Here is a 56,889-nt window from a genome sequence, read left to right as displayed (position 1 = left end):
GCGTACGACGCGGCGTTCGCAAGCTATCGGGAGACCGTGCTGCTGGCGCTCCAGCAGGTCGCCGACGCGATGCGCGCGGTCGAACACGATGCGACGGAACTGGAAGCGCGAGACACGGCCGCACGGGAAGCGGCCGCAGGCAATGCGATCGCCGGCGACCGTTACGCGGCAGGCGGGATCAGTACGTTCGCATTGCTCGACGCGCAGCGGCAGGCACTGCAGACCGCGCTCGACCGCACGCGCGCGCAGGCCGACCGGCTTGCCGATACGGCAGCGTTGTTCCAGGCGCTGGCGGGGAACTGGGCGGAGGATTCGTCCCGATGACGGGCAGGATGGCGCGGGCACACGTCTGACGCCGCCCGACCGGCAACGGTACCCACGCGGCGCGCACCGACAAAAAAAACCGGCCCGAAGGCCGGTTCTTTCATACCGCATGCCGTGAGCGGCGCTCGCGCGCCGCGCGACATCAGAAGCGGTGGATCAGGCCGACGCCTGCCGCGATCTGGTTCTGCTTCGAACCTGCGCCCACGCCGTCGCCGATCGAGGTCGTTGCATTGACGATGCCGCCGGTCAGGCCGCTGATCGTGTTGCCGGTCGCGTGCTGGTACGCTTCAACCGCGTACAGGCCCGTGCGCTTCGACAGGCTGTAGTACTGCGACAGCGTGACCTGATGGTACTTGGCCGAGCTCGAGATGCCGTTCGATTCGGTCGCACGCGTGTACGCGTAGCCTGCCGCGAAGTCCCATTGCGGCGATGCCTTCCAGTGCAGCACGGCGCCCGCCGTGTTGAAGATCGCCGTATTGCGGAACGACGAGCCCACGCCCGGGATGTACTGAACGTTCGAGTACGACGCCGAAATGTCCCACGACGGCGTGAACTGGTAACCGGCCGTCACAGCGACGCGCTGTTGCGCCTGTGCCGACTTGTAGCCGCCGTTGATCGACGACACGGCCTGTTCCGCGCCGTTGCCGCTCGTGTCGAGACCGTTCTGCGCGGTCGAATTCGCGCCCCACACACCGCCGCCGAGCGTCGAGTTGTTGATGCGCTGGAAGCCGACGGCGATGCCTGCCGGGCCGTTCAGGTACTGGATCGCCGCGCTCCACGTCGAGCCGCGGTTCACGCTGCCTGCGACGCCGCCGAACGAGTACGAACCGCCGACCGTGAAGCCGTAGAACTTCGGCGACATGTAGACGAGCGAGTTGTTCGTGCGGTAGCTGGTATCCAGCGAGTCGATATCGCCCGGGTGCGCGCCGTAATAGCCGGTCAGCCAGGTCGTCGGGCTATACGGCGACAGCAGCGTGTAGTACGCGGTGTACTGGCGGCCTGCCGTCAGCGTACCGTACGTCTGGTTGGTCAGGCCGACCCACGCCTGACGCGTGAAGATGCCGTTCGTCCATTGCGACGTGCCGTTGTTCGCGTTGAAGCCGGCTTCCAGCTGGAAAATCGCCTTCGTGCCGCCGCCGAGGTCTTCGCTGCCCTTCAGGCCGAAGCGGCTGCCTGCCCAAATGCCGGTGGCCATCTGCACCTTCGAGTGGCCGCCCGAGACCGCGCTGGTCGCCGACGAGTTGTTCTGCCAAGCGATGGCGTTATCGACGATACCGTACAGGGTCACGCTGCTCTGTGCGTGGGCGGCGGTAGCGGCTGCGAGACCCGCTGCCGTCATGGCGAAAGCGACGCGCTTTTTCATTGATTCTCCGTCCTCAAAGAATGATTTCTTTTCTGGTGTGGTTTTATGACTGACACATGTGCGAGTACATGCCGGGGCGATTCTGACGGATTACCAACCATTTCCCAATATGCGCGGTCGGTCATCGTATGATCGACGCAACGCACGGGTTCACCAAACGGTTACATAACACCTGAAAACGCTTACGCAACGGGCCTCTCCGGCATTTCCCAGTGAAAACCCTAGCTTTACATTTTTACTGGTGCATCGCGACCGTTCAATGTCGTCAGACACCTTCGGCAACAACCCTCTTACAAATACGTGATCGCGGCTGACGCCACGACTCACGCCGCCGCGCAGGATCGCTGACATTCATGACACCCACGTTTCGAAAAGCGAAATCGTGAAAACGTTTCAGTGCGTGTGGGGGAAATCGGACGGGAGCGGCCCGGCGAACGCGGGCCCAGGGGCGATGCCTGCGCCTGTCGCGCCGGCATCGTTCAGCGCGATTCAGCGCGCGGACGGCTGCGCGATCCGCGCGTTCACCGCATCGACGAGCGCGTTCATGCGCGCACGGATCGCCGCGTTCGAGCCGACGAGCGCGAGCGACGACGCCATGATCCGGTAGATCCGCTTGCGCGGCACCTTCGCCGGCCTCGCCGGATCGAGCCACATATCGTGGCCGGCCAGCAGTTCGAGCGTTTCGAGGCCGATCATGATCGGCCACAGGCACGCGAGCCGCAGACGCACGAAGCGGCGCGGAATCGCCAGCGTGTACCGGCACGCGTCGCGATACTGATCGAGCGTCACGCGCAGCAGTTCGACCAGCACGCCGCGCGCGCGCGCCGACGCATCGGGCGACATCAGGTCGGCGACACCCACGCGGTGCGCGGCCAGCACGTCGTCCGGCAGGTAGCAGCGGCCGATTCGCAGATCCTTCGCGCAGTCGCGCAGGATGTTGGTCATCTGCAGCGCCTTGCCGAAACGGACGCCCTTCTCGCGCATGTCCGCCAGATCCCAGCCGCGCGCGGCCCGCGTGTGCGCGCCGGTCATGTCGGTCCAGAACTCGCCGACGCAGCCGGCGACCAGATACGTGTAGCGATCGAGCATGTCGCGGTTCGGCAGCGACGCGACCTGCCCCGACTGCTCGTCGGGGAACGTGCGCAGGTCGAATTCCATCCCCGACGTCAGCGTCGCGACGACCTTGCGGATCGATGCGCGGTCCGCGTCCGGCTGCGCGCGCAGCAACGCGAGCATCGGCTCCATCGAGCCGAGCAGCGCGTGCTCGTGCGAATCCGTCTGCATCCGCGTCACGTCCTCGAGCGAGCGCGACAGCGCCGCGCCGTCGCCGAGCCGCTCGATCTCGTCGCGCAGGTCGGTCAGCAGCGCCGCGCGGCGATCGGGCGCGACGAGCGCCGTGTCGGCGATCGTGTCGGCCGCACGCGCGAGCAGGTAGGCCAGGCCGACCGGCTCGCGCATGCCGTCGGGCAGCACGCGCAGCGTCAGGTAGAAGGATCGGGAAACGTTCTTCAGCAGGTCGCCGAGCAGGTAGGCGGAATCGGTATGAGTCGTCATGGGTCGGTGAAAATCGGCCGGCGCGGACCCCGGACGCACACGGGCGCCGGGCGCCCGCGCCGGCCGCGAGTCGCCGCATCGTCGTGCGCGGGCGGGCGTCGGCCCGGCGCGGCGATGCAAAAGTCCCGCAAGTTTAGTGCATCCGGCGCGCCCGCTCCCGGCGACGCCGGAGCGCGCCGCGCGCACGGTTGCGCTTTCCGGTCTTGCAGCGCGCCGAATGCAACAACAAAAAGAAAGGCGAGAGTAATGCATATGTAATTATCGGATGCGACGATCGCATCCCGTTCGCTCCCCGTCGGCCCGGCACGACAGGCCACGCCGCCGGAACGACCGCCCTTTCACCGACTTCCGTTTCGAAGGTTCACCGACATGCTCTTCACGCGCCCGACCGCCCTGCGCTGCATCCCGTTCGCCTGTGCCGCCGCCCTCCTGCTTGCCGCCTGCGGCGGCGACGACGTCTCGGCGTCCGATCCCGCGCAGCCGATCTCCGCGAAAATCCAGGTGGTCGGCCATCGCGGCGCGAGCGCGCTGCGCCCCGAGCACACGCTCGCGTCGTACCGCAAGGCGATCGAGGACGGCGCGGACGTGATCGAGCCCGACCTCGTCGCGACCCGCGACGGCGTGCTCGTCGCGCGCCACGAGAACGAGATCTCCGGCACGACGAACGTGTCGACGCTGCCGCAGTTCGCGAGCCGCAAGGCGACCAGGACGATCGACGGCGCGCAGCTGACCGGCTGGTTCACCGAGGACTTCACGCTCGCCGAGCTGAAGACGCTGCGTGCCCGCGAGCGCATTCCGCAAGTTCGCCCGGCGAACACCGCGTACAACGACCAGTTCGAGATTCCGACCTTCGACGAGATCGTCGCGCTCGCGAAACAGATGTCCGCGCAGACCGGCCGCACCATCCACCTGTATCCGGAAACCAAGCACCCGACCTACTTCCAGTCGATCGGCCTGCCGCTCGAGGACCGCCTCGTCGACGCGCTGCTGAAGGATCCGTACACGGCGCGCACGGCGACCGTCTACATCCAGTCGTTCGAGGTGGCGAACCTGAAGACGATCCGCAACCGGATCAGGTCGAGCCAGCCGAACTGGAAGCTCGTGCAGTTGATGGACGAAGCCGGCCAGCGTCCGTACGACTTCGTGAAGGCGAACGACAAGCGCACCTATGGCGACCTGTCGACGCGCGACGGGATGCGCGAGATCGCGTCCTATGCGAACGGCGTCGGGCCGTACAAGACGTCGATCATCGCGGTGGCCGCGGACGGCACGCTGCAGCAGCCGACGCCCTACGTGCGCTACGCGCACGAAGCCGGCCTCGTCGTGCATCCGTACACGTTCCGGCCGGAGAACAACTTCCTGCCCGCGTCGCTGAAGGACGGCGGCACGCCGGCCACGCGCAATACCGCGGGCTCGGTGCGCGAGATTCAGGCGTACCTGCGTGCGGGCATCGACGGCTTCTTCACCGACGATCCGGCCGTCGGCCGCACGGCCGTCGATACGTTCAAGCGCTGAACCCGCCGAACGCGACGAGCCGCCGAACCCGCGCGCGGCAACCGCGCGCGGCGCACGTCGTGCCGCATGTCGGTTGCCGCGCCGTGGTCAGATCACGCGGAAGTGGTGCGTGCCGTCCCGCTTCAGCTGGTCGACCAGCCCGTATTCCCAGTCGAGATACGCCTGCATCGCCGCGGCTGCGTTGTCGGTGCCTTCGTACGGGCGCCGGTAGCGATCGACGCGCGGCGACGCCAGGTGCGTCTCGCCGTGCTCGAGCGGCAGCCCCGCATCGATCCATGCAGCCGTGCCGCCGGTCAGCACTGCAATTGCCGCGGAAGCCGGCAGCAGCGCGCGCGCGTCGTCCGCTGCAAAGCGCGCGAGCAGGCTCGATCCGCACGTGAACACATAGCGCTTCGCCGGCGGGATCGCGGCGAGCGCGTCGCGCAACTGCGCGCGCACGACGAACCACGCACCGGGGATATGGCGCTTCACGTAGTTCGCGCTGGTCGTCACGTCGACGATCGCGATCTCGCCCGCGCCCGCCTCCTTCAGCCAGCCCGCGAGCGTCGCGGGCGACACCTCCGTCACCTGCGGCGTCGCCGGCAGGGCGCGCGGCGGCTGACCGCGCTCGGAGAGCGCCGCCGTGCCGGCCGGCTCGACCACGCGCACGTCCCAGCCCATCTGCGCGAGCCACGACGCGGTCATGTCCGCGCGCACGCCATCGTCGTCGGCGAGCACGATCCGCGCGCCGCGCACGGCCGCGTGATGGTCGGTCTCCTGCACGAGCTGGCCGCCCGGCGTGCTCAGGAAGCCCGGCAGATGGCCGGCTTCGTATTCCTCCGGCGTGCGCACGTCGAAGCGGTACAGCGTGCGGCCCGGTTCGTCGAGCGCGGCGACGTCCGCGAGCGCGATGCGCGGCACGCCGGCGCGCTCGGCCACCGCGCGCGCCGCCTGACGCGCGTCGGCGCGCTGCTTCGCGTCGATCTCGTCCGGAAATCGGCGCGCGGCGCCGTGCTCGAGCGTCTGGCCGGCCAGCGTCCAGCCGATCGTGCCGTTGCGCAGTGCCGCGACCGGGTTCGGCAGCCCCGCGTTGACGAGCGACTGCGTGCCGATGATGCTGCGCGTGCGGCCCGCGCAGTTCACCACCACCCGGGTTTCCGGATTCGGCGCGAGCGCGCGCACGCGCAGCACGAGTTCCGCACCCGGCACGCTGGTCGACGTCGGGATGGTCATCGTCTGGTATTCGTCGAAGCGGCGCGCGTCGACGATCACGACGTCGGCCTTCGCGTCGATCAGCGCCTGCACTTCCTGCGCGGACAACGACGGCGTATGGCGCTCGGCCTCGACCCATTCGCCGAACGACTTGCTCGGCACGTTCACGTCGATGAACAGTTCGCCGCCCGCGGCGAGCCAGCCCGCGAGGCCGCCGTCGAGCAGCCGCACGTCGGTATAGCCGAGCTGCGCGAGCTTCGCGGCCGCGCGCGGCGCGAGATCCTCGCCGCCGGCTTCGCCGAACACGACGACCGGCGTGTCGCGACGCGGAATGCGCGTCCATGCGTCGAGTTCGAGTTTCGACAGCGGAAAGTTGACGGCCCACAGCGGATGGCCCTGCGCGTAGGGATCCTCCTCGCGCACGTCGATCAGCGCGAGCTCGTCGCGGGCCAGGAGGCGCGCGCGTACGTCCTGGTACGACGCGACGGGGAAACGGGAAGTGGAATCAGCGGATTGCGTCACGATGTCTCTGTCGGATTCTGTTGAAGTCGGTGAAGAAAGCACACGGAAAGCGGATGAATCTCGAGCCTGCGGGGGGGCGCTCGCAACGGGGCGCCCGCGACCGGCGGCGTCACGCGTTCGAATAGCCCGACACGAACGGCTTCACGGTGCCGTCGTCCAGGAACACGGCACGCTCGACCTTGCCGATGTTCGCGCCGTACACATGGATGCTGATCGATACCTGGTCCGCGAACGCGTTGGTCACGCGATGAACGTCGCCGATGCGCGGCGACACGGCTTCGACGTCGCCCGGCTGCAGCCGCACCGCATCGCCCGACGGCACCGGCTTGCCGGCCGCGTCGAACCGGTACGGCTGTGAAAACTCGCCGCCGCGCAGCATCCCGATCAGCCCCCACACCGTGTGGTTGTGGATCGGCGTGGTCTGGCCGGCCCCCCACACGAAGCTGACGACCGAAAACCGCTCGTCGGGATCGAGATGCAGCAGGTACTGGCGGTAGCGCTCGGGATCGGGCTGCGCGAACGCGTCGGGCAGCCAGTCGTCGTGCGCGACGAGCGCGGCAAGCAGCGCACCGCCCTCGTCGAGGATGCGCGCCTCGTTCGCGCCGGACGCGAGCAGCGCGCCCAGCCCATCGACGAACGGACGCAGCGGCGTCTGCTGCAACGAAAGCGTACTCATCGGCTGCCTCCTCGAATATGATGCCGAATATGATGGATCGTCATGATGCACCGGAAAGACCATGCAGAACAAACATGAAAATTAGCGATATCGACGCTTTTGCAGCGGTCGTCCGCTGCCAGACGCTGAGCCTGGCCGCGGCCGAACTCGGGATGACGCAGCCCGCGATCACGCGGCGCGTGCAGAATCTCGAGGAAGCGCTCGGCGTCACGCTGCTCGACCGCAACACGAAGCCGCCGCGCCCGACCGACATCGGCCTGCAGGTGTTCGAGCAGTGCCGCGCGATCCTGCGCGAAGTCGATGCGCTGCGCGAACTGACGGCCGGCCAGCGGCCGCCCGCCGGCGAATTCCGCGTCGGCCTCACACAAGGGCTCGGCGAGCTGATGCTGCCCGGCCTGATCGCGCAGCTCGGCGGGCAATGGCCGGCGCTCGCCACGCAGGTCACGACCGCCTGGGGCGGCATGCTCGTCGAGCGCGTCGCGCGCCGCGAACTCGACGCGGCGCTGATGTTTCTGGCCCGCGAGATGGTGCTGCCGCCGCAGGTCGAGGGCGAGCGGCTGCTGGCCACGCGGCTCGTCGCGGTCGGCCGCAAGGGAGACTGGCCGCGCCGCAGCTACCGGCTCGCCGACTGCCAGGCGCGCGGCTGGGTGCTCAATCCCGACGGCTGCGGCTTTCGCGCGGGCCTGCGCCGCGCGCTCGACGCGCAGGGGCTGCCGATGCCGGTCACGCTCGACACCTATGGCCGCGACCTGCAATTGCAGAGCGTCGCGAATGGCTTCGGCATCGGGTTGATGCCGCTGCCGCTCGTGGAGGGCAGCCCGCTGCGCGACGCGGTCGACATCGTGCCGCTCGCCGATTTCAAGCCGCAAATCGATCTGTGGCTGCTGCACCGGCAAGATGCCGCGCGCTTCAAGGCGCCGCTCGCGGCCGTGGCCGCGCATGCGCGCACGGCGTTCGCGTTGCCCGCGGATACCGCCGCGCACGACGAGGCTGCTTGACCGAGGCCGGCGACACCGGCGCGGCGTCGTCCCGGTTGCGCTGACTGTCGCGCCGCCCCGCTCACGCATCGTTTCGACCGGATGCCGGCGCGGTGCGCGACGTCGCGCCCGACTGCGCCTCCACCTCCGCATTCGCGGATGCGGTTGCGCTGCGCGCCGCCGCGAGCGCCGCACGCCCCGCGGCAACCGCGATCGCATCGTCCTGCGGCGTATGCACGCGGCTGCACAGCACGTCGCGATAGTGACGTTCGAGCGGATTGTGGCGACTCAGACCGTGATTGCCCGACAGCTTCAACGCGTGCTCGACCGTACGGATCGCGTGTTCCGTCACGGTTCGCTTGACGAGGCCGCTCGTCGTCACCGTCGGCGCGTCGCCCGCATCGGTGCGCGCGATGTGCCCGTCGAGCAGCACGCGGTTCGTGTGCAGCCACCCTTCGATCTCGCCGACGGCCTCCTGCACGCGCGGCAGCGTCGCGAGCGGCGCGCCGAGCCCGCTCGGCGCGCGCGTCGTCGCGAAATCGAGCAGCCAGTCGCGCGACGCGCGCGCCACCGCATCGTAGAGACTGCCGAGCAGCGCGACCATCCATGCCTGCTGGTCGGCCTGCGCGTCGACATCCGCATGGCTCGCTGCCGACACCGCCCACGCATCGGGCGCGCGCACGTCCACCGCATGATCCGCGGGCAGCCGCACGTCGTCGAACACGACCTCGTGGCTGCCCGATGCGCGCAGGCCCAGGTGATTCCAGCTTTCGATCACGCGGATGCGTGCGTCGTCTTCCGCGTCGCGCTCGCGCCGCACGAGGAACACGCCGACGCGCGGCTCGGGTTCGTCGGTGCGGGCCCACACGGCCAGCCAGCGCAGCGCCGGAATACCGGTGCTGTACAACTTGTGGCCGGACAGCCGCCAGCCGTCGCCGTCGCGACGCGCGATCGTGTCGGGCAGGCCGCCGCGTGACGGCGAGCCGAGCGCCGGTTCGACGCGCAACGCGTTGATCAGTGCACCTTCGTCGACCGCACTGTCGAACACCGCACGCCGCAGGTGCGCGGGCCAGCGGTTGTCCGCGCGGCCGAGCGCGCGATGCTGCAGATACGTCATCGTCAGCACCAGCGCGGTCGCGGGATCGGCGCGCGCGACCGCGGCCACGATCCGGCTCGCCTGCGCGAGCGTCGCGCCCACGCCGCCGTGCTCGCGCGGCACGACCTGTGCAATCAGGCCGGCGCGATGCAGTCGCGCAAAGTTCTCATATGGAAAGCGGCCGTCGACGTCGTTGCGGGCAGCGTCGGCGGCGAATTCGGGCGCGAGACGCGCGAGCAGCGCGGCGACGCGTGCATCGTCGGCGGGCAGGTGGCGCAGCGACGACTGCGCCGGGTGCGGCGAGGAAGCGGCAAGGCTGGCGGACATCGGTACGGGTTCCCTCGGTGACTGGGTAGCTGGGTGACGATTCAGCGGAGATCCATTCGCGGATGGCGCGGCGGCGCGTGAAGCCGGCCGCGATCGGGTGCGGACGCGCGGGCGGGTTCGCGGACGTTTGTCGCCAATGCCCGCAAACGGATCGGCATTCGAGCGGGGGGCGCGAATCCCGGACCGCATGCGGATCCGCTTCGTGCCCGGCGCGTCAGCCCCGCCAGAGATGCACCCGGCGCCCTTTCGGTTCGATCGCGAGCCCACAGCGTATGCGCAACGCACACGCGCCCAAACCATGCAAATCAGATATTCAAATCGGGATTGATTATTTCCGTTTCGCATGATCCCGGCGGTAATCTGCGCTCCATTCCCGCCCCCGCCGGCCATCGCTGGCCGAGCCGGGCCGTCCTCGCATCGGAGACCCAGATGAGCGTCGAATTCATCGGCATGATCCAGAGCCAGAAGCAATCGGAAATCCATCCGCCTGCCGGCCCCGTCGTCGACCCCGACTACGTGCGCGACTTCGCCCGCGCACACGAAACGGCCGGCTTCGACCGGATCCTCGTCCCGCACCACTCGACCGGCCCGTCGGCGACGCTGACGATCGCGTTCGCGGCCGCGGCGACCGAGCGCATCCACTTCATGCTCGCGCATCGCCCGGGCTTCACGGCGCCGACGCTCGCCGCGCGGCAGATCGCGACGCTCGACCAGTTCAGCCGCGGCCGGCTCGCCGTGCACTTCATCTCCGGCGGCTCGGACAGCGAACAGCAGCGCGACGGCGATTTCCTCGACCACGACGCACGTTACGCACGCACCGACGAATACCTCGGCATCCTGCGCCGCATCTGGACCGAAACGCAGCCGTTCGATCACGAAGGCGCGCACTACCGCTTCACGCAGGGCTTTTCGGATGTGAAGCCGTTCCAGCGGCCGCACGTGCCGATCTACTTCGGCGGCGCCTCGGAAGCGGCGCTGGAAGTGGCCGGCAAGCACGCGGACGTCTATGCGCTGTGGGGCGAATCGCTCGACCAGGTGCGCGACCTGACGACCCGCGTGCACGCCGAAGCCGCGAAGCACGGCCGGCAGGTGCGCTTCTCCGTGTCGTTCCGGCCGATCCTCGCGGCGACCGAAGACGAAGCGTGGGCACGTGCGCACCGGATCCTCGACGAAACCCGCCGGCTGCGCGAAGCGGCCGGCCTCGGCACTGGCGGCCCGCAGCAGAGCGAAGGCGCGCGGCGCCTGCTCGCCGCGGCCGAACGCGGCTCGCGCGTCGACAAGCGGCTGTGGACCGAAATCGCGAAGCTCACCGGCGCGCGCTCGAATTCGACCGCGCTGGTCGGCACGCCCGAACAGGTCGCCGACGCGCTGCTCGACTACTACGATCTCGGCGTGACGACGTTCCTGATCCGCGGCTTCGACCCGCTCGACGACGCGATCGACTACGGCCGCGAATTGATTCCGCGCGTGCGCAGCGCCGTCGCGGCACGCGACGCGGCGCGCCGCGCGGCCTGACGCAAAGGGAGACGCCGACCATGTCCGCCGTCCTGTCCTCGCCATCGCCCGCGCGCACCACGTCGGGTCTCGTCCTCGCCGACACGCCGCGCCAGCATTTCTGGTTCGATCCGCCCGCGCCGCGCATCGACGTCGCCGCCGAGCGCCGCCACCGGCAGGAGCGGCTCGCGGCCGCGTTCCGCCTGTTCGCGCGCTTCGGCTTCGCGTCGGGCCTCGCCGGCCACATCACCGCGCGCGACCCCGAACTGCCCGACCACTTCTGGGTGAATCCGCTCGGCGTGCATTTCTCGCAGATCAAGGTGTCGGACCTGCTGCTCGTCAACGCGCGCGGCGAAACCGCGATCGGCAACCGGCCGCTGAACAAGGCTGCGTTCGCGATCCATGCGGCGATTCACGACGCGCATCCGCACCTCGTCGCCGCCGCGCATACGCATTCGACCTACGGCAAGGCGTGGTCGACGCTCGGCCGCCCGCTCGACCCGCTGACGCAGGACGCGTGCGTGTTCTACGAGGACCACACGCTGTTCGACGACTTCACCGGGATGGTCGTCGATACGAGCGAAGGCGCGCGGATCGCGGACGCGCTCGCGAAGCCCGACGGCACCACGCACAAGGGCGTGATCCTGAAGAACCACGGCATCCTGACGGCCGGCCCGACGGTCGAGGCCGCCGCGTGGTGGTACATCGCGCTCGACAACGCCGCGCACACGCAGCTGCTGGCCGAGGCGGCCGGCACGCCGCAACCGATCGATCACGCGACCGCACGACACACGCACGGCCAGATTGGCGGCCCCGACGGCGCATTGCATGCGTTCGACAGCCTGTACGCGCGCGTCGTCGCCGACGAACCCGACCTGCTCGACTGAGCGCCTGCCGCACGACCGGAACCGGAGACCACACAATGACCGAACCCACCGCACCCGCGCCGACCGGCGCACCTGACGACAAACGCCGCCGGCTGCTGCGCGCGGCCGGTGCCGCCGCGCTCGCCGCACCGGCGATCACGCTCGGCCGCAAGGCCTGGTCGGCGCCGCCATTGAAGAAGCTCACGTTCGCGTGGAACCAGAATGCGTTCTGCCTGACGCCGATCGTGGTCGCGCAGGAGAACGGCTTCTTCGAGAAGAACGGGCTGAAGGTCGAGCTGATCAACTACAGCGGGTCGACCGACCAGCTGCTCGAATCGATCGCGACCGGCAAGGCCGATGCCGCGGTCGGGATGATCCACCGCTGGCTGAAGCCGCTCGAAGCCGGCTTCGACGTGAAGATCATCGGCAGCTCGCACGGCGGCTGCGTGCGGCTGCTCGGCGCGAAGACGGCCGGCGTGACGACGTTGCAGGCGCTGAAGGGCAAGACGGTCGGTGTCAGCGATCTCGCGGCGCCCGGCAAGCACTTCTTCTCGATCCTGCTCGCGAAGAACGGCATCGATCCAGAGCGCGACATCACGTGGCGGCAGTATCCGGCCGACCTGCTCGGCGTCGCGGTCGACAAGGGCGAGATCCAGGCGATCGCCGACGGCGACCCGAACCTCTATCTGCTGGAGAAGCGCAGCAACGGCGCGTATACGGAACTCGCGACGAACCTGTCCGGCGAATACGCGCGCAAGGTGTGCTGCGTGATCGGCGCGCGCGGCGACCTCGTGCGCAACGACCGGCCGGCGGCTGCCGCGCTCGCGCGCTCGATCGTGCAGGCCACCGAGTACACGCACGACAACCCGAACGAAGCCGCGAAGGCGTTCGCGAAGTATTCCCCGAAGATCAACCCCGAAGACCTGCGCAAGCTGTACGCGACGCTGACCTACACGCACCACCCGACCAACGTCGACCTGCAGCAGGAAATCGCGTTCTACGCGGACGATTTCCGGCGGATCAGCGTACTGAAGAAGAGCACCGACCCGCAGCGCTTCGCGCAGCAGGTCTATGCGAACGTGCTGGGGTGACGCGATGTCGACGATCGAACACGCGTCCGCCGCGCGCACCGCATCGGCACCGGGCGGTGCCGCCACGGCCACGGCTCCCGTCAATGCTGCGCCCCGTATCGCATGCACGGCCTGCGATGCAACGCTCGCGGCCGAAGCCCGCCGTGCGCGTACCTGGCCGACCGGCGTTGTGGCAGCGCTAGCGTGGGCCGCGCTCGGTGCGGTGACCTGCTGGTGGCCCAACCGCGTCGTCGGTTTCACCGACTGGGCATACACCGACACGTTCGGCATCGCCGCGTGGGCGATCGCCGCGCTGCTGCTGGTCGCCGCGACGCTCGGCCATCGCTTGCCGGCCACGCGCGCACGGCTCGCCCGCGTTCGCACGGCCGGCCCGTGGCTCGTCGCGCTGCCGCTCGTGCTCGCCGGGTGGGAAATCGTCACCGCCAAGACCGGCTGGCTGCCGACGCCGTTCTTCGCGCCGCCGCAGGCGCTGATCGAGGTCTACGTCGACGACTGGCCACGCCTCGCCGGCAGCGCCGCCAATACACTGAAGTTGCTTTCGCTCGGGTTTGCCTACGGCGTCGCGGTCGGGTTCGCGGTCGGCGTATCGATCGGCTGGTCGCGCCGCATCGGCTACTGGGTGCATCCGGTGCTGCGCGTGCTCGGCCCCGTGCCGGCCACCGCGCTGCTGCCGCTCACGTTCTACTTCTTCCCGACGAGCTATTCGGCCGCCGCGTTCCTGATCGCGCTGTCAACCGGCTTCCCGGTCGCGGTGCTGACGTGGTCGGGCGTCGCGAGCGTGAACCGGCAGTACTACGACGTCGCGCGCACGCTCGGCGCGAACGCGCGCTTCCTCGTGCTGCGCGTCGCCATCCCGGCCGCGCTGCCGCATGTGTTCGTCGGCATCTTCATGGGGCTGAGCGCGTCGTTCACGGTGCTCGTCGTCGCGGAGATGATGGGCGTCAAGTCGGGGCTCGGCTGGTACCTGAGTTGGGCGCAGGGCTGGGCATCGTACGTGAACATGTATGCGGCGCTGATCGTGATGGCGCTGCAGTTTTCCGGGCTGATCGCGCTGCTGTTCGCGGTGCGCGACCGCGTGCTCGCGTGGCAGAAAGGAACCGTCAAATGGTAAGCGCCGCCGCTCTCGAATCGTCCGTTTCCACGCCGACCGCCACGGCCCCGCGCGGCGCGCGCATCGACATCCGCCGCGTGAGCCATGCGTTCGACGGCCCCGGCGGCCCGCTGCCGGTGCTCGACGACGTCACGCTGTCGGTCGCGGCCGGCGAATTCGTCGCGCTGCTCGGCCCGAGCGGCTGCGGAAAATCGACGCTGCTGCGGCTCGTCGCGGGCCTCGACGCCGCGCGGCAAGGCACGATCGCGCAGGACGGCGCGCCGATCGAACGGCCCGATCCGTCGCGCATCGTCGTATTCCAGGATCCGACGCTCTACCCGTGGCGCCGCGTGCGCGCGAACGTCGCGCTCGGCCTCGAGGCGCGCGGCGTGGCGCGCACCGCGCAGCATCGCGTCGACGACGCACTCGCGCGCGTCGGGCTGCAGGAATTCTCGAACGTGTTTCCGCATCAGTTGTCGGGCGGGATGGCGCAGCGTGTCGCGCTCGCCCGCGCGCTCGTCAACGATCCGCGCGTGCTGATCCTCGACGAGCCGCTCGGCAAGCTCGATTCGCTGACGCGGCTGACGATGCAGGCCGAGCTGACCGCGCTGTGGCAACGCGACGGATTCTCCGCGTTGCTCGTCACGCACGATGTCGAGGAAGCGCTGTTTCTCGCGCAGCGCGTGATCGTGTTCGGGCCGCGGCCCGCACGCATCGTCGCGGAATTACGCGTCGACCCGCCCTATCCGCGCCATCGTGGCGACCCGCGCCTCGCCGCGCTGCGCCACGAAGCGCTGCGGCATCTCGGACTCGATGCGAGCTGGTAGATGCGCGGTGCCGTTCACAGGATGGCCGGTGCGCGGCAAAGGCCGCGCCGATGAACGCGCCGCCGTTCGCCGACTGGGCGCTCCTGTTCCTGCAACTGCTGTATCGCGCGCAGATCGCGTTCGCGCGGATGCTGCATGCGATCGGCCTGACCGGCGATGCCGACGGACAGGCCGCGTGGCCCTGGGCTCACCGGATCGCGCTCGAAACGCTGCGCATCGACGCGGGGCTCACGCGCCAGCTCGCCTTCGCTGGCACGACGACCACGCTCGCCGTGGCGCTCGGCTGCGTCGCGCTCGTGTCGCGCAAGTGGCGGGCGGCATCGGCAATCGCCGCACTGGCCGTCGCATGGTTCGCGCCATGGCCGCCGGCGTCGCTGTGGCTCGCGCCCGCGGTGCCCACCAGTTTCCAGCGCAGTCCCGACGCGTTTTCCGTCGCGAACGTGATGCGCGGCGCGCACCTGTATGCGCAGCATTGCGCGGCCTGTCACGGCGCGGACGGCCGCGGCGAGGGACCGCTCGCGGCCACGCTCGCCCACTGGCCGCCGACCTTCGCGGGCGCGCTGCTTGCCCGCCGGCTCGACGGCGAACTGTACTGGCGTGTGCGGCACGGTACGCACGACGCGCGCGGCACGGCGTCGATGCCGGGTTTCGCGGCGACGCTCGGCCCGGCCGATACGTGGGCCGTGCTCGATTACCTGAAAGCGCTGTCGGCCGGCAGCGGCGCGCAGGCCGAAGGCGCGTGGCCCGTGCCCGTCCCGCTGCCGGCACTCGACGTGCGCTGCGGCAACGCCGCGCCGCAACCGCTCGAGCGCTGGCGCGAAGGCCAGCGCGTGCGCATCGTCGCGCTCGCGCCGGGCAGCGCGCTGCCGACGGAGGATCCGCGCTGGCAGACGCTGCTCGTCACTACCGGCGAGACACCTGCGCCACCGGCACCATCGGCAACCGGCGCACGCGCGAACTGCGTCGCAGCGACGCGCGACGCCTGGCAAGCGTTCGCGACCATCGCCGGCGTGCCGCCCGAGGCGTTCGGCGGCACGCAACTGCTTGCCGACCGGCGCGGCTGGCTGCGGGCCCGCGCGTTGCCGGGCAGCGCGGGCTGGTCGGCCGACGACTTGCTGTGCCGCTCGGATGCGACGGCACGACCGCCGACTGCCGCCGCGAACGCCGATCCGCTGACCGCACTGTTGCTCCGCGTGGACGCCGAACCCGTGCGCGACGTGCAGGCCGGGCTCCCGCACTGAATCCCTGAACCGTTTCTCCGCTCGACCGAACTTCACGATGAATCCGACCCGACGCCACTTCCTCGCACAAGCGAGCGCCCTCGCCGCCGCCACCCTCGCCGTCGCTCCGACGGCGCTCCATGCTCAATCGGGCACGCGGCCGCTGCTGCGTGCCGGCGACCAGAAAGGCGGGCTGCGCGCGCTGCTCGAGGCGGCCGGCGAACTGAACGGCCTCGCATACGACATCGCATGGACCGAATTCCCGGCCGCCGCACCGCTGGCCGAGGCGCTGAACGCGGCGGCCGTCGACTGCGGACCGATCGGCGACGCACCGGTGATCTTCGCGCTCGCCTCGGGTGCGCGCATCAAGGTGATTGGCGCGAACCAGTCTGACCCGTATGGCACGGCCGTGCTCGTGCGGCCCGACGCGACGCTGAAAGACGCCGCCGACCTGAAAGGCAAGCGCATCGGCACCACGCGCGGCTCGATCGGCCATTTCGTCACGCTGAAGGCCCTCGACGCGGCCGGCCTGCCGCCCGACGCCGTATCGTTCCGCTTCCTGCCGCCGGCCGACACGATGCTTGCGCTCGCAACCGGTTCGATCGATGCGTGGGCGACGTGGGAACCGTATACCGCCCTCGCGGAAACGAGCGGCCGCGCGCGCGTGCTCGTCAACGGCCGCGGCCTGTGGTCAGGCTTCAGCTACGTCGCGGCGACCGACGCGGCGATCGCGTCGAAGCGCGACGTGCTGCGAGACTTCCTGCAACGCGTGGTGCGCGCGCAGGCCTGGTCGTACCGGCACGTCGACGCGTATTCCGCGGCGCTCGCGCGCATCATCGGCATCCCGCCGGCGGCCGCAAAGCTGCAGTTCGAGCGCCGCAACACGCGCTGGCAGCCGATCGACGCGACGGTGATCGCCGGACAGCAGCGCACGGCCGACTTCTACCTGAAGGCCGGGCTGCTGCGCCAGCCGCTCGACGTGCGCACGACCTTCGACCTCGGCTTTCCGCTGGCGTGACCGGCCGCGCGGCGGCTTGCAACCGCCCGAACGGATTTCGCACGATCTGGCACAATCGCGATTCGACCATCCTGCCTTCGTCAGCCAGCGTCATGCCAGCCATCTCCGAACTCTTCGTCTACCCGATCAAATCGTGCGCCGGCATCGCGCTGTCGCGCGCGCAGCTGCTCGAAACCGGCCTCGCGTACGATCGCCACTGGCTGATCACCACCCCGGACGGGATGATGATCACGCAGCGCACGCACCCGCGCCTCGCGCTGATCCGCACCGCGCTCGACAGCGATGCGCTCGTGCTGAACGCGCCGGGCATGCCCGAGATCCGCACGCCGCTCGACGGCGATGCGACACCCGCCACACCGAAGATCGCCGCGACCGTCTGGCGCGACACCGTCGACGCGATCGACACCGGCGCCGAGACGGCCGCATGGCTCACCGAATTCCTCGGCACGCCGTTGAAGCTCGCGCGCTTCGGCGCCGATGCGCGCCGCGGCTGCAACCGCAAATGGACCGGCGACATCGACACGCACACGCAGTTCGCGGACGGCTATCCGCTGCTCGTGATCGGCCAGTCGTCGCTCGACGACCTGAACGCGAAGCTCGTCGCGAAAGGCGCGCCGGCCATTCCGATGAACCGCTTCCGCCCGAACATCGTCGTGTCGGATCTCGATGCATACGAAGAGGATTTCGTCGAACATCTCGACACTGAAGGCGAGACGCCCGTGCGGCTGCGCCTCGTGAAGCTGTGCACGCGCTGCCCGATGCCGACGATCGACCAGGTGACCGGCGCGCCGAACCCGGAATGGCCACACGAGCCGACCGACACGATGCAGACCTATCGCGCGCATCCAAACTACGACGACGCGCTGACGTTCGGCATCAACGCGATCGTCGTCGAAGGCGCGGGCGCGTGGCTCGAGGTCGGGCAGTCCGTCGAAGCGGAGATCGGGTTCGGCGACTGAGCCGATCGGCCGAAGCGGAGGACGGCGCAGCGTGTGCGTCGCCGCCATCCGCCGCGGCGTCCCTGTTACCGCGCCGCCGGAACCGTCGGCAGCACCACCGTCACGATCAACCCGCCGCCTGCCGCATCCGCCAGCATCACGCTGCCCTGATGCACGCGTACGATCTCCCGCACGATCGACAGCCCGAGCCCCGTGCCGTCCACCGTCTGCGTCTTGCTGCCGCGATGGAAGCGCTCGAACACTGCGTCGCGCTCGCCGGCCGGAATACCCGGCCCGTTGTCGATCACGTCGAGCCGCGCAAGCTCGCCGTCGCGCGACACACGCACCGTGATCACCGCGCGGTCGCCCGAATAACGAATCGCGTTGTCGATCAGGTTGCCGATCATTTCACCGAGAAGGTCCGGCTGGCCGAGCACGTCGACATCCGCCTCGTGCTCGAAACCCAGGTCGATGTCGCGCGCACGCGCGACCGGCGACCAGTCGAGCGTCACGCTGCGCGCGAGCCGATGCAGCGCGACCGGCTGGTGCGCGACCGCATGGCCGCTGTCCGAATCGAGCCGCGACAGCGACAGCAGCTGCTGGACGATCTTCGCGGCCTGCCGCACCGCGCCGTTCACGCGCCGCAGATGCACGTTCACGCGCGGCTGCTCGTCGGGCCGCAACGCCAGCTCGACGCCGGCCTGCACGGCCGCGAGCGGCGTCTTCAACTGATGGGCCGCGTCCGCGAAGAAACGCCGCCGCGCGACCTGCATCTGCTGCGTGCGGCCGATGTACTGGTTGATCGACTCGACGAGCGGCGCGAGCTCGCTCGGCATGCCGCCGGTGTCGAGCGGCGTCGGATCGCCGTCGCTGCGCGCGGCGACCGTCGCCGACAGCCGGTTCAGCGGCCGCAGCCCGCGCCCGACGCCGAGCCATACGATCCCGAGCGCGAGGACGACGAGCAACCCCTCCTGGAGCAGCGAGCCCATCAGGATCTCGCGCGCGAGTGCCTGGCGCCCCTCGATCGTCTCGCCGACCATCACCCACACGATGCGCGTCTGCGCGGTCGGCACGTCGTGCACCGGCACGCGCAGCGCGGCCATGCGCAACTGCTCGTCGCGATAGACGACGTTGTAGTAGCGCGTGACGAACAGCGCGCCGTCGCCCTGCGGGAGCGGCAGGTCCGGATAGCCGGTGATCGTGCGGCCGTTGTCCTCGCGGATCAGGTAGTAGATCTTGCCGCCGTCGCCCGACTCGAACATCTCGAGCGCGAGATACGGCAGGTCGACCTCGAGCTCCCCCTCGTTGAGCCGCACGCCTTCGCGGATCGACTTCAGCGACGACGACAGCGTGCGGTCGAACGCGACGTGCGCGGCGCTCATCGCGCGCTGGTAGGTGAGCCACGAGTCGAGCGCGAGCAGCCCGAGCAGCGGCAGCAGCAGCCACAGCGCGACCTGAGTGCGCAGGTTCGGGCGGTGCCATGCCCGCCGCCGGGCCGCCCCAGGTGGGGCGTGCGCCCCCTCGGGAAGCAGCGAACCAGCGTGAGCGTTGGGGTGGTTCATCCGACGTCCTTCGCTTCGAGCAGATACCCGAGCCCGCGCAGCGTGACGATCGCGACGCCGGTGTTCTCCAGCTTCTTGCGCAGCCGGTACACGTAGATCTCGATCGCGTCCGCGTTGACCGACTCGTCGAGCCCGAAGATCTTCTCCGACAGCGTCTCCTTGTTGATCGCGCGGCCGTTGCGCAGGATCAGCACCTCCAGTACCGAGCGCTCGCGCGGCGTGAGCGACAGCGGTTCGCCGGCGAGGTGAAAGCTGCGGTCGATACTGTCATACGCAAGCGGCCCGGATTCGACCCGCGCATGCTCGTGGCCGAGGCTGCGCCGGATCAGCGCACGGGCGCGCGCCTCCAGCTCGGTCAGCTCGAACGGCTTCGCGAGATAATCGTCGGCCCCGAGATCGAGCCCCTTCACGCGGTCCTCGACCGAGCCGTGCGCGGTGAGGATCAGCACCGGCACCGGATTGCGGCGCGCGCGCAGCCGCCGCAGCACCTCGAGCCCGTCGAGCTTCGGCAGCCCGAGATCGAGGATCACCAGCGCGTAGTCCTGCGTGCGCAGCACGTGATCCGCCGCCTCCCCGTCCGCCATGTGATCGACCGCGAAGCGCGCGGCGCTCAGCGCGTCGTTCAGCGACTGCGCCAGGTTCGGGTTGTCTTCGACGAGCAGCACACGCATGGAAATTCCGTAAGGTCAGCGACAGGTCGCTACATTACATGATCCTTTCCATGCCGACGCCTCACGCAAACACCGGTTGCGCAGCGCGCTGGAACCCGGGCGCCGCCCGGCATTCATCACTCCGCGGCTGGCTGGTTCGCCGTCGCGAAACGCCGGCCGGTCGTCGCACCTCGTTCACGAAGGCCGACAACCACCACCATGAACGCGACGCTCGCGCACACGGTCACGGCGATCATCGGGTGCGCGGTACCGTCCGACAGCCACGCCAGCACGCCGCCGCACGCGGCCGTGATCGCCATCTGGATAAAGAAGAACAGCCCGGACGCCGTGCCGGCGATCTTCGTATACGGCTGCATCACCGCAAACTGGCAGGCCGGAATCGCGATCCCGACGGCCACCATCACGAAGAACATCGGGACGACGACCGCGGCCGCCGCATTGGGCGCGACGGTGCCGGCCGCCCACAGCACGGCCGCCCCGACCAGATTGATGCCGGCCGCCACCGCAATCACGGTATCGGCATGCCATCGGCCGCTGCTCCGCCTGAACACGCTCGAACCGATCAGATAGCCGAGCACGGTCAGGCCGAAGATCGCCGCATAGACCGGTCCGGACGCGCCCATTTGCCGCTGGAACAGCGTCGACGATTCCGCGATGAACGGAAAGTACGTGCAGTACACGAAGCTGATCGCCAGCGAGTAACGCAGGAAGCGACGCTCGCGCAGCAGGCGCGCGTAGGTCCGCAGCAGCCCCGGACCCAGCGCCGGCCGCGTGTCCTGTTCGCGGGTTTCCGGCAGGTAGCGCAGCACCATCGCCATCGCGACAAGGCCGCCCGCCGCCAGCCAGCCGAACACGCCGCGCCATCCGAGCCACTCGGCGATTGCGCTGCCGGCCAGGGGCGCGATTACCGGGGACAGCGCCATGCCCGCCGAGATGCGGCTGAGCATGGTGGCCTGCATCGCGGTCGGAAAGCGCTCGCGCACGATGACCCGGCCGATCACCGTGCCGCTGCAGCCACCCAGCGCCTGGAAAATGCGGGCGGCAACGATCGCCGGGATGCTCGTCGCGAACGCGCAGGCCACGCTCGCGACCAGATACAGGCACAGGCCGCCGACGAGCACGGGACGGCGCCCGTACCGGTCGGACAACGGCCCCGTCACCAGCATCGACAGCGCATAACCGACCATGTACAGCGTCAGCGTGAGTTGCAGTTGGGTGTCGGTGCCGTGCAGCGCGTCCGCCATCGCGGGCAGCGACGGCAGATAGGCATCGATCGTGACGCGCGGCAGGCATACGACGAGCATCAGCAGGAACAGCCAGCCCCATTGAGGCAATGAACGGGTTTTCATGCGGCGAGTCCGGCTCTGATCGGTTGGAACGGTTGCGCGATGGGGCGCAACGTGAGGTCTCCTTCCGCGAGCGCGGAAGCGATGTCGATCGCAATGCGACGGGCGCGCTTGGCGACCATCTCCAGCGAACTGACGAAGAAATACGTGCCCGACGTGATGTGGCCGAGCGCGCGAAGCTGATAGTCCGGTTCACCGTCACCGTCGATGACCGCACCGGTATCGAAGTCGACCCGGATGCCACCGCGCCAGTCGCGGCTCGCGAGTCCGTCGGACAGCATCTGCCAGATCAGCGTGGAATCGTCCGGCTCCTGAACGTCACGCGCCGCCCCCGTCGCGTTGACGACATGGTCGTAAGCGTCGCCGGACGGCTGTCCGTCGATCGTCGGCATGAGCCGGTGCGGATCGGTCCGATCGAACGCGATCGGCGTCTTCACGAGCTTCAGGCGGCCTTCGTCGATCATCTGCGCGAGCACGCGCGCGTTCTCGACCGGCATCGGCGCCCGGCATGCGAGCCAGTGACGCGCGAAACGCTTCAGCACGCAAGTCTGGCTCGCGGTGTCCAGCGCGTGCCACGCGAACTCGACCAGATCGTTGGTGGCAACCAGGATCGTCTGCCATGCACGTTCGTGATCGGCCTGCTCGATCTCGTCGCGCAAGCGTGCAACGGCATCGCCGTGGTCGGAGAACAACGCCCGCCAGTCCGCGCCTGCCGCCCGGAATTCCGCGCGAATCAGGCGTCCGAGCTGACGCAGGCTGATCGTCGCGCGACCGTCCGCCGTCAGCGCCCGCAGCCGTTCCGCCGTCAGGTGGCGCAACGGCTGCGGCAACGCCTGCCGGCCCTTCACGAGCGGCAGCATGCCGGTGTTGGACACCATGTGGATTTCGGTGCGGCTGTTCATCCGGTAGAGGCTCACGGCAATGTCGACGGCCGTCAGGCTCGCGCCGAGGATGGCGATCCGGTTCGCGCCCGTGAGCCGCGCGAGCGCCGGTGCGACAGGATACGGACGGTGGAGGTAGCGCGCATGTCCGGCGAGCCCGTAATGGTCGCGTTGCCCGGTGTTGCCGACCGCGATGACGACACTGTCGGCGTCGTACGCTTCGCCGTCCGCGATCAGCCGATAGCGCGTGTCTCGCGTGATCTGGCTGACTTCCCGGTGCACCACATCGATCGCGAGGCCCTTGCGACGCGCGGTCCACATCGTCTCGTTGAAAAAATCGTGCAGGTAACGGCCGAACAGTGGTCGCGACACGTAGGTGGACGACAGGTCGCGCCGCGCCAGCTCGTGCAGCTCGGACTCGTGGTGCGACTTCCAGCGCACCCACGACGTGAAGGTCGAAAAATCGGCGGCCGAGACCGACATCGTCTCGACCGCACGATTCAGCAGCACGGACTCGACGTCGGGCTGATACGCCAGGCCGGGACCGACGAGCGGGCGCGGCTCGAATACCCGAATCTGCAGCCGTGTCGCGGCCGACGGCGTGATCAGGTTGCTCAGGTGATGGAGAAACGCGACGCTTGCTGCCCCCCCGCCGACGACGGCGAGGGTCAATCTCTCAGTGTTCTTTGTTATGTACAACGTTCCCTCGGACTCGATGAGTGTGGTCGACAGCAATCTAAGGGGAAAGTGATATAAGCTGAAGGGCCATTAAATCGAACATCGACTGGACCACTATGCCGCGAGGCAAAGCCGCGATTCCGCTTGATCTGCCGTGCCCTGCCGGGCTGTCGACGGGCACCCCGCAATCGAAACAGGACTGCATTGCCGACGCGATTCGCGACGCGATCCTGAAGCGCCTGCTGCCTGGCGACAGTCCGTTGCCGTCCAGCCGGACCCTGGCCGCACGCTGGAGTGTCGCGCGGGGAACCGTCGAAGCCGCCTATGACCGATTGTCGTCCGAGGGCTACATCGCGCGGACGCGCGGCTCCGGATCCCGGGTCTGCGCGATCGTGCCCGACAGCTATCTGCGCGCGACCGGGCAGTTCCGCGACAGCACGCCCGTCCGCGCCGGCACGGCACCGGAGCCGCAGTCGATCGGTGCGGCCGCGCCGGAACACGCGGTCCGCCCCGGCGTACCGTTCGTCGCGCGGCTGGCCGACCCCGGCCTGCTGCCGGTGCAGCAATGGAAGAAGGCGATCGGGGCGAGCCTGCTCGCCGCGACGCCGAACGATCTCGGCTCGACGCCGTCGCAAGGCGTCGAAGGCCTGCGCGACGAAATCGCCGCGTACCTGCGCGAATACCGCGGCATCCCGTGCGAGTCCGTCGACATCTTCATCACGACCGGCATCCGCCATTCGATCGATCTCGTCGCGCGAACCCTGCTCACGCCCGGCTCGACCGTGCTGATGGAAGATCCCGGCTATGCGTCGGCATGGCAGATATTCACGATGGCCGGCGCAACCGTGATCGACGTGCCGGTCGACCGCGAGGGGATCGAAACGATCACGCTGGACCGGCATGCCGACGCACGCGCGGCCTACGTGACGCCCGCGCACCAGGCGCCGCTTGGCGTCACGATGTCGGTGTCGCGCCGGCTCGAACTGCTCGACTGGGCGCAGCGCAACCGCGCGTGGATCATCGAGGACGACTACGACGGCGAATTCAGTTATCAGGCGGCGCCGCTGCCCGCGCTGAAATCGCTCGACGCGTGCGGGCGCGTGATCTACTGCGGCTCGTTCAACAAGACGCTGTTTTCCGGGCTGCGCATCGGCTTCATGGTCGTGCCCGCGGAACTGCGGCCGGCGCTGTCGGCCGTGTGGCGGGCCACCGCGGGCTCCGTCAGCGTGGCGCCGCAGCTTGCGCTGGCCCGCTTCATCGGAAACGGCGATTTTGCGAAGCACCTGCGCGCGTGCCGCCACGCGTACCGCCAGCGACGCGACATCGTGCTCGACCAGCTGGCCACGCACGCCGGCGGCCCGTTCACGGTGTCGGGCGAGCACGCCGGCTTTCATTTCGTCCTGTGGCTGCCGCCCGGGACGGACGACGCAGCATACGTCGCACGGACGCACGCGGCCGGCGTCGCGTTGCAGACCATCCGCGGCTTTTGCCGCAGCACCCGGTGCGAACCGGGCGTCGTCGTCGGCTATTCGGCATTGACCGCAGCCCATGCCCGGCACGGTGGCCGGATCCTCGGCAAGCTGCTCGCGCCGCCCGCCTGACCGCCGTCGCCACATCCGGCGGCGCCCCGCGTCCTTCCCTCGGTGAACCTGCCGCGCACTGCGAAAGCCGCGGCGGTCGAGCATCGACCTCGGGAAATCCATGACACAAAGGACGCTATTGTGAACCGAAATGAAAGCAGGCTGAAAGTGCCTCGCAATTAACATCCGCATCACTCGAACAACACACACGCATCACTGGAGGAAGACAATGCCGTTTGCACCGAAGCAGCTCGCCGCCGCGCTGGCGATCGTCCTGGGCACCGCCGCCGGCGCCGCCGTCGCACAGGTTCCGGCCGGGTATCCGGGTAACTACCAGGGTGTCGTCGACGCCGCGAAGAAGGAAGGCAAGCTGATCGTCTACTCGACCACCGACACGGGCCTCGTGCGCCCGCTGATCAAGGACTTCGAAAGCCTGTACGGCGTGAAGGTCGAGTACAACGACATGAACAGCACCGAGCTGTACAACCGCTACATCAGCGAGAACGCGGCCAGCAGCACCAGCGCCGACGTGCTGTGGAGCTCGGCGATGGACCTGCAGGTCAAGCTCGTCAACGACGGCCTGATGGCGTCGTACGAGTCGCCCGAAAGCCCGAACGTGCCGCAATGGGCGCAATACCAGAAGCAGGCATACGGCACGACCTTCGAGCCGCTCGCGATCGTCTACAACAAGCGCCTGATCCCCGAGAACGAGGTGCCGAAGACGCGCGCCGACCTGATCAAGCTGCTCGCGTCGCAACCCGACAAGTTCAAGGGCAAGCTGACGACGTACGACGTCGAGAAATCCGGCGTCGGCTTCAACGCGTTGACGCAGGACGCGCACCTGAACGAGAAGGTCACGTGGGAACTCGTGAAGGCCATCGGCGCGACTGGTCCGAAGCTGCAGTCGAGCACCGGCGCGATGATGGAGCGCATCTCGTCGGGCGAGAACCTGATCGGCTACAACATCATCGGCTCGTATGCGTACGCGAAGGCGAAGAAGGACAAGTCGATCGGTTACGTCTTCCCGAAGGACTACACGCAGGTCGTAAGCCGCCTGGCCACGATCTCGAAAAAGGCGAAGAACCCGAACGCGGCGAAGCTGTGGGTCGACTACCTGCTGTCGAAGCGCGGCCAGACGCTGATCGCGAACCAGGCGAACCTGTTCGCGATCCGCACGGACGTGACCGGCGAAACGTCGGCCGCGAGCCTCACGAAGGAACTCGGCGATTCGCTGAAGCCGATCCCGATCGGCACCGGACTGCTCGTTTATCTGGACCAGTCGAAGCGGCTCGCGTTCCTGAAGCAATGGCAGCAGGCGATCAAGAGCTGATCGACTGATCGACTGATCGGCTTCGGCCGCCCGCCGCGCGTCGCGCGGGCGGCCCCCTTCCCCTTACCGACTTCCTAGAGGCGGCCATCCGGATGGCCGCAGGGGTGAACTCATGCTTTCAACCAGCACACGCGGAGCGGCACCGGCCGTTCCGCCCACCACCGGCCACGGCGGCGCGATCCCCGCGCTGCCGGCCAACGGCCTGCAGCCGCTCGCCGGCATGCTGCGCTGGATCGTCGTCGCGGTGCTGACCGTCGCGGTCGCGCTGCCGCTCGGCTTCATCCTGTTCCAGAGCCTGCTGTCCGCGCCGTTCTTCGACGCGAACAAGACGCTTGGCATCGAAGGCTTCCGCTTCATCTTCACCGACCCGGATTTCTGGTCGGCCGTGAAGAACTCGTTCATCATCGCCGGCGGGATGCTGTTCATCTCGATCCCGCTTGGCGGCATCCTCGCGTTCCTGATGGTGCGCACCGACCTGCCCGGCCGCCGCTGGCTCGAACCGCTGGTGCTCACGCCCGTGTTCGTGTCGCCGATGGTGCTTGCGTTCGGCTACGTCGTCGCGGCCGGCCCGGTCGGCTTCTACTCGGTGTGGTTCAAGGAACTGTTCGGGGTGCAGAACGTACCCTGGAACGTATACTCGATCTTCGCGATCACGGTGATCGTCGGCCTCACGCACGTGCCGCACGTGTATCTGTACTCGTCGGCCGCGCTGCGCAACCTCGGCTCGGACGTCGAGGAAGCCGCGCGCGTGACGGGTGCCCGGCCGTTCCGCGTCGCGCTCGACGTGAGCCTGCCGATGACGATGCCCGCACTGCTGTTCGCCGGCGTGCTCGTGTTCTTCCTCGGCTTCGAGGTGTTCGGGCTGCCGCTCGTGCTCGGCGATCCGGAAGGCCACCTCGTGCTCGCGACCTACCTGTACAAGCTGACCAACAAGCTCGGCGTGCCGTCGTATCATCTGATGGCCGCGGTCGCCGTGTGCATCGTCGCGATCACGTTCCCGCTGGTGCTGCTGCAGCGCCGCCTGCTGAAGACCGCGAACCGCTTCGTCACCGTGAAGGGCAAGGCCGGCCGCTCGACCGTGCTGCCGCTCGGCGTGTGGCGCTGGGTCGCGCTCGCGATCGTCGCGCTATGGCTCGCGCTGACCGTGATCGTGCCGATCTCGGGCATCGTGCTGCGCGCGTTCGTGACCAACTGGGGCGAAGGCGTCGCGCTCGCCGAAGTGCTGACGCTGTCGAACTTCGTCGAGCTGTTCGAGCAGGACAACCTCGTGCGCGCGATCGTCAACACGCTCGGCATCGGCGTGATCGGCGGCGCGCTCGCGATCGGCTTCTACTCGCTCGTCGCGTTCGCCGGCCATCGCCGCCACGACTGGGCGACCAAGCTGCTCGACTATCTCGTGCTGCTGCCGCGCGCGGTGCCGGGCCTGCTCGCCGGTCTCGCGTTCCTGTGGATCTTCCTGTTCGTCCCGGGCCTGCGCGAGCTGAAGAACTCGATGTGGAGCATCTGGATCGCGTACACGGTCGTGTGGCTCGCATACGGGATGCGGCTCATCCAGAGCGCGCTGCTGCAGGTCGGCCCGGAGCTCGAGGAAGCCGGCCGCAGCGTCGGCGCGACGCGCAGCCGCGTGTCGCTCGACGTGACGCTGCCGCTCGTGCGCTTCGGCCTGCTCGCCGCGTGGCTCCTGATCTTCATGATCTTCGAGCGCGAATACTCGACCGCCGTCTACCTGCTGTCGCCCGGCACCGAAGTGATCGGCGCGCTGCTCGTGTCGCTGTGGGCGACCGGCGCCGTCGACCAGGTTGCCGCGCTCTCTGTCATCAACATCGCGATGGTCGGCGCCGGTCTCGGCGTGGCCCTGCGCTTCGGAGTGAAACTTCATGGATAAGCTCATCGTCGACGACCTGCATCTCAGCTACGGCGCCAACCCGATCCTCAAGGGTGTGTCGTTCGAACTGAAGGCCGGCGAAGTCGTGTGCCTGCTCGGCGCGTCGGGCAGCGGCAAGACCACGCTGCTGCGCGCGGTGGCCGGTCTCGAACAGCCGTCCGACGGGCGCATCCAGCTCGACGACCGCGTGTTCTTCGACGGCGCTCAGCGCGTCGACCTGCCCGTCGAACAGCGTTCGCTCGGCCTCGTGTTCCAGTCGTACGCGCTGTGGCCGCACCGCACCGTCGCCGACAACGTCGGCTACGGGCTCAAGCTGCGCCGCGTCGCTGCTGCAGAGCAGAAGCGACGCGTGCAGACCGCGCTCGACCAGCTCGGCCTCGGCCATCTCGCCGAACGCTTTCCGCATCAACTGTCGGGCGGCCAGCAACAGCGCGTCGCGATCGCGCGTGCGCTCGTCTACAACCCGCCGGTGATCCTGCTCGACGAGCCGCTGTCGAACCTCGACGCGAAACTGCGCGAGGAAGCGCGTGCATGGCTGCGCGAGCTGATCGTGTCGCTCGGGCTGTCCGCGCTCTGCGTGACGCACGACCAGACCGAAGCGATGGCGATGTCCGACCGCATCCTGCTGCTGCGCAACGGCCGCATCGAACAGGAAGGGACGCCGGCCGAGCTGTACGGTGCACCGCGCTCGCTTTACACGGCCGAATTCATGGGCAGCAACAACCGGATCGACGCGCGCGTCGCCGCGATCGACGGCGAATGCGTGACGCTCGCCGGCGACGGCTGGGAACTGCAGGCGCTCGCCCGCGACACGTTCGCGCCCGGCCAGGACGCGCAGGCCGTGATCCGTCTCGAGCGCGTGCAGGTCGCGGACGGTCCGGGTGCGAACCGGTTGCAGGCCGACCTCGTCACGTCGATGTATCTCGGCGACCGCTGGGAATACCTGTTCCATTGCGGCGAGATGCGCCTGCGCGCGTTCGGCCACGTGCCGCGCGCGGCCGGCAAGCACTGGATCGAGTTCCCGGCCAACGACTGCTGGGCGTTCGCGAAAGCGGGCTGACCCGTGCGCGGCGGCATGCGGGCCGCCGCGCACGCATTCGAGCGCACATCCTTTTACGACTCGCATCGGCGGACGTTTGATGGCGTCCGCCGATGGCGCGCCGAGTACGTGTTATCTGTTTCAACCACCCCACAACAACTACGGAGACACCGTCAAAATGAAGTCACGCGCAGAACGTTCAATTCGAACAGTATTCCTAACCGGTTCGGCCGCGGCAGCCTGCATTGCCGTGCCGGCCGCGCACGCGCAGTCGTCGGTCACGATATACGGGATCATGGATGCCGGCATCGAATACATGAACCATGCGGCGCCGGACGGCGGCAATTCGTTCAAGTTGAAGTCGGGCAACAAGAACACGTCGCGCTGGGGCTTGCGCGGCGTCGAGGATCTCGGCGGCGGGCTGAAGGCCGTGTTCCGCCTCGAAAGCGGCATCGATCTCGCGAATGGCGCGTCCGACGACGGGCCCGATTCGATTTTCGCGCGACGTGCGACGGTGGGCCTGAAGGGCAAATGGGGCGAGCTGACGCTTGGCCGCAACTTCACCGTGACGTACGACTACATGATGCCGTTCGACCCGATGGGTTACTCGCAAAACTATTCGTGGGCATCCTCGTCGATGGCGACCGGCGGCCGCAAGGACGGCATCTTCTCGCGCTCGTCGAACGCCGTGCGCTACGACGGCGAATTCAGCGGCTTCAAGTTCGGCGCGCTGTACGGCTTCGGCAACGTGCCCGGCAGCGTGAAGACCAGCTCGAAATACGACTTCGCACTCGGCTACGAGACCGGCCCGTTCGCCGCGGTCGTCACGTTCGACCGGCAGAACGGCGCGGCCGACAGCGTCACGCCGGCCGATACCGTCAACTATATCCAGGGCATCCACGCGGGCCTGAGCTATGACTTCGGCAACCTGAAGACGATGGCCGGCTATCGCAACTATCGGCGCACGTATCACACGAGCGCCGCGAACCAGTTGAGCGATATGTATTGGCTCGGCGGCTCGTACCAGTTCACGCCGACGTTCTCGATGATCGCGGCCGTCTATCACCAGAACATCAAGGGCGGCACCGATGCCGATCCGACGCTGGTGTCGGTGCGCGCGCAATACGCGCTGTCGAAGCGCACGGTGCTGTATGCGGCCGGCGCGTTTGCGATCGCGCAGCATGGGGAGAAAGTGGGGGTGTCGCGCGATTTCGCCGGGTATGGCACCACGCAGGTCGGCGTGACGGCGGGGATTCAGCAGCGGTTCTGAATCTGACGCGGCGGCACGGGCGGCGGCATGCGTCGTCGCCCACCCGCCTCCATGCTGCGCTGTCGCCACGGCCCTGGCGCGTCCTCGTGCGGCGAGCCACACCACACCACGCGGTCGCACACGTGCTAATCGCGCATATCTACGGCAACATGGCCTTCCATCGTTCGATCTGTGCAGGGGAAAGCTTGATCTCTCCGTCGCTATCCACCGCAGTATCGAATATTATGGATTCCTTAGTCCATATCAAGCGAACAGCATCCGGATACTCGTAAGTCCGCTCGGCAAGCAATTGCATGTCGGACGTCCGATAGAGCCGAAGAAGGATCCGATCCCCTCCCAGGTAGGCGTATTGCGCCGTGTAGCGCCCCCCGTCGTTCCTGGATCGCTCAGTATCAAACTGTGTTGCTCCCGCGCGCACACGCGCATCCTGATAGTAAGATCCCGCGAAGCACAAAAAAGTGACAGTTGCCAGACCCAAACCAAGCACTTTCATTCCCGACTTCATTCGTGCGGCACGCCCCTCTTGCCGTGCAATACTGCATAGGATGCCTATCAGGATACACACTGCGATTCCGATCAGCGCGATTTCTGCAAGTGCAACCATACCTGCCCCTTGCATGGCGGTCGCCAATCCGTTCATTCGAAGTACACCGTTATTGGTTTAGCGAGCATGATCGGCCTATAGTCCGAAAATATAATGAAGTCTCCGCCTCGATGGTGCCTGTCTTGCCACTCCCGGAACGAGCGGTTCCGGACCGGATAGTAAACCTTCCCTGGTTCATAGAGGTTTGCGGCCGTACTGCCGGACACGACGGGAAAGTCGAACCAGGGCTGCTCTGCGAGATTCGCTGCCGTGTAACTCGGCACGATAACCACACCGTTTTTGCTCCAGTGGCCCAGGTACTGGGATCGTGAATCTGTTGCCCCGTCGAAGGAATAGCCATCCCTGACGTATACGACAATATTCGTAACCGTCGCCTTCCTGTTCTCCGCATCGAAAATGACGCGTGCTACTGCCGCATAAAGGTTGAATGCCCCCAACGCGCCGGTCAGGTCGTCAGGAACACCGGCATCCGGAAGCCGCCGTACGGCCTGCAGTGCCTTCTGCTCAAACGAGCTTTCTACCGCTGCTCGCTGAAACTGGAATCCTTTTGTGTAGCTTGCGAATATCGTAGCCGCTGACCGTCCAAGGCGATACTTCTCCGCGACCACGGTAGCGGCCGAGAATATCTTTGAGGGCCTCGTATGCACGCGAACTGTATATATCGGTATTTGCCAGGTTATCGTATGCCTTCCTGGCACGCGCGTGCTTGAGGACCCAATCCAGTCTTATGGTAGTCCGATCGACCATTGACTCAGGGTAGAGTTCGCCATTCTGGTTGATCTCGTTCTGCTGATCTTTTGATGTGGGCGAGTAGTTGATCTGCCCCGCAAACCAACGCTCCATCAGTTTCGCCGAAACTGGCATATGCTCTTTGCGCATAGCATCGGGAATTTGCTGAATATCGAAAGGCGGCACCACCCTTTCCTTCTCCGTCGGCTTCGGTTGCTTGGGCGGAACAGGTGCATCCAACCACTTCTTGAAACGAGAAAACGCAGCCGCGACCCTTTCGATGTCGTCCACCATCTTGTCGAGCGATTCACGCTTGTCGACCTGCGCAACGGGCGTAGATTGCTCTACTGGCGACTCGCTCGCCGGCGGCGCCATTGCCAGTGACAGACCAAGATCACACGCCGGGATGCCCCCATCGTCCCCGTCGCATAGCTTCCATTTCCAAACCAGCTTGTTTATCCTGAAGTACGGAATCCTATCGTTATCGCTCACCGTGGCTTCCCCTCGGACTGTAGAATCCCGGACCTTACAGATTCACTCACCGGTTCACAACGTTACGCATGCGCCATTCATCAAGAATCACAGCTTCGACGGAGTCGCCAACGCGGAAAACGCGTGTCGTGAAACAAGCAGCAGGCAGTCCCGCGGTTCGGGACAAAGCACCCAAGCATCGTTGCCAACTGTGAACGGCGACCTCGTCATTCGTAGCCCATTCCGAACTCTTGCGCTTGCCGGCTCAGTTCTTCCATTGCATCGATGCTCACCTGATCGCGTTCCGTCTTGTAGCGCGTCAGATCGGGCAAGCGCACACAACGGTGCTCTCCGGTTTTGTGATACGGCAGCGCCTTCGATTCGAGCAGCTTGATGAGATGCGGCCGCGACACATTGAGCAAGTCAGCCGCTTCCTGCGTCGTCAGCCCCGCATGAACAGGCACGACCTTGACGGCGTTGCCATCGGCGAGTTCGGCGAGGATGTCGACCAGCAGGCGCAGTGCAGAAGTCGGGAGTTCGACTTGATGCGCGCGATTTTCGTCGTCGAAAATCTGGATGCGCTGTATTTCCGTTCGCGTGGCGAGGTAAGCCGCCAGCGCACGCTGCCCTTCGACAGCCGCCTGCACCACGCGCTCCACGGGCAAGATCGTGTCAGACGTCGACGTATGGGGCATCGCGCACTCCAATGTAGGTTTTGGAATGCGAAATATTAATCTCAGTAAACGAAATTCGATCGAACTCTATAGAACTAGCAACCTCCGGTATCGCTCAATACGTCGCATCCCGCTTCGTCGCCACCTCCCCCCTCCGCTTGAACTGCGCGGCCAACCGCTCCGCACTCCTCGCCAGCAACGTCGTATCAACGCCCACCGCGACAAACAGCGCCCCCGCTTCCAGATACCGCCGCGCCGCCGCTTCATCCGCGCTCAGAATGCCCGGCGCCTTCCCTGCCGCCTTGATCGCACGGATCGCGCCATCGATCGCGGCCTGCACGTCCGGATGCCCGGGATTGCCGAGATGCCCGAGGTCGGCGGCCAGATCGGCCGGGCCAATGAACACACCATCGACGCCGTCCACCCGCGCAATCGCATCAATCGCGTCGAGCCCGGCACGCGTCTCGACCTGCACGAGCACGGCCATCTCGTCGTTCGCGCGATGCAGATAATCGCCCACCCGATTCCACCGCGACGCGCGCGCGAGTGCACTGCCGACACCACGAATCCCGTGCGGCGGATAGCGCGTCGCGGCCATCGCCGCGTGCGCTTCGTCCGCGCTCTGCACCATCGGCACGAGCAGCGTCTGCGCGCCGAGATCGAGCACCTGCTTCACGATCACCGGATCGTTCCACGGCACGCGTACGACCGGATGCGACGGATACGGCGCGATCGCCTGCAACTGCGCAAGGATCGTCGGCACGGTGTTCGGCGCATGTTCGCCGTCGATCAGCAGCCAGTCGAAACCGGCGCCGGCGACGACTTCGGCGCTGTACGGATTCGCCAGGCCGAGCCACAACCCGACCTGCGCGTCGCCACGCGCGAGCGCGGCCTTGAAGACATTCGACGGAATCTGCATCGCTCGCTCACCTCACTCGAAGTAGCACTGGATCGTCCCGAGCGGGCCGTAGTCGACGCTGAACGTGTCGCCCGCGCGCGCCGCGCACGGCCGCGTGAACGAGCCGCCGAGCACGATCTGCCCCGGCTCCAGCGCGACGTCGAAACGCGAGAGCCGGTTGGCGAGCCACGCGACGCCATTGGCCGGATGGTTCAGCACGCCGGCCGCGACGCCCGTTTCCTCGACCACGCCGTTGCGCGACATGATCGCCGCGACCCAGCGCAGGTCGACGTCCTGCGGCCGCACCGGCCGCCCGCCGATCACGACGCCCGCGTTCGCCGCATTGTCGGCGATCGTGTCGAACACCTTGCGCGGCCGCTTCGTATCGGGGTCGATCGACTGGCTGCGTGCGTCGATGATCTCGAGCGCGGGCACGACGTAGTCGACCGCGTCGTACACGTCGAAGATCGTGCAGTTCGGGCCCGTGAGCCGCTTGCCGAGCACGAACGCGAGTTCGACCTCGACGCGCGGCACGATGAAGCGCCCGGTCGGGATCGTGCCGCCGTCGTCGAAGAACATGTCGTCGAGCAGCGCACCGTAATCGGGCTCGTCGATCTGCGACGTGTTCTGCATCGCCTTCGACGTGAGGCCGATCTTGTGCCCCTTGAGCGTGCGACCTTCCGCGAGCTTGAGAGCTACCCACGCGCGCTGGATCGCATACGCGTCGTCGATCGTGATGTCGGGATGGTCGAGCGAGATCTGGCGGATCTGCGTGCGTTCGCGCTCGGCGTCGTGCAGACGCTGCGCGAGCTGGTCGATGATGGCAGGTTCGAGCATGGTCGGATCGGGAATGGGATTCAGCCGGCCCGCTTGTAGCGGGCGTGGATGTTGTTGTGCTTGTACGAGCCGATTTCGCTGAACTCGGTCAGCTCCATCGACAGCGCCAGATAACGCTTCGCGTACAACGCCGCGAAATGCGCCTTGATCGCGTCGAACAGCGCGTCGCACGCGGCCTTCTTGGTTTCGTCGCTGCGGCCCGAGCCGATCTTCAGCGTCACGTGGACGAACGCGTCGTCCCCGGTGCCGTCGGCGACGCAGTAATCCTGCAGTTCGATCGCGCGCGAGCGGATGCCGCCCGTCGGAAACACGCCGCCTTGCGCGATCAGCGTCGCGTTGATCGTGCGCAGCAGCGCGGGAATGCGCGCGTCGTCGCGGATGTTCGCGGTGTATTCGACGACGATGTGTGGCATGGCAACGCTCCGGGTTGGTGATGCGGCGCTCAGGCGAGCGGGAAGATCGCGTTGATCTGCCCGGTGCCCGAGCTCGCGAAATAGTCGGTGACGATCTCGACGGGCTTGTCGTAGCGATCCCAGCCGAGCAGGCCGAGCAGCATCGCCGTGTCGTGCATGCCGCCTTCGCCGTGACAATGCGTGTTGTACTCGGGCAGCATTGCGCAGAAGGTCTTGAAATCGCCCTGCTTCCACAGCTCGACCACGCGCAGGTCGACCTGCCGGAAGAATTCGCGGCTGATCTGGTGGATCGATTCCTCGGGGCTGCCGTTGTCGTTGAAGCGATGCGACAGCGAGCCGCTCGCTAGGAACGCGACGTTCGAATCGCTCTTTTCGATCGCCTCGAGCAGCGCCTCGCCGAAGCGCCGGCTTTCGTCGAGCGTGTGCCACATGCACCATCCGGCGATCGACACGACCTTGAAGTGCTGGTCGCTATTCATGTAGCGCATCGGCACGAGCGTGCCGTATTCGAGTTCGAGGCTGTCGATCTCGTGCGCGCGCGTCGCGATGCCGCGCGCGCTGGCCGTCTCCGCGATCAGGCGGCCGAGTGCCGGATTGCCCGGATACGCGTACTCCATGTCGCGGATGAAATGCGGCAGCTCGTTGCTGGTATACGTGCCCGCGAACCGCGCATTGCAGTTCACGTGATAGCCGGCGTTGACGAGCCAGTGCACGTCCGACACGACAATCGTGTCGACGCCGAGCGCGCGGCAGCGCTCGCCGATCAGTTGATGGCCGCGGATCGCCGCCTCGCGGCAGCCGTGATGCCTGCCGGGCAATTCCGACAGGTACATCGACGGCACGTGCGTGATCTTCGCGGCGAGGGACAGTGTGCCCATCGTCAAGTCTCCTTACTTTTATGCGGCGAAACGCCCCACGCCCGTTACACGCCCCAGCGGGGAATGTGATGCGAACCCATCGAGATGCACACGTTCTTGATTTCCGCGAACACCTCGAAGCTGTACTCGCCGCCCTCGCGCCCTGTGCCCGACTCCTTCACGCCGCCGAACGGCTGGCGCAGGTCGCGCACGTTCTGGCTGTTCACGAACACCATCCCGGCCTCGATGCCGCGCGCGAGGCGGTGCACCTTGCCGACATCCTGGGTCCAGATGTACGACGCGAGCCCATAGGACGTATCGTTCGCGAGCCGCAGCCCTTCTTCCTCGTCCTCGAACGGAATCAAGCACGCGACCGGCCCGAAGATCTCTTCCTGCGCGATGCGCATCCGGTTGTCGACATCGGCGAACACGGTCGGCCGCACGAAGTTGCCGTTGCGCAGATGGTCGGCGAGACCGGCCGGCTTGTCCGCGCCGCCCGCGACCACGCGCGCGCCTTCCTGCTCGCCGATCCGGATATAGCCGGTCACCTTCTCCCAGTGCTGGCGCGTGATCATCGCACCGAGCTGCGTGCCCGGGTCGGAAGGATCGCCGACCACCAGGTTGTTCGCGCGGCGCGCGAATTCCTGCACGAAGCGGTCGTAGATCGTGCGCTGCACGAAGATCCGCGAGCCCGCGGTACAGCGCTCGCCGTTGATCGAGAAGATCGTGAACAGCGACGCGTCGAGCGCGCGGTCGAAATCGGCATCGTCGAAGATCAGCACCGGCGACTTGCCGCCGAGCTCCATCGAATACTTCTTCAGGCCCGCGCGCTCCATGATCCGCTTGCCCGTGACCGTGCCGCCCGTGAACGACACCGCGCGCACGTCGGGATGGCGCACCAGCGCATCGCCGGCGGTCGCGCCGTAACCCTGCACGACATTCAGCACGCCCGGCGGAATGCCGGCCTCGAGCGCGAGCCGGCCGAGCTGGTCGGCCGTCAGCGGCGACAGCTCCGACATCTTCAGCACGGCCGTGTTGCCGAGCGCGAGACACGGCGCCGTCTTCCACGTCGCGGTCATGAACGGCACGTTCCACGGCGACACCAGCGCACACACACCGACCGGCTGGTACAGCGTGTAGTTCAGCATCTGGTCGTCGACCGGATACGTGCGGCCATTCATCTGCACGCACACTTCCGCGAAGAAATTGAAGTTCTCGGACGCGCGCGGAATCAGCTGCTTGCTCGTCTGCGCGATCGGCAGGCCGGTATCCTGCGTCTCGAGCGCGGCGAGCTTCGGCACGTTCTTCTCGATCAGCTCGCCGAGCTTGCGCATCAGCTTCGCGCGCTCCTTCGCGGGCGTGTTCGCCCACTTCGGGAACGCGTCCTTCGCCGCACGCACGGCCGCGTCGACCTCGGCCTCGCCGGCCGACGCGACGTCGGCGATCACGTCGCCCGTCGCGGGGTTCAGCGTCGTGAAGGTCTCGCGGCTCTCGACTTCGCGGCCGTCGATCCAGTGCTTGATGGTCATCTGCTCTCCTTGGGCGACGGGCTCAGCCGGCGCGATAGTAGTCTGCTTCGCCGACGATCGTGTTCACGAGCCGGCCGATCCCTTCGATTTCGGTCACCACCTCGTCGCCCGGCTTCGTGTCGGCCAACCCTTCCGGCGTGCCGGTCAGGATCAGGTCGCCCGGCGAGAGCGTCATGAAGCTGCTGATGTGCTCGATCAACGCAGGGACGTCGAAGATCATGTCGCGCGTGCTGCCGCGCTGCGTCTCCTGGCCGTTCACCGTCGTGCGCAGCATCAGGTCGCCCGCGTCGCCGATCTCGTCCCGGCTCACGAACCACGGCCCGAGCGGCGTGCAGGTGTCGCGGTTCTTCACGCGAAGGTTCGGACGGTAGTAGTTTTCGAGGTAATCGCGGATCGCGTAGTCGTTCGCGACCGTGTAGCCGGCGACGTGGTCGAGCGCCTGCGCGCGGCTCACGTTGCGCGCCGGGCGGCCGATCACGACGGCCAGTTCGCACTCGTAGTGCATGTGCGTCGCATCCGCCGGGCGCACGGTGCGCGACCGGTGGCCGATGAACGTGTTCGGCCCCTTCAGGAAGATCAGCGGCTCGCTCGGCGCGTTGAACGCAAGCTCCTTCGCGTGGTCCGCGTAGTTGAGGCCGAGCGCGAACGTCGTGCGCGGCGCGACGGGCGGCAGCCACGTCACCCCGTCCTCGGCGACCACGCGCCCCGTGTCGAGGCGGATCGCGCCGTCGCCAGCCGGTTCGGCCGCATGCAGTGCGCCGTTGTAGATCACGCGCGCCGTCTTCATCGTGCCCCCTCCGCAATCAGCGTATGCCGCAACGTGCCGATGCCGGCGGCGGCAATCTCGATCGTGCTGCCCGCGCGGGCACGCGGGGCGCCGCCCGCGACGCCGAGCAACAGCACGTCGCCCGCGTCGAACGACATGAACGCCGTCACGTCGGCGATCAGTTCGCGCACCGGGCGGATCAGCGTGGCGGTCGATGCGGACACCGCAGTGTCGCCGTCGATCCGCACGGTCAAGCCGATCGCGTCGACGTCGCCGAGCGCGGCCGCCGGCACGATCGCCGGACCCAGCGGGCAGAAGCCGTCGCGGCACTTGAAGCGCACGGCCGGACGGTAGTAATCGGGATGCGGGACCGACACGTCGCTCGCGAGCGTGAAGCCGTGCACGTAGTCGAGCGCCCGCGCGGCCGGCACGCGCGTCGCGCGCCGCGAGAACACGACGGCCACCGACGCGCCGATCTCCAGCGCGTCGACGCCCGCCGGCACCACGACGGCCGCGCCATCCGCCGCATACGTATTGGCCGGCTTGATGTAAAGGATCGGCGCCTGCGGCGGACGGCCGTAAGGCGGGGCGTGCACGGCATCGCCGAGCGCGTCGAGTGCGGCGCGCTCGTTGAGCAGCGCACCGTAGACGGTACCGATGGCGACCGGCAGCGGCGGCGCCGCGGCGGTCCTGCAAGACAGCTCCATGCGTCATTCCCCTGCCGCGCGTCGCGGCGCATCGTCAATACTTAACATCTTAAGTAAACAATCGAACCCTGACAACCTCGATTACCCTGATACACGAAATTCATCACCGTCGGCTGTTAAGATTGATGCGTCCCCGCCCATTCCCCACCCCGATGAACCGTACGCTCGACCATCGCAACCTGGCCATGCTGCTGCTCGAAGCCCGCGAAACGCTGATGGGCCTGTTCCGCCCCATTCTCAAGGAATTCGCGCTGACCGAACAGCAATGGCGGATCATCCGCGTGCTCGACGGCGAGCCGGCGCACGCGCTCGAAGCGGGACAGATCGCGCGCCGCTGCTGCATCCTGAGCCCGAGTCTCACGGGCGTGCTGGAACGAATGGAACGCGACGGCCTGATTACGCGCACGCGCGCGCAGGAAGATCAGCGCCGGCTGCTGGTGAGCCTGACGCCGCAAAGCAGGAAGCTGGTGACCGAAATCGGCCCGCGCATCGACGAGCAGTATCGCCAGCTCGAAGCGCGTTTCGGCCAGGACGGCCTGGACGACATCTATCGTGCTCTCGACCGGCTGATCGAGCTCGGCAGCGCGTCGTAACGGCTGCCGCCGCCGGAGCGCCGTGCACGGCGGCAAACTGAACCCGGTAACCGGCAGGCCCCGAATCGCGCGGGCGGTCAGTGCAGCGCGCCGCGCATCAGTTCCGTGACCGCGACGCCGCGCGACGTGCGCATGCATTCCTCGACGTAATCGACGAACGGCAGCGGCTCGAAATCGATTTCGTCGCGTACGCGGCGGTTGTCGAACACGCGATCGACCATCGCGAACTCCGCGCCACGCTGCAACGCCCGGCCGATCACACGCTCGAGCGCCGGATCGGACCGTCCGAGCACGTCGCGCACCACGAGCGGCAATTCGGCCGGCGCACAGGCCGCGTAGCGCGGCGCGCCCGTCATGCCGGCCGCCTCGTCCATCGCGCGCACGATCTGCGCGACCTGCGGCGCCTCGTCGCCGGCCGACACGTGATACACGTCGTGCATCAGCGTCGGCTTGACGGCCAGCAGCATCGTCGCGCGTGCGACGTCGTCGACCGACACGATGTCGATGCGCGTCATCGGCCGTGCGGTGAAGCGGCGCGCCGCGTGCGCGACGCGGAACATCCAGAACGAATTCGGCGCGGGCCGCGTGCCGAGCACCGTGTGACCGACGACGTGCGAGGGACGCACGACGACGAGCGGCAGCCCGAGCGCGCGCAGGCGCTGTTCCGTTTCCGCCTTCGCCTGCAGGTAGTCCGCCGCGAGCACCGCGCCGTGCAACCCGTCGCTACCCTGCGCCGCGTCGCTCGCCGCCGCGTCCGCCGTCTCCTCGTAAACGGTCCCGCCGCGGCCCGCGTGCGCATAGGCGGTGCCGACGTACACGAAACGCTGCAGCTGCGCTGCGTGCGCGAACCGCTCGGCGAAGCGCAGCGACTCGGCGATGTCGGCCTGCAGATGCGTACCGTCGGCCGGCGACGCATGGCCCGCGCAGTGGATCACGTGCGTCGCGCCGGCGAGACGCGGCGCGTCGGCGCCCTGCCACACGTCGCCGAGCGTACCGACGGCCACGTTCGCGTCGCCGAGGCGCGACGCCCAGTACGGCGCGAGCCCCGCGCGCAGCGCCGCTTCACGCAAACGCGCGACCGCGTGGCCGCGATTCCCGGCACGCACGACACACACGATGCGCTCGAGCAACCCTGCGTTGACGAGCGCCGTCAGCACGGTACTGCCGATGAAGCCGGTGGCGCCGGTAAGCACCAGCCCCCCGACGTTGGCCGCCGCGACCGGCGCGCTGGCCGGCGACACGAGGCTCGTGCGCCAGTTGAGCGACAACGCGGTTTTCCAGATCAGCACGATAGTCTCCTTCGAAGAATCGGCCGGACGGCGCGGCGGCGGCCCCGGATCGCGGCGCTGCGCACGGCTGTCGGCCGGGCCGGGGCCGACGCTGGCCCCGGCAATCCCGATCGGGCCGCGGCCCGCGATCGCGTCGATCGCGTCTCTGGCACGAGGCCGCGGCGCAGGATCGGGAAATGCCCAGTGTGGGGCCCGATCGCCCGCAAGTCTGTCCCGAAAGTTTCGTGAAAGTGTGCGGATTTGTGCGCGAATGTCGGAGTGTGTCGTGCCAGCCGGGCGGTCAATTCGTTGAAACGCCCGGTCGGCCGGACAATATTCGGGGTCGTCGCCGCAGGACTGCCGTCGCTGCGGGCCATCGCTTCGACGCGACACATCGACGCGCCCCGGCCTAGTCATCGCATGTCCCGGGCGGCGCCGAGGTCTGCCGGCGACACAGGGATCGTGGTGCGGCCTGCGTTTGCGCGCGGAGCCGAACGGCGCGCGTATCGTCAGACGTCCTTTCATCCGAAACCCCAATAAACTCAATGCGAATTTATTGAGGATTATCACTTGCGTTTCACGCCAGTCTATCTAGACTGGTCAAACCCAAACGGTCGAATGTGTCATTTTCTACTTCAGGAGACGATCCAATGCGCCTCACTATTCGGATTAATGGCAGCGAATCGGCAACCCGCAACGCCTACGCGGTGCTGTGGGTCGATACCGACGAGCGCCTGTGGTCACGCGAGGCACACCAGGGCATCGATCTTCCGACCTGGGGCAAGGTTCGGGACGTAGAAGGCGCAATGGCCCTCTGCGCAGCCGATAGTGGAAACGCCGTGTGCCAGTTGAAGGGCCTCTCGTTCAGCGCGACGCAGCGCGAACAGGGCCCCGCGGTGCTCGCGGGCGAGCACCCCGACGGCGCGTGGCGCCTGCAGGCGGTCGATCGTTCCACGGTGGAGCCGGAATACGAGGAATTTATTTCCGTCGCGCGATAGGTATTTTTGACACCAATCCTCTGCGGTTTCCGGGTTTATTCCAGTCTCCGCGATATTCATTTCGATATTCAGCAATAACGGCGCCTCTCTCCGAGGCGCTTTTTATTTTCCGGTCCGGAAAATAATCGGGGCCGGGTGAATTGCACGGCGGCGGCGGTAATGCCCCTGTCCGTCCACCCCGATTCCGTCCGCGGCAGCACGCAACGCTGTGCCGCCGTTTCCGCGTTCCCCCGCCTTGTTTCGTTCGCGCACGACTGGAAATGCGCGTCTTTTACGGGGCCGAAACACACTTTCCCAACATGATGTTTACTCATTTATTACAATCCTGTTATTCCGACTGACTTGCCGCCGTCCGGCGGCCCGACCCGGCCCTTGCATGAGCGTGAAAAAGAAGACCCACCCCGCCGATCCGTACGCCGCCGCGACCAAGCACCCGATGCTCGCGTCGCGCCTGCCGATGTGGCGCTCGAAGCTGGTCGTGATCATGGTGTCCCTCGGTTTCGCCGCGCTGATCGGGCGCGCGTTCTGGGTCCAGATCGCGAACCAGGATTTCTATGTCGGGCAAGGCCAGAAGCGCTACCAGCGCACGATCGAGCTCGACGCGATGCGCGGGCGCATCGTCGACCGCAACGGTGCGATGCTCGCGGTCAGCCTGTCGACCTATGAAATCTGGGCGAACCCGAAACAGGTCGCCGAAATCGACTATCCGCAGATCGCGAAGCTGCTCGACATGCCGCTTTCGGAAGTGAAGCGCCGCCTGCGCAACGACCGTACGTTCGTGCTGCTCAAGCGGCAGATCGACGCGGACACCGCAAGCCGGCTCGACAAGCTCGAGATCGACGGCATCACGCAGATCGCCGACTCGAAGCGCTTCTATCCCGAAGGCGAATCGGCCGCGCACGTGGTCGGCTTCACCAACGTCGAGGACAAGGGCCAGGAAGGCGTCGAGCTCGCCGCGAACGGGCGGCTGTCGGGTACGTCCGGGCAGCGCGAGGTGATCCGCGATCGACTCGGCCGCATCGTGTCCGACACGCGCCCGCTCGTGCCCGCTCAGCACGGTGCGACGATCGAGCTGACGATCGACCGGCGCATCCAGCAGCTCGCGTTCAGCCAGCTCAAGGCTGCGGTGCACGAGAACAACGCGGTGGCCGGCAGCGTCGTCGTGCTCGACGCGCAGAACGGCGAAATCCTCGCGCTCGCGAACTACCCGACCTTCGATCCGAACGACCGCGCCCGGCTGACGGGCCAGCAGCTGCGCAACCGTGCGGTGATCGACACGTTCGAGCCGGGCTCGACGATCAAGCCGCTCGTCGTCGCGCTGTCGATCGACGAACGCAAGGTCACGCCGAACACGATCATCAACACGTCGCCGGGCACCTACAAGATCGGCCCGGCCGTGATCCACGACACGTCGAATCACGGCTCGCTGACCGTCTCGCAGGCGCTGCAGAAGTCGAGCAACGTCGCGCTCGCGAAGCTGGCGCTGAACCTGCCCGCCGAAACGATCTGGAACAAGTACCAGGAATACGGGATCGGCCGCGCGCCGGAGCTGACGTTCCCGGGCGTCGCGTCGGGCCGCCTGCGCGGCTACAAGCGCTGGCGGCCGATCGAGCAGGCGACGATGGCGTATGGCTACGGGTTGTCGATGTCGCTGCTGCAGATCGCGCAGACCTACACCGCCTATGCGGGCGATGGCACGCTGCACCCGGTGTCGCTGCTGAAGAACGGCACCGACCCGCAGACGATCGCGGCCCATCGCGGCCACCGCGTGACGTCGTCGCAGACCGCGGCGGCGATCCGCACGATGCTCGAGTCGGCCGTCGGCGAAGGCGGCACGGGGCGCCGCGCGCGCGTCGACGGCTACCGGATCGGCGGCAAGACGGGCACGGCGCGCAAGCAGGTCGGTGCGACCTATGCGAAGGGCAAGTACCGCGCGCTGTTCGCGGGAATGGCGCCGATGAGCAACCCGCGCCTGATCGTCGCGGTGATGATCGACGAGCCGCGCGGCAAGGGCTATTACGGCGGCACGGTGGCCGGCCCGGTGTTCTCGTCGGTCACGAGCGGCTCGCTGCAGTTGCTCGGCGTGCCGCCCGACGCACCGGTCGAGCCGACGCCGAATGCGCCGCTCAAGGCTGCCGCACCGCAGAAGACGGTCGCGGCGCCGAAGGCCGCCGTGCAACCGAAGACGGCAGCCGCGCAGAAGGCGTCGGCACCAGTGAAAACGGCCGCGCAATCCGGCGCGGCCGCCCAGGCGAAGGCGGCGGCAGGCTGAAGCCTGCCGGGGTGTACCGGGCGCCGCGCGTCGCGAACAGGCCGCCTGTTCGCCGTGTCGAATGCCTCGCACACGCCCTTTCGACGGCCGGCGCACTCCCGCTATCCGCGCCAACCCGGCCGCGCGACCGTCAATGCGCGTGCGCGGCCGCCAGCGGTTTCGCCATCCTGCCGAGCACGTGCTCGGTCATCCCGCGCGCGAGTTCGCTCTCGCCCATGAACACGGTGCCGATGCCCTCGCTCGACAGCAAGTCGGCCTCGTCGCTGCTGTTCGTGCACAGCACGACCTCCAGCGCCGGGTTCAGCGTGCGCGAGATCTCGACGATCTGCCGCACGTCGAATACGTCCGGCAGCGTGACGACCAGCATCCCGGCGCGTGCGATATGCGCCTGCACGAGCACGACCGGCTCGATCGCGTCGCCCGACACGGCCGCGACGCCGTCCGCGCGCAGCTTCTCGACGAGCTCGCGATTCTGCTCGACGACGACATAGGCGATCCCGCGCTCGTCCAGCGCATGCGCGATCCGCGTGCCGACCTTGCCGTAGCCGACGATCACGACCTGCCCGGTCAGATGCGTCTGCGGTGTCGACATCGGCAGCGCGGCGAGCGGATCGTCGCGTGCCTCGAGCTTGCGCGCGAACGCCGAATGCTTGCGGATCCACGCGAGCGCCGGATCGATCATCGCGAACAGCAGCGTATTCATCGCAATCGAGATCAGCGCGACCGCGAGAATCAGGCTCTGTCCTTCGGCCGACAGCAGCCCGAGCGCGCGACCGAGCCCCGCCAGGATGAACGAGAACTCGCCGATCTGCGCGAGGCCCGCGCCGACCGTCAGCGCGGTGTTCAGCGGATAACGGAACGCGATCACGAGCGCGACCGCCGCGAGCGTCTTGCCGATCAGCACGATCGCCGCGACCTCGATCACGTGCAGCGGCTCTTCGAGCAGCACCTTCGGGTCGAACAGCATCCCGACTGAAATGAAGAACAGCACCGAGAATGCGTCGCGCAGCGGCAGCGTCTCGTCGGCCGCGCGCCGGCTGAACTCCGACTCGCGCATCATCATCCCGGCGAAGAATGCGCCGAGCGCGAACGACACGTCGAACAGCTTCGCCGCGCCGAACGCGATGCCGACCGCCGCGGCAATCATGCACAGTGTGAACAGCTCGCGCGAACCGGTGCGTGCGACGAGCCACAGGATGCGCGGGAACACGCGCTTGCCGACCACGAGCATCAGCGCGATGAACGCGGCGACCTTCAGCATCGTGACGCCGAGCGTGCCCCACACGCTGCCGCCGGCCGCGTGCGCGTCGCCGGGCGGTGTGCCGCCGAGCAGCCCCGCGACGGGCGGCAGCAGCACGAGCACGAGCACCATCACGAGATCCTCGACGACGAGCCAGCCGACCGCAATGCGCCCGTTCACCGTCTCGACGAGCCCGCGCCCCTCGAGCGCCCGCAACAGCACGACCGTGCTCGCGACCGACAGCGCGAGCCCGAACACGAGCGCGGCACCCAGGCTCCAGCCCCATGTGAGCGCGAGCCCGCCGCCGAGCAGCGTCGCGACGGTAATCTGGACAACGGCGCCCGGCAGCGCGATCTTGCGCACCGCGAGCAGGTCGCCGAGCGAGAAATGAAGGCCGACGCCGAACATCAGCAGCATCACGCCGACTTCGGCGAGCTGCTGCGCGAGCGACAGGTCGCCGACGAAACCGGGCGTGCCGGGGCCGATCACGATCCCGGCGAGCAGGTAGCCGACGAGCGGCGGCATTTTCAGCAGCGACGCGAGGTAACCGAAGATCATCGCGAGACCGAAACCGGCCGCGAGCAACGCAATCAGGCTGATGTCATGAGGCATCCCCCCTCCCGAATTCCTGTAACGATTTAGTAAGGTTCAAGAATGGAAGGATAAGGGATGAGGCGGAAAATTGGCGCGCCACGACGAAAAATTCACGCGATGGCACGCCATTGCAGGGGTACAACCCCGGGCGGGGGAACGCGCCCCGCGGGCCGGCCGGCGCCGCGAGGCGGATCGAACCGGCGGGGCCGCATGCCCCGCCGCGTGCGTCAGCGCGACGCCTGCGGGAACCGCGCGCCCGGCGGCGGCTCCGGCCGCGTCGACGGCGTGCCCTTGCGCACCTTCGCGACCTGCGCGGCCGTGATCGCCGCACCCGTGTTGCCCCAGCTCGTGCGCACGAAGTTCGACACGTCCGCGACTTCCTGGTCCGACAGGCGCCAGCCGAACGGCGGCATCGTGAAGGCCGACGGCGCCGCATGCGTGCCCTGCAGCGCGCTGCCTTCCAGCACGACGTGGATCAGCGACGTCGGATCCTCGCCCTGCACGACCGGGTTGCCGGCGAGCGCCGGGAACACGCGCGTGTAGCCGTGGCCGTCGCTGCGGTGACACGCCATGCAGTTGTCGCGATAGACGGCCGCGCCCGGCCTGCCCGCGTCGCCGGCCTGCAGCGCCTTCGCCGCGGCCGCGTCGTACACGTGCGGCTGCTCGCCCTGCACGCGCGGCGGCAGCGTCTTCAGGTAGCGCGCGATCGCGGTCAGGTCGGCGTCGCTCATGTGCTGCATGCTGTGGCCGACCACGTCCGTCATCCCGCCGAACGCGGCCGTGCGCAGCGTGCGGCCGGTCTTCAGGAACTGCACGATCTCGGTTTCGTCCCACGTGCCGAGCCCCGTGCGCGGCTCGCCGCGCAGGCTCGTCGGCACCCAGCCGTCGATCGCCGCGCCGCCGGCCAGGAAGTCGAGGCCGCCCGCGTCGGTCAGCGCGCGCTCCTGCATCGTCACCGCGCGCGGCGTGTGGCACGCGCCGCAATGGCCGAGACCCTGCACGAGATACGCGCCGCGCGCGACCACCGGATCGGTGTACGGCGCCGCATCGAACGGTTTCGGCGTCGGCGCGAACAGCTTGCGCCAGAACGTCAGCGGCCAGCGCATCGACAGCGGCCACACGATGTCGACCGCGCGGTTCTCGCGCTCGACCGGTGCGACGCCGTGCATGAAGTACGCGTACAGCGCCTTCACGTCGTCGTCGCTCAGGCGCGCGTAGGACGGGTACGGCATCGCCGGGTACATCGTGTCGCCGTTCTTGCGGACGCCCGCGCGCACGGCATGGGCGAAGTCGCCGAGCGTCCAGCCGCCGAGGCCCGTCTTCGGGTCCGGCGTGATGTTGGTCGAATAGATCGCGCCGACCGGCGTGTCGAACTTCAGCCCGCCCGCGAACGGCTTGCCGCCGCTCGCGGTATGGCACGCGATGCAGTCGCCCGCGCGGGCCAGATATTCGCCGCGCTTGACGAGGTTCGCATCGGCCGACTGGGCGACCGGTGCGGCCGACGGGCCCGAAGCCGCGGCCGGCGCCGCCGGTTGCGCGAAGGCCGACCCGCCGGCGAGACCGAACGCCGCCCATGCCGTGCCGATCGCCAGTACGCGCCGCAGCGGGGCAATCCGGCACGCGGCGTTGTGGTGGTTCACTGTCCTCTTCATGCGGTCACCAGCGGGGCGGGATTTTTCAGGTATTGCTCGCGGATCGCGCGTGCCGACCAGTAGGCCAGCGCCGCGATGATCCCGGTCGGGTTGTAGCCGATGCCCTGCGGCAGCGCCGACGCGCCCATCACGAACACGTTGTGCACGTCCCAGCACTGCAGGTAACGGTTCAGCACGCTCGTCTTCGGATCGGTGCCCATGATCGCGCCGCCGACCAGGTGGGTCGTCTGGTACGCGCGCGAATCGAAGTGCTTGCCGAACTCGCGCGTCGACACGCCGATTGCCTTCGGCCCCATCGCCTCCGCGATCTTCTTCATCTGCCCGGTCACGTACTGCGCCATCTTGATGTCGTTGTCCTTCCAGTCGAAGGTCATCCGCAACAGCGGCTGGCCGTACGAATCGCGATAGGTCGGATCGAGGTCGAGGTACACGTCGCGGTACGACATGTTCGTACCGTGCGCGTCCATCGAGATCGTGTGCGCGTAGTTGTCCTTCACGGCCTTCTTCCAGGCGGCGCCCCACTGCGGCGTGCCCGGCGGCGTCGCGATGCCGCTGATCGGCTTCACGCCGGCCTGGTTCACCCACAGCGGCGAGCCGCCGACGAAGCCGAGCGGGCCGTGGTCGAAGTTGTCCGCGTTGAAGTCGTCCACCGCGACACCGTTGCCGCCCGCGCCGATGAACGGGTTCGTGTAGGTATCCTTGTCGAAGAACGCCTTGATCGTCGACAGGTTCTGGTACGCGAAATTGCGGCCCACCACGCCTTCGCCCGAGATCGGGTCGTACGGCTTGCCGATGCCCGACAGCAACAGCAGGTGCACGTTGTGATACTGGAACGCGGCGACGATCACGAGATCGGCCGGCTGGTGCACTTCACGGCCGGCCGGGTCGACGTAAGTGACGCCCGTCGCGCGCTTCCTCGTGTCGTCGAGGTCCACGCGCAGCACGTGGCACTTCGAGCGCAGTTCGAAGTTCGACACCTGCTTCAGCGCGGGCAGGATGTTCAGGTTCGGCGACGCCTTCGAGTACATGTAGCACGCGTAGCCGCTGCAGTAGCCGCAGAAGTTGCACGGCCCCATCTGCACGCCATAGGGATTCGTGTACGGCCCCGACGTGTTCGCCGACGGCAGCCGGTACGGATGCAGCCCGAGCGATTTCGCGGCATCGGAGAAGCGCTGCGCCGAATACGTATTGAGCTGCGCGGGCAGCGGGAAGTTGTCGCTGCGATTCGCCTCGAACACGTTGCCGTCGCCGACCACCTTGCCGCCGACCTTGTATGCCTGCCCCGACGTGCCGAACACCTTCTCGGCGAAATCGAAATACGGCTCGAGCTCGTCGTAGCTGACGCCCGTGTCCTGGATCGTCATCCCTTCGGGGATGAACTTCTTGCCGTAGCGCTCTTCGTAGTGGCTGCGCAGGCGCAACTCTTCCGGCGTGATCCGGAAATGCACGCCCGACCAGTGCAGCCCCGCACCGCCGACGCCCTCGCCCGGCAGGAACGCGGCGAGCTGCCGGTACGGCAGCGCGGTGTCGTGCACGCCGTGGCGGATCGACACGGTCGTCTTCGACAGGTCGAGGAACAGCTTCTTGCGGACGTTGTAGGTCAGCTCGTCGATCGTGTTCGGATACGCGCCGTCCGGATAGGTGTCGCGATACTCGCCGCGCTCGAGCGCGACGACGTTCAGGCCCGCTTCGGTCAGTTCCTTCGCGAGAATCGCGCCGGTCCAGCCGAAGCCGACGATCACCGCATCGACGTGCGGCTTCTTTTCTGCGGCCATCAGGTGCGCTCCCCGTTGATCGAGACCGGGCCGTACGGATAGGGCTTGCCGTTCTGGTTGACGAAATCCATGAAGTCGGCGCGCGCGCCCGGAAAACCGATCATCTTCCACGCCGCCATGTCGTGATTGCCGCCGTGCACCGGATCGCAGAAGTAGCCTTCGCGCGTGTTCTGCAGCAACTGGCCGAAGAACACCGTGGACGGCACGTCGTCGATCTGCGCACCGCCTTTCTCCAGCGCACCGAGCACGGTGTCGCGGGTCGGCGCGTCGAGATCGGCGAACGCCTTGCCGTGGGCCTTGTCGCAATAGCGGTTGACCGCCGCGATGCCGAGCCGGTAGATGTCGCGCGGCACGAGCTTGAGCTGGTAGCCGAGCTCGGGCACGCCCTGCTGGAACGGCCCCTGCATGTACCACGTCGCGCCGTGCGCATACGGGGTTTCCATCTGGCGGTCGATGAATTCGGGCACGCCGGATTCGAGCGCGCCGGGGCCCTCGGCGTCGGCCGGGATCAGCCGGTCGACGGCGGCCTGGACGAACGCCCACTCCTTCGCGTCGAAGAAGGTCGGCTTGTACGGCGCGCGTTCGGCGCCGGCCGACGCGGTGGAGGCATTGCCTGCCGTGGTCGAGGACGACGACGCGCGCAGGTCGCAACCGGCAACCGACGCGATCGGCACGAGCGCGACCGACGTGCGCAGGAAGCGACGACGCGAATTGGGTTTGTCGGGTGGCGTGGACATGGTCGGATGTTGATCGTTGGGGAGCGTGGTTCGGGGACGCGCATTCCGCATGCGGCATGCCCGACACGGTAGCCATGCCGCGCGCGGCCGGCCGTCCTGTTCTTGCGGTGTTGCGAACAACCTCGATACGGGCGCCGGCCGCGCATCGCGCGGTGGCGCCACCATCGAGCCGCGCGTGTGCCGGTTCCGGCGCACTGCACGGGGTCGACCTCTTCGCGGGTCTGATCGTCGGACAAATAGCGGCTTACCGCCCGCATCTGTCCTTCATCGCCATGGCCCTGTTCAACTTGGACGTCGCGCCGGCCGACGGCAAACGCAACGTGCACGGCCCTCATTCCGGGCCCGGCGACAACCGCCGCGAATTATAGATGGAACCGGTTCCATTGCCAAAGGGTTCAATGCAATTCATTACATCGAAAGACGCAATAATCTGGAAAACGTTTTCTGGAATACGCAAGAGCCGTGGCGCGGTCGCGTCGTTGATCTCGGTCCCGGACGCACGCGCGGGCTCCGCCTGATCGGCGCTCGTCGTTGTCTTGGAGGACTACCCCGCCCGCGCCGATCGGCGCTTTCCATCGCGGTGCCGGGCCGCGACGCGCGTTACGGCTTCGCTCGCGGCAAAATGGCCGCCCCGCTCGGCGCGGCGCTCACCACGGCCACAGCGTCGACGCGATCGACAGCGACAGCGCCACGCACAGCGGCGAGTAACACAGGCTGTCCATGCGCGCGAAACGCGACCCGCGAACCCGCTTGAAGAAGCCGACGTAGCGGAAATCGCCGACCGCGCGCACCGCGAAGATCAATGCGAGCGCAACGACCGCGAACGCGATCGCGCCCGGATACAGGTTCGGCCACAGCCATCCCGCGCGCGACGCCACCGCGCTTGCGCCGGCCAGCAACGCCGCCGCGACGGCGAGCGTGCCGAGCGCGGTCGGCCGCAGCAGCGGTACGCCGTCCTGTTCCGGAATGGCCGCCCGCTTGCCGAGCCGTCCACCGAATGCCCAGTAGAGGTGAACGAGTGCGATCGCACAAAGCGTCGGCACGCTGAAATACGCGCCCGTCATGTCGGTAAGGGTCCTGGTCTCATCGTGTCATGGTGTCGTGATCCAGCCGGAAGGATGCCGGCGCGCGGCCTCGTTCCGCGCCACACGAGACGATACCCAAACCGGGTGCCGCATGCATTGCGACGTCCGGTCGCAATACGCCATGCCGCGTGTTGCGGTGCAGTGCGCGCGCACCGTCGCATCGGGCCGCCGCTTGACTTCCCTCCGGGCACCGCTACCCTTTTATTCCAGTACGGCACTCGAACCGTGCATGCGCGACCGTCGCACACGTGCCGTTCGCCGGCACGCATGGTCGAATGATCGCGGCGCGCGCGGGCACGACAACAATGACGAATACCCATGGAGGCGACTCATGCTGATCGGTGTGCCGAAAGAGATCAAGAACCACGAATACCGCGTCGGCCTCACTCCGGCCGGCGCACATGAACTCACGCGGCACGGCCAGCGCGTGCTCGTGCAGCGCGGCGCCGGCACCGCGATCGGCCTGCTCGACGACGACTACACGGCCGCCGGCGCGACGCTGTGCGACGACGCGCGCGACATCTTCGCGCGCGCCGACATGATCATCAAGGTCAAGGAGCCGCAGGCGGCCGAGTGCGCGATGCTGCGGCGCGGACAGATTCTTTATACGTATCTGCATCTCGCGCCCGATCCCGAGCAGGCGGCAGCGCTCGTGAAGTCCGGCGCGGTCTGCATCGCGTACGAAACCGTGACGGGCCCCGGCGGCGGGCTGCCGCTGCTCGCGCCGATGAGCGAAGTCGCGGGACGCATGTCGATCCAGGTCGCGGCAACGCACCTCGAAAGCCCGCGCGGCGGCCGCGGCGTGCTGATGGCAGGCGTGCCCGGCGTGCCGGCCGCGCACGTCGTGGTCCTCGGCGCGGGCGTGGTGGGCACCGGTGCACTGCAGATGGCGGTCGGCCTCGGCGCGCGCGTCACCGTGCTCGACACGAACGTAGGCCGGCTGCGCCAGCTCGACCTGGTCTTCGCGAACCGGATCGCGACCGTCTGCTCGAACGCGCATACGATCGACGAAGCCGTGCGCGACGCCGACGTCGTGATCGGCGCGGTGCTCGTGCCGGGCGCGTCGGCGCCGCGGCTCGTCACGCGCGACATGATCGCGACGATGCGCACGGGGGCGGTCGTCGTCGACGTCGCGATCGACCAGGGCGGCTGCTTCGAGACATCGCATGCAACGACGCATGCGCAGCCGACCTTCGTCGTCGACGGCGTCGTGCATTACTGCGTCGCGAACATGCCCGGCGCGGTCGCGCGCACGTCGACCTTCGCGTTGAACAACGCGACGCTCGGCCATGCGCTCGCGCTCGCCGACAAGGGCTGGAAACGCGCGATGGCCGACGACCCGCATCTGCGCGCGGGCCTGAACGTATGCGACGGCCACATCACGTACGAGGCCGTCGCGCTGGCGCTCGGACTGCCGTACGTACCGGCGGAAGACATGCTGACCTGACTTCGGCGCGCGTGACGGCGCGCCCGTGCGCCGTCACGCGTCCTTCGGGCGGCCGCGCCTCGGCGAGCTGCTCGTGCCGCTCGCGCCCATCGCGCGCGCCAGCAGTGGCCGCAGTTGCGCGAGCGTGCGCGTGTTGAGCACGTCCTGTCGCGTGAGCCACCCGCGCCGCGCCTGGCCGATACCGTATCCGAGGTGGTCCAGATCGTCCGCGCACTGCGCGTCCGAGCCGATCGCCACCGCGACGCCGGCTTTCGCGGCCTCGCGACACCAGACGTCCGGCAGATCGAGCCGCCTCGGATCGCCGTCGAGTTCGACGAAGCAATGGCGCGCGGCGGCCGCGGCGAGCACGCGCGGCATGTCGAGTTCGCATGCGTCGCGTTCGCCGAGCAATCGGCCGGTCGGATGCGCGAGAATCGTGAAATACGGATGCGCCATCGCTCGCAGGATCCGCCCGGTCTGCGCGTCGCCCGACAGGTCGAAGCCGTCGCGCACCGCGCCGACGACGAGGTCGAGCCGGCCGAGCACGTCGTCGGGCACGTCGAGACTGCCGTCCTCGCGAATGCCGGCCTCGACGCCCTTCAGCAGCACGAAGTCGTCGAATGACGCGTTGAGGCGGTCGATCTCGTCGATCTGCCGTACGAGCCAGTCGCCATCGGTGCGGCCGCCATCGGTATCCGGCGTGCGATCGGTGACGGCCAGATACGCGAGCCCGCGCGCACGCGCCGCGTCCGCCATCGCGCGCAGGCTGTCGCGTCCGCCCGACGCATCGGTATGCGCATGCAGATCGCCATGAACGTGCTTGCGTTCGACCAGCGCCGGCAGCGCGCCGGCGCGCGACGCGTCGATCTCGCCGCGGTCCTCGCGCAACTCGGGCGGCACCCAGTGAAGGCCGATCGCCTCGTAGACGGACGCCTCGGTCGCACCCGCGATTCGTTCGTCGCCGCGGAATACGCCGTATTCGTTGATTTTCAGACCGCCGGCCAGCGCGATCCGGCGCAATGCGATGTTGTGCGCCTTCGAGCCCGTGAAATAGACGAGCGCCGCGCCGAACGCGTCGGCGTCGACGACGCGCAGGTCGACCTGCAGTCCGTTGCCGAGGACGACGCTCGAACGGGTCTTGCCGTTCGCGAGCACGCGCGCGACCTCGCCATAGCCGACGAATGCATCGGCCACTGCGGTCGGATCGCGCGCCGTCACGAGGATGTCGAGATCGCCGACCGTCTCGCGGCAGCGGCGAAAGCTGCCGGCCGGCACCGCTTCACCGACGCCGGCCACGTTGCGCAGGCGCTCGAGCAACGGCATCAGCGACTGTGCGGCATCCGGCAGCAGGAAGCGCTGCGGCTCGCGCTTCAGGCGGTCGTCGATCGCGTCGATCAGGTGCGCTTCGGTCTTCGCGCCGAAACCCGGCAACGCGCGTACGTGCCCGCTCTTCGCTTCGGCGCGCAACTGTTCGAGCGAGTCGACGTGCAATGCATCGTGCAGCGCCTTGACGCGTTTCGCGCCGAGCCCCGGCACGTCGAGCAGTTCGACGATCGCGTCCGGCAACGCATGGCGCAGCGTTTGCTGCAGTTCGCAGGTGCCGGTCGCGGCGATCTCGCGCAGCTTCGCCGCGAGATCGGCACCGATCGACGGAATCCGGCCGGGATCGCCGCCGTTGGCGATCATCGCCGGAATGTCGCGCCCGTAGTCGGCAATCGTGCGGGCCGCGTTGCGATAGGCGCGCACCCTGAACGGGTTGGCGCCCTGGATCTCGAGCATGTCGGCGATTTCGGCGAAGACGGCCGCGCACTCGGCATTGTGGATCGGCATGATCGGCGTGGCTCCCTTCCACGTGGATGGCGCCGTGCGCTGGCGCGCCGGCGCCTGCCCGCCCGGCGCCGCATGTCGACGGCGGTGGGCGCCCGTTGGTCATCCTGCGCCAATTGCCCGTGTCGTGCCGCGCGGGGCACACCGCGTGCGCGGCCCCTGCACCGACGTCAGAGCGATGCGCGCGGTGTCGTCGCGTAGCGACGCTCGTACAACGACTGGCAATGCGTGCAACGCTCGGCGGTCGGGCGCGCGAGCAGACGCTCGTAGCCGACCGGCGCATCGCAATCGATGCACTCGCCGTAGCTGCCGTCGCGCATGCGCTGCTGCGCGCGCCCGACCGCACGCAACTCGGCCAGCTTCATCCCGATCAGCGCGTGATCCATGTCGACGAACAGATCGGCGTTCGCCTCGTCGCCCTCGTCCGGCGCCGCGCCGGCAAGCTCCGCATAGGACTCCGACGCGCGCTGGTCCTCGCTCGCCCGGATATCCGCCCGCAACGCCTGCTCGCTCTCGGTCAGCCGCCGCTGCAACGTCTGCTGTTGCTCTTGATCGAGCGCCATCGCCGTCCCTCCTTTTCCGGGTTCCGCGCAATGAGGCATGTGGCGCGGTTGTCGCGCCGGGCACGGCGTGCCGGGATGCCCGGCTCGCCGTGCCCGGATGCGCGTCCGGCCACACCAAGCGCCGGATGCATTCGACGCAGCATAAACCCAATGCACACGCCTGTGTTGACCGGCATCAGCGCCCGCCCCGGGCGTGCGAAAACCGGGGACCGATTCGACGACCCGCGCGGCCGCATTCGTCTGACGCACCCGCCGTTGAGGTCGATCAATCCCCTGTAAAAAGTTGCGTCATAGATTGAAAGCATGTGCGGCGCATCCGCTGCTTTCCGGGAGAACCTCATGTTGTTCGGCGTCGTCATCTGGGTGGCCCTTGCGGCCCTGTTCCCGACGATGGTCGTGCCGACGATCCAGCACGCCATCCAGCCGTCGAGCGCGCAGGCCGCGCCCGACGCCAGCCCTGCCACCTCGCCCGCCGCGCTGCCGGCGGCCGCTCAGCCGCCGTCGGCCAGCTGAAGCACGGTTGCGGGTTCGCTGTTGCCGGGTGCGTCGTGTCGACGCCGAGAACAATACCCGAACTATTTCGTACTCCTCTTCATCAGAACGCATTGCGCCCGACGAAGCCGCGCACGACCGTCATCAGGATGATCTTCATGTCGAACCAGAAGCTCCAGTTCTGCATGTAGAACAGGTCGAACTTCACGCGCGCGGCCATCGCCTCGACCTTGCGGGTCTCGCCGCGATAACCGTTCACCTGCGCCCATCCCGTGATCCCCGGCCGCACGCGATAGCGATACATGTAGCAGTCGATCAGTTGCCGGTAGAAGTCGTCATGTTCGATCGCATGCGGACGCGGACCGACCACCGACATCTGGCCGAACAACACGTTGAAGAACTGCGGCAACTCGTCGAGCGACGTGCGCCGCAGGAACGCACCGACCGGCGTGATGCGCGCATCATTGCGTGAGGCCTGTCGCACGACACCGGGTTGTGCGCGATGCACGCGCATCGTCCTGAACTTGAGGATATGGAACTCGCGCCCGTCGGCACCCTTGCGGCGCTGCCTGAACAGGACGGGCCCCGGCGACGACAGCTTCACGGCGATCGCCAGCACCGCAAGCAGCGGCAGCAGCGGAATCAGCACGGTGATCGCGAACAGACGGTCGAACGCGAACTTCGCCCACAGTTCCGGTGCGGAACGCGGCGTGGTCGCGAGGTTGATGGCCGGCATACCGAGCACATCGGTCGCGGATCGCTCGACGACCGCCATCTGCCGCACGTCCGGCAACAGCCGCAACTCGACGAACTCGTCGCGCAGTTCGCGCACGATGCGCTGGATGCGCGACTCGTGCGACAGCGGCAGCGTGAGCCACACTTCGTCGATCTCGCCGCTGCGAATCATGCGCCGCAGCGCGACCCAGTCGTCGATCACCGGCACGCCGCCGATCCCGTCCGCAGCCACCGCGGCCGGTGCATCGTCGTCGAACACGCAGGCCGCCGCGAACGGTCCGGCCGGCTCGAGCTGCATGCGCTCGATCGCCACCCGTCCGTAAGGGGTCGCGCCGACGATCGCAACCCGTCGCTGCCGCGCGCGCGGATCTCCGCGCCTCATCGCCAGCGCGTACAGCGCCAGCCTGCCGAGCAGCAGCGCCGCGTCGCCGGACAGCACCGTCCGTGCGATCCAGCGCGTCGTGACCGTGCCGCCGCGGTTCATGATCCATATCGTGCCGGCCACCGTCAGCGCGCCCGCGCACACGACGGCAACCACCGTGCGCGTCAGCACGGCACCCCTGTCGTGCCGCGACGTCGCACCGCGCGGCACGCGCACGCTGCGCGGCAACAGCGCGACGGTCAGCACGCACAGCAATGCCATCGCGCCGCGTTGCGCGTCCGACAGATCGTGCCACGCGAGCCCCATCGCAGCCTGTGCGGCGAGCGTGCCTGCCAGCACGAGCGCAACGTCGACCGCGGCGATCGCGGCGCGCCGCATCGCATTCGCTCCACCCGCCATCGCATGCATCGTCACGCACCGTGCGCGGGGAATCC

The 56,889-nt window shown here is 67.9% G+C and carries 52 protein-coding genes (2 of these 52 running past the window's edge); 22 read left to right on the top strand and 30 right to left on the bottom strand.

All coding sequences use genetic code 11. The features are described from left to right. Positions 1-324 carry the 3' portion of an efflux transporter outer membrane subunit gene (locus DIE06_RS03400; RefSeq protein ID WP_124660129.1) on the top strand. 1,167 nt of this gene lie to the left of the window's left edge, so the window shows 324 of its 1,491 coding nt (coding positions 1,168-1,491); the start codon falls outside the window, past its left edge; its stop codon occupies positions 322-324. 142 nt (positions 325-466) lie between these two features. On the opposite strand, the gene DIE06_RS03395 is transcribed toward DIE06_RS03400, so the two are convergent. Further along, on the bottom strand, positions 467-1,687 hold the full coding sequence (locus DIE06_RS03395; RefSeq protein WP_124660128.1) for a porin: 1,221 nt from the start codon (positions 1,685-1,687) through the stop codon (positions 467-469). A gap of 489 nt (positions 1,688-2,176) precedes the next feature. Next, the gene (locus tag DIE06_RS03385; protein ID WP_124660126.1) at positions 2,177-3,241 is read right to left on the bottom strand and encodes a phytoene/squalene synthase family protein; all 1,065 of its coding nucleotides are present in this window, start codon (positions 3,239-3,241) and stop codon (positions 2,177-2,179) included. 369 nt (positions 3,242-3,610) lie between these two features. Between DIE06_RS03385 and DIE06_RS03380 the strand changes: the two genes are divergently transcribed. After that, positions 3,611-4,756, top strand: a complete 1,146-nt coding sequence (locus DIE06_RS03380) for a glycerophosphodiester phosphodiesterase (protein ID WP_124660125.1) — start codon at positions 3,611-3,613, stop codon at positions 4,754-4,756. An 87-nt stretch (positions 4,757-4,843) separates the two neighbouring features. Here the strand turns inward: DIE06_RS03380 and DIE06_RS03375 are convergent, their stop codons facing one another. Together DIE06_RS03375 and DIE06_RS03370 are read right to left on the bottom strand one after the other, a co-directional pair. Continuing rightward, positions 4,844-6,469 (bottom strand): rhodanese-related sulfurtransferase, encoded by a 1,626-nt coding sequence (locus DIE06_RS03375; protein ID WP_124660124.1) that lies wholly within the window; start codon positions 6,467-6,469, stop codon positions 4,844-4,846. A 109-nt stretch (positions 6,470-6,578) separates the two neighbouring features. After that, complete coding sequence (locus tag DIE06_RS03370; RefSeq protein WP_124660123.1) at positions 6,579-7,145, bottom strand: cysteine dioxygenase; 567 nt, start codon at positions 7,143-7,145, stop codon at positions 6,579-6,581. Between the two features lie 74 nt (positions 7,146-7,219). Between DIE06_RS03370 and DIE06_RS03365 the strand changes: the two genes are divergently transcribed. Continuing rightward, complete coding sequence (locus tag DIE06_RS03365; RefSeq protein WP_124660122.1) at positions 7,220-8,143, top strand: LysR family transcriptional regulator; 924 nt, start codon at positions 7,220-7,222, stop codon at positions 8,141-8,143. 61 nt (positions 8,144-8,204) lie between these two features. Here the strand turns inward: DIE06_RS03365 and DIE06_RS03360 are convergent, their stop codons facing one another. Further along, the gene (locus DIE06_RS03360; RefSeq protein WP_124660121.1) at positions 8,205-9,545 is read right to left on the bottom strand and encodes an acyl-CoA dehydrogenase family protein; all 1,341 of its coding nucleotides are present in this window, start codon (positions 9,543-9,545) and stop codon (positions 8,205-8,207) included. 429 nt (positions 9,546-9,974) lie between these two features. Between DIE06_RS03360 and DIE06_RS03355 the strand changes: the two genes are divergently transcribed. From DIE06_RS03355 to DIE06_RS03320, 8 genes are all read left to right on the top strand, one after another. Next, the gene (locus tag DIE06_RS03355) at positions 9,975-11,060 is read left to right on the top strand and encodes an LLM class flavin-dependent oxidoreductase (protein WP_124660120.1); all 1,086 of its coding nucleotides are present in this window, start codon (positions 9,975-9,977) and stop codon (positions 11,058-11,060) included. A gap of 20 nt (positions 11,061-11,080) precedes the next feature. After that, on the top strand, positions 11,081-11,926 hold the full coding sequence (locus DIE06_RS03350) for a class II aldolase/adducin family protein (RefSeq protein ID WP_124660119.1): 846 nt from the start codon (positions 11,081-11,083) through the stop codon (positions 11,924-11,926). Positions 11,927-11,961: 35 nt separating this feature from the next. Beyond that, entirely contained in the window at positions 11,962-12,996 is a 1,035-nt protein-coding gene (locus DIE06_RS03345) for an ABC transporter substrate-binding protein (RefSeq protein WP_124660118.1), read from the top strand. Between the two features lie 4 nt (positions 12,997-13,000). Continuing rightward, positions 13,001-14,107, top strand: a complete 1,107-nt coding sequence (locus tag DIE06_RS03340) for an ABC transporter permease (RefSeq protein WP_124660117.1) — start codon at positions 13,001-13,003, stop codon at positions 14,105-14,107. Further along, a complete protein-coding gene (locus DIE06_RS03335; protein WP_124660116.1) occupies positions 14,101-14,913 on the top strand; it encodes an ABC transporter ATP-binding protein in 813 nt (270 codons plus the stop codon). Before DIE06_RS03340 ends, DIE06_RS03335 begins: the two co-directional genes overlap by 7 nt. 50 nt (positions 14,914-14,963) lie before the next feature. After that, entirely contained in the window at positions 14,964-16,154 is a 1,191-nt protein-coding gene (locus tag DIE06_RS03330; RefSeq protein WP_124660115.1) for a cytochrome c, read from the top strand. A 37-nt stretch (positions 16,155-16,191) separates the two neighbouring features. After that, the gene (locus DIE06_RS03325; RefSeq protein ID WP_124660114.1) at positions 16,192-17,151 is read left to right on the top strand and encodes an ABC transporter substrate-binding protein; all 960 of its coding nucleotides are present in this window, start codon (positions 16,192-16,194) and stop codon (positions 17,149-17,151) included. Positions 17,152-17,243: 92 nt separating this feature from the next. Continuing rightward, entirely contained in the window at positions 17,244-18,110 is an 867-nt protein-coding gene (locus DIE06_RS03320) for an MOSC domain-containing protein (RefSeq protein WP_124660113.1), read from the top strand. Positions 18,111-18,175: 65 nt separating this feature from the next. Here DIE06_RS03320 and DIE06_RS03315 read toward each other — a convergent pair whose 3' ends face one another. The 4 genes from DIE06_RS03315 to DIE06_RS03300 all read right to left on the bottom strand — a co-directional run bounded on the left by DIE06_RS03315 (position 18,176) and on the right by DIE06_RS03300 (position 23,221). Next, the gene (locus tag DIE06_RS03315) at positions 18,176-19,651 is read right to left on the bottom strand and encodes a sensor histidine kinase (RefSeq protein WP_260433524.1); all 1,476 of its coding nucleotides are present in this window, start codon (positions 19,649-19,651) and stop codon (positions 18,176-18,178) included. After that, on the bottom strand, positions 19,648-20,322 hold the full coding sequence (locus DIE06_RS03310) for a response regulator (protein ID WP_124660112.1): 675 nt from the start codon (positions 20,320-20,322) through the stop codon (positions 19,648-19,650). Before DIE06_RS03310 ends, DIE06_RS03315 begins: the two co-directional genes overlap by 4 nt. A 116-nt stretch (positions 20,323-20,438) precedes the next feature. After that, positions 20,439-21,671, bottom strand: a complete 1,233-nt coding sequence (locus DIE06_RS03305; RefSeq protein ID WP_124660111.1) for a multidrug effflux MFS transporter — start codon at positions 21,669-21,671, stop codon at positions 20,439-20,441. Then, positions 21,668-23,221 (bottom strand): FAD/NAD(P)-binding protein, encoded by a 1,554-nt coding sequence (locus DIE06_RS03300; RefSeq protein WP_124660110.1) that lies wholly within the window; start codon positions 23,219-23,221, stop codon positions 21,668-21,670. Before DIE06_RS03300 ends, DIE06_RS03305 begins: the two co-directional genes overlap by 4 nt. Positions 23,222-23,343: 122 nt before the next feature. Between DIE06_RS03300 and DIE06_RS03295 the strand changes: the two genes are divergently transcribed. The 5 genes from DIE06_RS03295 to DIE06_RS03275 all read left to right on the top strand — a co-directional run bounded on the left by DIE06_RS03295 (position 23,344) and on the right by DIE06_RS03275 (position 30,331). Then, on the top strand, positions 23,344-24,828 hold the full coding sequence (locus DIE06_RS03295; RefSeq protein WP_124660109.1) for a PLP-dependent aminotransferase family protein: 1,485 nt from the start codon (positions 23,344-23,346) through the stop codon (positions 24,826-24,828). Between the two features lie 208 nt (positions 24,829-25,036). Then, entirely contained in the window at positions 25,037-26,137 is a 1,101-nt protein-coding gene (locus DIE06_RS03290; protein ID WP_124660108.1) for an ABC transporter substrate-binding protein, read from the top strand. Between the two features lie 112 nt (positions 26,138-26,249). Then, complete coding sequence (locus DIE06_RS03285) at positions 26,250-28,022, top strand: iron ABC transporter permease (protein ID WP_124660107.1); 1,773 nt, start codon at positions 26,250-26,252, stop codon at positions 28,020-28,022. Then, positions 28,015-29,082 (top strand): ABC transporter ATP-binding protein, encoded by a 1,068-nt coding sequence (locus tag DIE06_RS03280; protein WP_124660106.1) that lies wholly within the window; start codon positions 28,015-28,017, stop codon positions 29,080-29,082. Before DIE06_RS03285 ends, DIE06_RS03280 begins: the two co-directional genes overlap by 8 nt. 157 nt (positions 29,083-29,239) lie before the next feature. Continuing rightward, on the top strand, positions 29,240-30,331 hold the full coding sequence (locus tag DIE06_RS03275) for a porin (RefSeq protein WP_124660105.1): 1,092 nt from the start codon (positions 29,240-29,242) through the stop codon (positions 30,329-30,331). Between the two features lie 139 nt (positions 30,332-30,470). Here DIE06_RS03275 and DIE06_RS03270 read toward each other — a convergent pair whose 3' ends face one another. The 11 genes from DIE06_RS03270 to DIE06_RS03225 form a co-directional block, all read right to left on the bottom strand. Next, positions 30,471-30,971, bottom strand: coding sequence for a hypothetical protein (locus DIE06_RS03270; protein ID WP_260433522.1), 501 nt, complete (start codon positions 30,969-30,971; stop codon positions 30,471-30,473). After that, a complete protein-coding gene (locus tag DIE06_RS38870; protein WP_260433521.1) occupies positions 30,968-31,543 on the bottom strand; it encodes a DUF6402 family protein in 576 nt (191 codons plus the stop codon). Before DIE06_RS38870 ends, DIE06_RS03270 begins: the two co-directional genes overlap by 4 nt. Further along, complete coding sequence (locus tag DIE06_RS38865; protein ID WP_260433520.1) at positions 31,440-32,156, bottom strand: DUF6402 family protein; 717 nt, start codon at positions 32,154-32,156, stop codon at positions 31,440-31,442. Before DIE06_RS38865 ends, DIE06_RS38870 begins: the two co-directional genes overlap by 104 nt. A gap of 206 nt (positions 32,157-32,362) precedes the next feature. Beyond that, positions 32,363-32,830 (bottom strand): excisionase family DNA-binding protein, encoded by a 468-nt coding sequence (locus DIE06_RS03260; protein ID WP_124660104.1) that lies wholly within the window; start codon positions 32,828-32,830, stop codon positions 32,363-32,365. A 94-nt stretch (positions 32,831-32,924) separates the two neighbouring features. Then, positions 32,925-33,728: a 4-hydroxy-2-oxoheptanedioate aldolase gene (gene hpaI / locus DIE06_RS03255; protein ID WP_124660103.1), complete on the bottom strand. Its 804-nt coding sequence runs from the start codon at positions 33,726-33,728 to the stop codon at positions 32,925-32,927. 12 nt (positions 33,729-33,740) lie between these two features. Further along, entirely contained in the window at positions 33,741-34,544 is an 804-nt protein-coding gene (gene hpaH, locus DIE06_RS03250; RefSeq protein ID WP_124660102.1) for a 2-oxo-hept-4-ene-1,7-dioate hydratase, read from the bottom strand. Between the two features lie 20 nt (positions 34,545-34,564). After that, complete coding sequence (locus DIE06_RS03245) at positions 34,565-34,957, bottom strand: 5-carboxymethyl-2-hydroxymuconate Delta-isomerase (RefSeq protein ID WP_124660101.1); 393 nt, start codon at positions 34,955-34,957, stop codon at positions 34,565-34,567. A gap of 29 nt (positions 34,958-34,986) precedes the next feature. After that, positions 34,987-35,835 (bottom strand): 3,4-dihydroxyphenylacetate 2,3-dioxygenase, encoded by an 849-nt coding sequence (gene hpaD / locus DIE06_RS03240; protein ID WP_124660100.1) that lies wholly within the window; start codon positions 35,833-35,835, stop codon positions 34,987-34,989. A 44-nt stretch (positions 35,836-35,879) separates the two neighbouring features. Beyond that, on the bottom strand, positions 35,880-37,343 hold the full coding sequence (gene hpaE / locus DIE06_RS03235) for a 5-carboxymethyl-2-hydroxymuconate semialdehyde dehydrogenase (protein WP_124660099.1): 1,464 nt from the start codon (positions 37,341-37,343) through the stop codon (positions 35,880-35,882). A 22-nt stretch (positions 37,344-37,365) separates the two neighbouring features. Continuing rightward, complete coding sequence (locus DIE06_RS03230) at positions 37,366-38,130, bottom strand: fumarylacetoacetate hydrolase family protein (protein WP_124660098.1); 765 nt, start codon at positions 38,128-38,130, stop codon at positions 37,366-37,368. Then, complete coding sequence (locus DIE06_RS03225) at positions 38,127-38,816, bottom strand: fumarylacetoacetate hydrolase family protein (RefSeq protein ID WP_124660097.1); 690 nt, start codon at positions 38,814-38,816, stop codon at positions 38,127-38,129. Before DIE06_RS03225 ends, DIE06_RS03230 begins: the two co-directional genes overlap by 4 nt. A 152-nt stretch (positions 38,817-38,968) precedes the next feature. Between DIE06_RS03225 and hpaR the strand changes: the two genes are divergently transcribed. After that, the gene (gene hpaR, locus DIE06_RS03220) at positions 38,969-39,409 is read left to right on the top strand and encodes a homoprotocatechuate degradation operon regulator HpaR (RefSeq protein WP_124660096.1); all 441 of its coding nucleotides are present in this window, start codon (positions 38,969-38,971) and stop codon (positions 39,407-39,409) included. 77 nt (positions 39,410-39,486) lie between these two features. Here the strand turns inward: hpaR and DIE06_RS03215 are convergent, their stop codons facing one another. Continuing rightward, entirely contained in the window at positions 39,487-40,698 is a 1,212-nt protein-coding gene (locus DIE06_RS03215) for an SDR family oxidoreductase (protein WP_124660095.1), read from the bottom strand. 629 nt (positions 40,699-41,327) lie between these two features. Between DIE06_RS03215 and DIE06_RS03210 the strand changes: the two genes are divergently transcribed. Together DIE06_RS03210 and DIE06_RS03205 are read left to right on the top strand one after the other, a co-directional pair. Continuing rightward, the gene (locus tag DIE06_RS03210) at positions 41,328-41,675 is read left to right on the top strand and encodes a DUF3564 family protein (RefSeq protein WP_124660094.1); all 348 of its coding nucleotides are present in this window, start codon (positions 41,328-41,330) and stop codon (positions 41,673-41,675) included. A 376-nt stretch (positions 41,676-42,051) separates the two neighbouring features. Further along, a complete protein-coding gene (locus DIE06_RS03205; RefSeq protein ID WP_124660093.1) occupies positions 42,052-43,947 on the top strand; it encodes a penicillin-binding protein 2 in 1,896 nt (631 codons plus the stop codon). Positions 43,948-44,077: 130 nt separating this feature from the next. On the opposite strand, the gene DIE06_RS03200 is transcribed toward DIE06_RS03205, so the two are convergent. From DIE06_RS03200 to DIE06_RS03185, 4 genes are all read right to left on the bottom strand, one after another. Continuing rightward, positions 44,078-45,799 (bottom strand): cation:proton antiporter, encoded by a 1,722-nt coding sequence (locus DIE06_RS03200; RefSeq protein ID WP_124660092.1) that lies wholly within the window; start codon positions 45,797-45,799, stop codon positions 44,078-44,080. A gap of 209 nt (positions 45,800-46,008) precedes the next feature. After that, positions 46,009-47,433, bottom strand: a complete 1,425-nt coding sequence (locus DIE06_RS03195) for a cytochrome c (protein ID WP_124660091.1) — start codon at positions 47,431-47,433, stop codon at positions 46,009-46,011. Beyond that, positions 47,430-49,208, bottom strand: a complete 1,779-nt coding sequence (locus tag DIE06_RS03190) for a GMC family oxidoreductase (protein ID WP_124660090.1) — start codon at positions 49,206-49,208, stop codon at positions 47,430-47,432. Before DIE06_RS03190 ends, DIE06_RS03195 begins: the two co-directional genes overlap by 4 nt. Beyond that, entirely contained in the window at positions 49,208-49,945 is a 738-nt protein-coding gene (locus tag DIE06_RS03185; RefSeq protein ID WP_124660089.1) for a gluconate 2-dehydrogenase subunit 3 family protein, read from the bottom strand. The genes DIE06_RS03190 and DIE06_RS03185 overlap by 1 nt, the downstream gene beginning before the upstream one ends. A 56-nt stretch (positions 49,946-50,001) precedes the next feature. Here DIE06_RS03185 and DIE06_RS03180 point away from each other — a divergent pair, with 56 nt between their 5' ends. Then, a complete protein-coding gene (locus DIE06_RS03180; protein ID WP_260433519.1) occupies positions 50,002-50,313 on the top strand; it encodes a hypothetical protein in 312 nt (103 codons plus the stop codon). Positions 50,314-50,592: 279 nt separating this feature from the next. On the opposite strand, the gene DIE06_RS03175 is transcribed toward DIE06_RS03180, so the two are convergent. Next, positions 50,593-51,009: a DUF3995 domain-containing protein gene (locus tag DIE06_RS03175; protein WP_124660088.1), complete on the bottom strand. Its 417-nt coding sequence runs from the start codon at positions 51,007-51,009 to the stop codon at positions 50,593-50,595. 352 nt (positions 51,010-51,361) lie between these two features. Between DIE06_RS03175 and ald the strand changes: the two genes are divergently transcribed. Next, positions 51,362-52,477, top strand: coding sequence for an alanine dehydrogenase (ald, locus tag DIE06_RS03170; protein WP_124660087.1), 1,116 nt, complete (start codon positions 51,362-51,364; stop codon positions 52,475-52,477). A 33-nt stretch (positions 52,478-52,510) separates the two neighbouring features. Here the strand turns inward: ald and polX are convergent, their stop codons facing one another. Together polX and DIE06_RS03160 are read right to left on the bottom strand one after the other, a co-directional pair. Continuing rightward, positions 52,511-54,286, bottom strand: coding sequence for a DNA polymerase/3'-5' exonuclease PolX (gene polX, locus DIE06_RS03165; protein ID WP_124660086.1), 1,776 nt, complete (start codon positions 54,284-54,286; stop codon positions 52,511-52,513). A gap of 167 nt (positions 54,287-54,453) precedes the next feature. After that, a complete protein-coding gene (locus tag DIE06_RS03160) occupies positions 54,454-54,846 on the bottom strand; it encodes a TraR/DksA C4-type zinc finger protein (protein ID WP_124660085.1) in 393 nt (130 codons plus the stop codon). A 339-nt stretch (positions 54,847-55,185) separates the two neighbouring features. Between DIE06_RS03160 and DIE06_RS38145 the strand changes: the two genes are divergently transcribed. Continuing rightward, positions 55,186-55,359 carry a hypothetical protein gene (locus tag DIE06_RS38145; protein WP_185733337.1) on the top strand — a complete coding sequence of 58 codons (174 nt, stop codon included), beginning with the start codon at positions 55,186-55,188 and terminating at the stop codon, positions 55,357-55,359. A gap of 82 nt (positions 55,360-55,441) precedes the next feature. Here DIE06_RS38145 and DIE06_RS03155 read toward each other — a convergent pair whose 3' ends face one another. Both DIE06_RS03155 and DIE06_RS03150 read right to left on the bottom strand, forming a co-directional pair. Next, positions 55,442-56,833 carry an undecaprenyl-phosphate glucose phosphotransferase gene (locus DIE06_RS03155; RefSeq protein ID WP_185733336.1) on the bottom strand — a complete coding sequence of 464 codons (1,392 nt, stop codon included), beginning with the start codon at positions 56,831-56,833 and terminating at the stop codon, positions 55,442-55,444. 32 nt (positions 56,834-56,865) lie between these two features. After that, on the bottom strand, positions 56,866-56,889 hold the 3' portion of the coding sequence (locus DIE06_RS03150; RefSeq protein ID WP_124660084.1) for a Crp/Fnr family transcriptional regulator. Its footprint extends 759 nt past the window's final position; only the last 24 of its 783 coding nucleotides appear in the window; the start codon falls outside the window, past its right edge; it ends in the stop codon at positions 56,866-56,868.

Source organism: Burkholderia sp. Bp8998, assembly GCF_003854235.1.
Taxonomy (GTDB): Bacteria; Pseudomonadota; Gammaproteobacteria; order Burkholderiales; family Burkholderiaceae; genus Burkholderia.
The sequence above is the reverse complement of the archived record's forward strand: the minus strand, read 5'-3'. Positions and strand labels throughout refer to the sequence as shown.

Bases quoted from the DNA above. Each gene is read 5' to 3' on its own strand.
- DIE06_RS03395 (WP_124660128.1), bottom strand. From the start codon at position 1,687: ATGAAAAAGCGCGTCGCTTTCGCCATGACGGCAGCGGGTCTCGCAGCC.
- DIE06_RS03385 (WP_124660126.1), bottom strand. From the start codon at position 3,241: ATGACGACTCATACCGATTCCGCCTACCTGCTCGGCGACCTGCTGAAG.
- DIE06_RS03380 (WP_124660125.1), top strand. From the start codon at position 3,611: ATGCTCTTCACGCGCCCGACCGCCCTGCGCTGCATCCCGTTCGCCTGT.
- DIE06_RS03370 (WP_124660123.1), bottom strand. From the start codon at position 7,145: ATGAGTACGCTTTCGTTGCAGCAGACGCCGCTGCGTCCGTTCGTCGAT.
- DIE06_RS03365 (WP_124660122.1), top strand. From the start codon at position 7,220: ATGAAAATTAGCGATATCGACGCTTTTGCAGCGGTCGTCCGCTGCCAG.
- DIE06_RS03360 (WP_124660121.1), bottom strand. From the start codon at position 9,545: ATGTCCGCCAGCCTTGCCGCTTCCTCGCCGCACCCGGCGCAGTCGTCG.
- DIE06_RS03355 (WP_124660120.1), top strand. From the start codon at position 9,975: ATGAGCGTCGAATTCATCGGCATGATCCAGAGCCAGAAGCAATCGGAA.
- DIE06_RS03350 (WP_124660119.1), top strand. From the start codon at position 11,081: ATGTCCGCCGTCCTGTCCTCGCCATCGCCCGCGCGCACCACGTCGGGT.
- DIE06_RS03345 (WP_124660118.1), top strand. From the start codon at position 11,962: ATGACCGAACCCACCGCACCCGCGCCGACCGGCGCACCTGACGACAAA.
- DIE06_RS03340 (WP_124660117.1), top strand. From the start codon at position 13,001: ATGTCGACGATCGAACACGCGTCCGCCGCGCGCACCGCATCGGCACCG.
- DIE06_RS03335 (WP_124660116.1), top strand. From the start codon at position 14,101: ATGGTAAGCGCCGCCGCTCTCGAATCGTCCGTTTCCACGCCGACCGCC.
- DIE06_RS03330 (WP_124660115.1), top strand. From the start codon at position 14,964: ATGAACGCGCCGCCGTTCGCCGACTGGGCGCTCCTGTTCCTGCAACTG.
- DIE06_RS03325 (WP_124660114.1), top strand. From the start codon at position 16,192: ATGAATCCGACCCGACGCCACTTCCTCGCACAAGCGAGCGCCCTCGCC.
- DIE06_RS03320 (WP_124660113.1), top strand. From the start codon at position 17,244: ATGCCAGCCATCTCCGAACTCTTCGTCTACCCGATCAAATCGTGCGCC.
- DIE06_RS03315 (WP_260433524.1), bottom strand. From the start codon at position 19,651: ATGAACCACCCCAACGCTCACGCTGGTTCGCTGCTTCCCGAGGGGGCG.
- DIE06_RS03310 (WP_124660112.1), bottom strand. From the start codon at position 20,322: ATGCGTGTGCTGCTCGTCGAAGACAACCCGAACCTGGCGCAGTCGCTG.
- DIE06_RS03305 (WP_124660111.1), bottom strand. From the start codon at position 21,671: ATGAAAACCCGTTCATTGCCTCAATGGGGCTGGCTGTTCCTGCTGATG.
- DIE06_RS03295 (WP_124660109.1), top strand. From the start codon at position 23,344: ATGCCGCGAGGCAAAGCCGCGATTCCGCTTGATCTGCCGTGCCCTGCC.
- DIE06_RS03290 (WP_124660108.1), top strand. From the start codon at position 25,037: ATGCCGTTTGCACCGAAGCAGCTCGCCGCCGCGCTGGCGATCGTCCTG.
- DIE06_RS03285 (WP_124660107.1), top strand. From the start codon at position 26,250: ATGCTTTCAACCAGCACACGCGGAGCGGCACCGGCCGTTCCGCCCACC.
- DIE06_RS03280 (WP_124660106.1), top strand. From the start codon at position 28,015: ATGGATAAGCTCATCGTCGACGACCTGCATCTCAGCTACGGCGCCAAC.
- DIE06_RS03275 (WP_124660105.1), top strand. From the start codon at position 29,240: ATGAAGTCACGCGCAGAACGTTCAATTCGAACAGTATTCCTAACCGGT.
- DIE06_RS03270 (WP_260433522.1), bottom strand. From the start codon at position 30,971: ATGAACGGATTGGCGACCGCCATGCAAGGGGCAGGTATGGTTGCACTT.
- DIE06_RS03260 (WP_124660104.1), bottom strand. From the start codon at position 32,830: ATGCCCCATACGTCGACGTCTGACACGATCTTGCCCGTGGAGCGCGTG.
- hpaI (WP_124660103.1), bottom strand. From the start codon at position 33,728: ATGCAGATTCCGTCGAATGTCTTCAAGGCCGCGCTCGCGCGTGGCGAC.
- hpaH (WP_124660102.1), bottom strand. From the start codon at position 34,544: ATGCTCGAACCTGCCATCATCGACCAGCTCGCGCAGCGTCTGCACGAC.
- DIE06_RS03245 (WP_124660101.1), bottom strand. From the start codon at position 34,957: ATGCCACACATCGTCGTCGAATACACCGCGAACATCCGCGACGACGCG.
- hpaD (WP_124660100.1), bottom strand. From the start codon at position 35,835: ATGGGCACACTGTCCCTCGCCGCGAAGATCACGCACGTGCCGTCGATG.
- hpaE (WP_124660099.1), bottom strand. From the start codon at position 37,343: ATGACCATCAAGCACTGGATCGACGGCCGCGAAGTCGAGAGCCGCGAG.
- DIE06_RS03230 (WP_124660098.1), bottom strand. From the start codon at position 38,130: ATGAAGACGGCGCGCGTGATCTACAACGGCGCACTGCATGCGGCCGAA.
- DIE06_RS03225 (WP_124660097.1), bottom strand. From the start codon at position 38,816: ATGGAGCTGTCTTGCAGGACCGCCGCGGCGCCGCCGCTGCCGGTCGCC.
- hpaR (WP_124660096.1), top strand. From the start codon at position 38,969: ATGAACCGTACGCTCGACCATCGCAACCTGGCCATGCTGCTGCTCGAA.
- DIE06_RS03210 (WP_124660094.1), top strand. From the start codon at position 41,328: ATGCGCCTCACTATTCGGATTAATGGCAGCGAATCGGCAACCCGCAAC.
- DIE06_RS03205 (WP_124660093.1), top strand. From the start codon at position 42,052: ATGAGCGTGAAAAAGAAGACCCACCCCGCCGATCCGTACGCCGCCGCG.
- DIE06_RS03200 (WP_124660092.1), bottom strand. From the start codon at position 45,799: ATGCCTCATGACATCAGCCTGATTGCGTTGCTCGCGGCCGGTTTCGGT.
- DIE06_RS03195 (WP_124660091.1), bottom strand. From the start codon at position 47,433: ATGAAGAGGACAGTGAACCACCACAACGCCGCGTGCCGGATTGCCCCG.
- DIE06_RS03190 (WP_124660090.1), bottom strand. From the start codon at position 49,208: ATGGCCGCAGAAAAGAAGCCGCACGTCGATGCGGTGATCGTCGGCTTC.
- DIE06_RS03185 (WP_124660089.1), bottom strand. From the start codon at position 49,945: ATGTCCACGCCACCCGACAAACCCAATTCGCGTCGTCGCTTCCTGCGC.
- DIE06_RS03180 (WP_260433519.1), top strand. From the start codon at position 50,002: ATGCCCGACACGGTAGCCATGCCGCGCGCGGCCGGCCGTCCTGTTCTT.
- DIE06_RS03175 (WP_124660088.1), bottom strand. From the start codon at position 51,009: ATGACGGGCGCGTATTTCAGCGTGCCGACGCTTTGTGCGATCGCACTC.
- ald (WP_124660087.1), top strand. From the start codon at position 51,362: ATGCTGATCGGTGTGCCGAAAGAGATCAAGAACCACGAATACCGCGTC.
- polX (WP_124660086.1), bottom strand. From the start codon at position 54,286: ATGCCGATCCACAATGCCGAGTGCGCGGCCGTCTTCGCCGAAATCGCC.
- DIE06_RS03160 (WP_124660085.1), bottom strand. From the start codon at position 54,846: ATGGCGCTCGATCAAGAGCAACAGCAGACGTTGCAGCGGCGGCTGACC.
- DIE06_RS38145 (WP_185733337.1), top strand. From the start codon at position 55,186: ATGTTGTTCGGCGTCGTCATCTGGGTGGCCCTTGCGGCCCTGTTCCCG.
- DIE06_RS03155 (WP_185733336.1), bottom strand. From the start codon at position 56,833: ATGCGGCGCGCCGCGATCGCCGCGGTCGACGTTGCGCTCGTGCTGGCA.